The 57,671-nt window shown below is 44.2% G+C and carries 57 protein-coding genes (2 of these 57 only partly in view); 27 read left to right on the forward strand and 30 right to left on the reverse strand.

Features of this window, described 5'->3' with window-relative positions; all coding sequences use genetic code 11:
- From IMZ16_RS01045 to IMZ16_RS01065, 5 genes are all read right to left on the reverse strand, one after another.
- Positions 1-54, reverse strand: partial view of a fasciclin domain-containing protein gene (locus tag IMZ16_RS01045; RefSeq protein WP_193440136.1) — the 5' end (the start) only. It extends 507 nt beyond the left edge of the window; 54 of the gene's 561 nt are visible here — the first part of the coding sequence; its start codon is at positions 52-54; its stop codon lies off the left edge, out of view.
- Between the two features lie 152 nt (positions 55-206).
- Positions 207-974: an ABC transporter permease subunit gene (locus tag IMZ16_RS01050; protein WP_193440137.1), complete on the reverse strand. Its 768-nt coding sequence runs from the start codon at positions 972-974 to the stop codon at positions 207-209.
- 146 nt (positions 975-1,120) lie between these two features.
- Positions 1,121-1,837, reverse strand: a complete 717-nt coding sequence (locus IMZ16_RS01055; protein WP_193440138.1) for an ABC transporter ATP-binding protein — start codon at positions 1,835-1,837, stop codon at positions 1,121-1,123.
- 286 nt (positions 1,838-2,123) lie between these two features.
- On the reverse strand, positions 2,124-3,350 hold the full coding sequence (locus IMZ16_RS01060) for a nitrous oxide reductase family maturation protein NosD (RefSeq protein WP_193440139.1): 1,227 nt from the start codon (positions 3,348-3,350) through the stop codon (positions 2,124-2,126).
- Between the two features lie 7 nt (positions 3,351-3,357).
- Positions 3,358-3,618 carry a nitrous oxide reductase accessory protein NosL gene (locus IMZ16_RS01065; RefSeq protein ID WP_227411595.1) on the reverse strand — a complete coding sequence of 87 codons (261 nt, stop codon included), beginning with the start codon at positions 3,616-3,618 and terminating at the stop codon, positions 3,358-3,360.
- Positions 3,619-3,812: 194 nt separating this feature from the next.
- On the opposite strand from IMZ16_RS01065, the gene IMZ16_RS01070 reads away from it, so the two are divergent.
- From IMZ16_RS01070 to IMZ16_RS10475, 9 genes are all read left to right on the forward strand, one after another.
- The gene (locus tag IMZ16_RS01070; protein WP_227411533.1) at positions 3,813-4,256 is read left to right on the forward strand and encodes a helix-turn-helix transcriptional regulator; all 444 of its coding nucleotides are present in this window, start codon (positions 3,813-3,815) and stop codon (positions 4,254-4,256) included.
- On the forward strand, positions 4,243-4,554 hold the full coding sequence (locus IMZ16_RS01075) for a hypothetical protein (RefSeq protein WP_193440141.1): 312 nt from the start codon (positions 4,243-4,245) through the stop codon (positions 4,552-4,554). Before IMZ16_RS01070 ends, IMZ16_RS01075 begins: the two co-directional genes overlap by 14 nt.
- Positions 4,555-4,561: 7 nt before the next feature.
- Positions 4,562-5,128, forward strand: a complete 567-nt coding sequence (locus IMZ16_RS01080; protein WP_193440142.1) for a recombinase family protein — start codon at positions 4,562-4,564, stop codon at positions 5,126-5,128.
- 208 nt (positions 5,129-5,336) lie between these two features.
- Complete coding sequence (locus IMZ16_RS01085; protein WP_193440143.1) at positions 5,337-5,918, forward strand: hypothetical protein; 582 nt, start codon at positions 5,337-5,339, stop codon at positions 5,916-5,918.
- Positions 5,919-5,981: 63 nt separating this feature from the next.
- The gene (locus IMZ16_RS01090; RefSeq protein WP_193440144.1) at positions 5,982-9,149 is read left to right on the forward strand and encodes an autotransporter outer membrane beta-barrel domain-containing protein; all 3,168 of its coding nucleotides are present in this window, start codon (positions 5,982-5,984) and stop codon (positions 9,147-9,149) included.
- 344 nt (positions 9,150-9,493) lie between these two features.
- On the forward strand, positions 9,494-11,296 hold the full coding sequence (locus tag IMZ16_RS01095) for a pirin family protein (protein ID WP_193440145.1): 1,803 nt from the start codon (positions 9,494-9,496) through the stop codon (positions 11,294-11,296).
- A gap of 136 nt (positions 11,297-11,432) precedes the next feature.
- Positions 11,433-11,807, forward strand: coding sequence for a DoxX family protein (locus IMZ16_RS01100; RefSeq protein WP_227411534.1), 375 nt, complete (start codon positions 11,433-11,435; stop codon positions 11,805-11,807).
- Positions 11,808-11,830: 23 nt separating this feature from the next.
- Positions 11,831-12,190 (forward strand): TMEM175 family protein, encoded by a 360-nt coding sequence (locus IMZ16_RS10470; RefSeq protein WP_317173227.1) that lies wholly within the window; start codon positions 11,831-11,833, stop codon positions 12,188-12,190.
- The gene (locus tag IMZ16_RS10475) at positions 12,191-12,409 is read left to right on the forward strand and encodes a hypothetical protein (RefSeq protein WP_317173228.1); all 219 of its coding nucleotides are present in this window, start codon (positions 12,191-12,193) and stop codon (positions 12,407-12,409) included.
- A gap of 82 nt (positions 12,410-12,491) precedes the next feature.
- Here IMZ16_RS10475 and IMZ16_RS01110 read toward each other — a convergent pair whose 3' ends face one another.
- The 14 genes from IMZ16_RS01110 to IMZ16_RS01170 all read right to left on the reverse strand — a co-directional run bounded on the left by IMZ16_RS01110 (position 12,492) and on the right by IMZ16_RS01170 (position 24,158).
- Positions 12,492-13,187: a YoaK family protein gene (locus IMZ16_RS01110; protein WP_193440147.1), complete on the reverse strand. Its 696-nt coding sequence runs from the start codon at positions 13,185-13,187 to the stop codon at positions 12,492-12,494.
- Between the two features lie 59 nt (positions 13,188-13,246).
- Complete coding sequence (gene ycaC / locus IMZ16_RS01115; protein ID WP_193440148.1) at positions 13,247-13,912, reverse strand: isochorismate family cysteine hydrolase YcaC; 666 nt, start codon at positions 13,910-13,912, stop codon at positions 13,247-13,249.
- An 80-nt stretch (positions 13,913-13,992) separates the two neighbouring features.
- A complete protein-coding gene (locus tag IMZ16_RS01120; protein WP_193440149.1) occupies positions 13,993-14,577 on the reverse strand; it encodes a hypothetical protein in 585 nt (194 codons plus the stop codon).
- 29 nt (positions 14,578-14,606) lie between these two features.
- On the reverse strand, positions 14,607-15,515 hold the full coding sequence (locus IMZ16_RS01125; protein WP_193440150.1) for a relaxase/mobilization nuclease domain-containing protein: 909 nt from the start codon (positions 15,513-15,515) through the stop codon (positions 14,607-14,609).
- Complete coding sequence (locus IMZ16_RS01130) at positions 15,484-15,957, reverse strand: plasmid mobilization protein (RefSeq protein ID WP_193440151.1); 474 nt, start codon at positions 15,955-15,957, stop codon at positions 15,484-15,486. The genes IMZ16_RS01125 and IMZ16_RS01130 overlap by 32 nt, the downstream gene beginning before the upstream one ends.
- A 236-nt stretch (positions 15,958-16,193) precedes the next feature.
- Positions 16,194-16,970, reverse strand: coding sequence for a toprim domain-containing protein (locus IMZ16_RS01135; RefSeq protein WP_227411535.1), 777 nt, complete (start codon positions 16,968-16,970; stop codon positions 16,194-16,196).
- Between the two features lie 420 nt (positions 16,971-17,390).
- Positions 17,391-18,548, reverse strand: coding sequence for a VapE domain-containing protein (locus tag IMZ16_RS01140; RefSeq protein ID WP_193440153.1), 1,158 nt, complete (start codon positions 18,546-18,548; stop codon positions 17,391-17,393).
- Between the two features lies 1 nt (position 18,549).
- Entirely contained in the window at positions 18,550-18,891 is a 342-nt protein-coding gene (locus tag IMZ16_RS01145; RefSeq protein WP_193440154.1) for a helix-turn-helix domain-containing protein, read from the reverse strand.
- Positions 18,892-18,999: 108 nt separating this feature from the next.
- Positions 19,000-19,581: a hypothetical protein gene (locus tag IMZ16_RS01150; RefSeq protein WP_193440155.1), complete on the reverse strand. Its 582-nt coding sequence runs from the start codon at positions 19,579-19,581 to the stop codon at positions 19,000-19,002.
- 177 nt (positions 19,582-19,758) lie between these two features.
- Positions 19,759-20,091, reverse strand: coding sequence for a site-specific integrase (locus IMZ16_RS10310; RefSeq protein WP_227411536.1), 333 nt, complete (start codon positions 20,089-20,091; stop codon positions 19,759-19,761).
- On the reverse strand, positions 19,986-21,011 hold the full coding sequence (locus tag IMZ16_RS01155; RefSeq protein ID WP_227411537.1) for a site-specific integrase: 1,026 nt from the start codon (positions 21,009-21,011) through the stop codon (positions 19,986-19,988). Before IMZ16_RS01155 ends, IMZ16_RS10310 begins: the two co-directional genes overlap by 106 nt.
- Entirely contained in the window at positions 21,008-21,571 is a 564-nt protein-coding gene (locus tag IMZ16_RS01160; RefSeq protein WP_193440156.1) for a helix-turn-helix transcriptional regulator, read from the reverse strand. Before IMZ16_RS01160 ends, IMZ16_RS01155 begins: the two co-directional genes overlap by 4 nt.
- Positions 21,572-21,797: 226 nt before the next feature.
- A complete protein-coding gene (gene dnaK / locus IMZ16_RS01165; RefSeq protein WP_193440157.1) occupies positions 21,798-23,699 on the reverse strand; it encodes a molecular chaperone DnaK in 1,902 nt (633 codons plus the stop codon).
- 240 nt (positions 23,700-23,939) lie between these two features.
- A complete protein-coding gene (locus IMZ16_RS01170; protein WP_193440158.1) occupies positions 23,940-24,158 on the reverse strand; it encodes a hypothetical protein in 219 nt (72 codons plus the stop codon).
- A gap of 306 nt (positions 24,159-24,464) precedes the next feature.
- Here IMZ16_RS01170 and IMZ16_RS01175 point away from each other — a divergent pair, with 306 nt between their 5' ends.
- The 6 genes from IMZ16_RS01175 to IMZ16_RS01200 all read left to right on the forward strand — a co-directional run bounded on the left by IMZ16_RS01175 (position 24,465) and on the right by IMZ16_RS01200 (position 30,219).
- Positions 24,465-25,541 (forward strand): glycosyltransferase family 1 protein, encoded by a 1,077-nt coding sequence (locus IMZ16_RS01175; RefSeq protein WP_193440159.1) that lies wholly within the window; start codon positions 24,465-24,467, stop codon positions 25,539-25,541.
- An 8-nt stretch (positions 25,542-25,549) separates the two neighbouring features.
- A complete protein-coding gene (glf, locus tag IMZ16_RS01180) occupies positions 25,550-26,638 on the forward strand; it encodes a UDP-galactopyranose mutase (protein ID WP_193440160.1) in 1,089 nt (362 codons plus the stop codon).
- Positions 26,639-26,688: 50 nt separating this feature from the next.
- A complete protein-coding gene (locus IMZ16_RS01185; protein ID WP_227411538.1) occupies positions 26,689-27,789 on the forward strand; it encodes a beta-galactosidase in 1,101 nt (366 codons plus the stop codon).
- A 92-nt stretch (positions 27,790-27,881) separates the two neighbouring features.
- Positions 27,882-28,733 carry a polyphosphate kinase 2 gene (ppk2, locus tag IMZ16_RS01190; RefSeq protein ID WP_193440162.1) on the forward strand — a complete coding sequence of 284 codons (852 nt, stop codon included), beginning with the start codon at positions 27,882-27,884 and terminating at the stop codon, positions 28,731-28,733.
- 17 nt (positions 28,734-28,750) lie between these two features.
- Positions 28,751-29,554 carry a polyphosphate kinase 2 gene (gene ppk2, locus IMZ16_RS01195; RefSeq protein WP_193440163.1) on the forward strand — a complete coding sequence of 268 codons (804 nt, stop codon included), beginning with the start codon at positions 28,751-28,753 and terminating at the stop codon, positions 29,552-29,554.
- A 53-nt stretch (positions 29,555-29,607) separates the two neighbouring features.
- Positions 29,608-30,219 (forward strand): HAD family hydrolase, encoded by a 612-nt coding sequence (locus tag IMZ16_RS01200; protein WP_193440164.1) that lies wholly within the window; start codon positions 29,608-29,610, stop codon positions 30,217-30,219.
- Here the strand turns inward: IMZ16_RS01200 and asnA are convergent.
- From asnA to uvrA, 3 genes are all read right to left on the reverse strand, one after another.
- Entirely contained in the window at positions 30,216-31,226 is a 1,011-nt protein-coding gene (asnA, locus tag IMZ16_RS01205) for an aspartate--ammonia ligase (protein WP_193440165.1), read from the reverse strand. The two genes, IMZ16_RS01200 and asnA, sit on opposite strands and share 4 nt — an antisense overlap.
- Positions 31,227-31,245: 19 nt before the next feature.
- Entirely contained in the window at positions 31,246-34,473 is a 3,228-nt protein-coding gene (ccsB, locus tag IMZ16_RS01210; protein ID WP_193440166.1) for a c-type cytochrome biogenesis protein CcsB, read from the reverse strand.
- Positions 34,474-35,113: 640 nt separating this feature from the next.
- Positions 35,114-37,903 carry an excinuclease ABC subunit UvrA gene (uvrA, locus tag IMZ16_RS01215; RefSeq protein ID WP_193440167.1) on the reverse strand — a complete coding sequence of 930 codons (2,790 nt, stop codon included), beginning with the start codon at positions 37,901-37,903 and terminating at the stop codon, positions 35,114-35,116.
- A gap of 125 nt (positions 37,904-38,028) precedes the next feature.
- Here uvrA and IMZ16_RS01220 point away from each other — a divergent pair, with 125 nt between their 5' ends.
- On the forward strand, positions 38,029-38,721 hold the full coding sequence (locus IMZ16_RS01220) for a class I SAM-dependent methyltransferase (protein WP_193440168.1): 693 nt from the start codon (positions 38,029-38,031) through the stop codon (positions 38,719-38,721).
- 6 nt (positions 38,722-38,727) lie between these two features.
- Here IMZ16_RS01220 and fsa read toward each other — a convergent pair whose 3' ends face one another.
- The 3 genes from fsa to IMZ16_RS01235 form a co-directional block, all read right to left on the reverse strand.
- Positions 38,728-39,384: a fructose-6-phosphate aldolase gene (gene fsa, locus IMZ16_RS01225; RefSeq protein WP_193440169.1), complete on the reverse strand. Its 657-nt coding sequence runs from the start codon at positions 39,382-39,384 to the stop codon at positions 38,728-38,730.
- Between the two features lie 23 nt (positions 39,385-39,407).
- Positions 39,408-40,067 (reverse strand): very short patch repair endonuclease, encoded by a 660-nt coding sequence (locus IMZ16_RS01230; protein WP_193440170.1) that lies wholly within the window; start codon positions 40,065-40,067, stop codon positions 39,408-39,410.
- A gap of 182 nt (positions 40,068-40,249) precedes the next feature.
- Positions 40,250-41,524, reverse strand: coding sequence for a replication-associated recombination protein A (locus IMZ16_RS01235; RefSeq protein WP_394368276.1), 1,275 nt, complete (start codon positions 41,522-41,524; stop codon positions 40,250-40,252).
- A gap of 160 nt (positions 41,525-41,684) precedes the next feature.
- Here IMZ16_RS01235 and yidD point away from each other — a divergent pair, with 160 nt between their 5' ends.
- On the forward strand, positions 41,685-41,915 hold the full coding sequence (gene yidD / locus IMZ16_RS01240) for a membrane protein insertion efficiency factor YidD (protein ID WP_227411596.1): 231 nt from the start codon (positions 41,685-41,687) through the stop codon (positions 41,913-41,915).
- Between the two features lie 418 nt (positions 41,916-42,333).
- Positions 42,334-43,224, forward strand: coding sequence for a prolipoprotein diacylglyceryl transferase (gene lgt / locus IMZ16_RS01245; protein WP_394368284.1), 891 nt, complete (start codon positions 42,334-42,336; stop codon positions 43,222-43,224).
- Between the two features lie 5 nt (positions 43,225-43,229).
- On the opposite strand, the gene pepE is transcribed toward lgt, so the two are convergent.
- Together pepE and IMZ16_RS01255 are read right to left on the reverse strand one after the other, a co-directional pair.
- Positions 43,230-43,922, reverse strand: coding sequence for a dipeptidase PepE (gene pepE / locus IMZ16_RS01250; RefSeq protein ID WP_193440173.1), 693 nt, complete (start codon positions 43,920-43,922; stop codon positions 43,230-43,232).
- Between the two features lie 35 nt (positions 43,923-43,957).
- The gene (locus IMZ16_RS01255) at positions 43,958-44,380 is read right to left on the reverse strand and encodes an acyl-CoA thioesterase (RefSeq protein WP_193440174.1); all 423 of its coding nucleotides are present in this window, start codon (positions 44,378-44,380) and stop codon (positions 43,958-43,960) included.
- Positions 44,381-44,513: 133 nt separating this feature from the next.
- On the opposite strand from IMZ16_RS01255, the gene dnaA reads away from it, so the two are divergent.
- The 6 genes from dnaA (at position 44,514) to IMZ16_RS01285 (ending at position 50,151) form a co-directional block, all read left to right on the forward strand.
- On the forward strand, positions 44,514-45,962 hold the full coding sequence (gene dnaA / locus IMZ16_RS01260; protein WP_073178264.1) for a chromosomal replication initiator protein DnaA: 1,449 nt from the start codon (positions 44,514-44,516) through the stop codon (positions 45,960-45,962).
- 36 nt (positions 45,963-45,998) lie between these two features.
- Positions 45,999-46,430 carry a low molecular weight protein-tyrosine-phosphatase gene (locus IMZ16_RS01265; RefSeq protein WP_193440175.1) on the forward strand — a complete coding sequence of 144 codons (432 nt, stop codon included), beginning with the start codon at positions 45,999-46,001 and terminating at the stop codon, positions 46,428-46,430.
- 1 nt (position 46,431) lies between these two features.
- Positions 46,432-47,130 carry an SAM-dependent methyltransferase gene (locus IMZ16_RS01270; RefSeq protein ID WP_193440764.1) on the forward strand — a complete coding sequence of 233 codons (699 nt, stop codon included), beginning with the start codon at positions 46,432-46,434 and terminating at the stop codon, positions 47,128-47,130.
- 48 nt (positions 47,131-47,178) lie between these two features.
- A complete protein-coding gene (locus tag IMZ16_RS01275; protein WP_073178258.1) occupies positions 47,179-47,556 on the forward strand; it encodes a hypothetical protein in 378 nt (125 codons plus the stop codon).
- Positions 47,557-47,638: 82 nt separating this feature from the next.
- On the forward strand, positions 47,639-48,997 hold the full coding sequence (gene dacB / locus IMZ16_RS01280; RefSeq protein ID WP_193440176.1) for a D-alanyl-D-alanine carboxypeptidase/D-alanyl-D-alanine endopeptidase: 1,359 nt from the start codon (positions 47,639-47,641) through the stop codon (positions 48,995-48,997).
- A complete protein-coding gene (locus IMZ16_RS01285) occupies positions 48,994-50,151 on the forward strand; it encodes a sensor histidine kinase (RefSeq protein ID WP_193440177.1) in 1,158 nt (385 codons plus the stop codon). Before dacB ends, IMZ16_RS01285 begins: the two co-directional genes overlap by 4 nt.
- Before the next feature lie 50 nt (positions 50,152-50,201).
- Here IMZ16_RS01285 and IMZ16_RS01290 read toward each other — a convergent pair whose 3' ends face one another.
- The 3 genes from IMZ16_RS01290 to IMZ16_RS01300 are packed head-to-tail and all read right to left on the reverse strand — an operon-like array spanning position 50,202 to position 53,731.
- Positions 50,202-51,887, reverse strand: coding sequence for a M1 family metallopeptidase (locus IMZ16_RS01290; RefSeq protein WP_193440178.1), 1,686 nt, complete (start codon positions 51,885-51,887; stop codon positions 50,202-50,204).
- A gap of 15 nt (positions 51,888-51,902) precedes the next feature.
- Positions 51,903-52,742 carry a twin-arginine translocase subunit TatC gene (gene tatC, locus IMZ16_RS01295; protein ID WP_193440179.1) on the reverse strand — a complete coding sequence of 280 codons (840 nt, stop codon included), beginning with the start codon at positions 52,740-52,742 and terminating at the stop codon, positions 51,903-51,905.
- Between the two features lie 29 nt (positions 52,743-52,771).
- Positions 52,772-53,731, reverse strand: coding sequence for a KpsF/GutQ family sugar-phosphate isomerase (locus IMZ16_RS01300; protein ID WP_193440180.1), 960 nt, complete (start codon positions 53,729-53,731; stop codon positions 52,772-52,774).
- A 110-nt stretch (positions 53,732-53,841) separates the two neighbouring features.
- Between IMZ16_RS01300 and recQ the strand changes: the two genes are divergently transcribed.
- From recQ to lpdA, 3 genes are all read left to right on the forward strand, one after another.
- Positions 53,842-56,034, forward strand: a complete 2,193-nt coding sequence (recQ, locus tag IMZ16_RS01305; RefSeq protein WP_193440181.1) for a DNA helicase RecQ — start codon at positions 53,842-53,844, stop codon at positions 56,032-56,034.
- 3 nt (positions 56,035-56,037) lie between these two features.
- Positions 56,038-57,108, forward strand: coding sequence for a glycosyltransferase (locus IMZ16_RS01310; protein ID WP_073178248.1), 1,071 nt, complete (start codon positions 56,038-56,040; stop codon positions 57,106-57,108).
- Positions 57,109-57,177: 69 nt separating this feature from the next.
- Positions 57,178-57,671, forward strand: partial view of a dihydrolipoyl dehydrogenase gene (lpdA, locus tag IMZ16_RS01315; protein ID WP_193440182.1) — the 5' portion only. 910 nt of this gene lie beyond the right edge of the window; 494 of the gene's 1,404 nt are visible here — the first part of the coding sequence; it begins with the start codon at positions 57,178-57,180; its stop codon lies off the right edge, out of view.

Below are 57,671 nucleotides of genomic sequence, written 5' to 3' on the forward strand. Positions count from 1 at the left end.
GCAGGAAAACACCGCCATAGATGCCACAGCAAGGATGAAAATTGATTTTCTCATAACATATATATTTTAATTAATACTTCCACTGCAAGTCCGGAAGCAGCCCGGAAATTTCAGATAAGGGTAAATTGAAAATACAGTTGGGTGTTATGACTCAAATCATATTTTACCCGTTGATAATGTGAGTTTTATCAGTTTTGTAACCTTTGTTATAAATCTTTTTTATTGAATTTAATTAATGACCAAAGGAAAGGTACCACCGACCAAATAAGTAAGATTACCAACGAAATTCCCATGCCTCCGCCAGAGCCAAAAACCTGTTTGAAAATAGCACCGGCCTGGCCAAGCATTGCAGCTACATCCAGCTGAAGCAGAACAAAAATCCTTGAAAGCCCGATAGGATTTATTGCCGCCAAAGTTGCCATAATTCCTTCAATAGGATAATCTGCAAACTGGAACATCAGTATTAATAGAATTCCATCGTAAATAATGGCAAAAAACATCCAGATAAAAATGGAAATTCCTATTCCTTTGGCTCTGTCTCTACTAAAAATAGCTGCCAACATCGCTAAAGAGGTGAAAATTATTGAAAGGAAAATACCAATAATAATTAAGGACATCCCTGTTTTAATTGAAGAATAAAGCAGAATCGGTATGCCACAGCCTACCAAAAACGCAAGAACTAACGCTGTTGAAAGGCCGAGGAAAATATTGAACCAAACTTTGCTTCTGGGTATTGGCTGGCTCAAAAGCAATTCCACAAACTGGCTGCTGTTATACACATAAATGGTTGAAAATATAATGCTTACCAGTGGAACAACCAGTAATACGATGTTCAGAAGGCTTAACGTTGCTTTGGTGTAATTATTCTCAAGCCCTAGAACCGACCAGGAAATGATAAATAATAAAATGGTGTAAAGAATAACAATTTTATTCTTCAGGATATCAAATAATATAAAACGGGCTATTTTGTTCATCTTTTTCTCTTCCGGAAGTTACACATCCGGTAATTTTTATTGAATCCTTCGGATTCTTTATTTTTTGTCCGGAAGTTTCACATCCGGCTATTCACATTGGAATCCTTCGGATTCTTGTACTTGTCTGTTTTTAGTTTCCTTGTAACTTATTTGGCTTTAATTCCCTTTAAAATAGATACGATTCCTTCTGAGATTTTTTCGGTTTGGGTTTCCGACTTTAAATCTTCCACCGACTGGTGTACAATTACGCTGCCTTCGTTCATAAAAACAATTTCGCTCACAATGTCATCAAGTTCGCTTAAAAGGTGAGACGTGATCACAATCAGTTTGCCTTTGTTTTTCTCTTTGATGATTTTATTTTTCAAAATTTCGGAAGCAAGCGGATCCAATCCTGCAGTTGGTTCATCCAGAATAATGATATTAGGATTGAACATAAAAGCTAATACAGCGCTCACTTTCTGTGTTGTTCCGCCGGAAAGTGTGCGCATTTTTTTATCATAGATTTTCTGCAGTTCAAAAGCGTCCAGAAGTTCAGTATCAAGTTCATTATCACTGATTTTCCTGATGTCTTTAATCATTTTGATGGTTTCCTCAATGGTCATATTTTCCGGGTAACGACCGATTTGCGGCATATAACCAATATTTTCGCGGTATTTATAGTGGTCTTTCACACTTTCGCCATTTACAAAGATGTCGCCATCTTCCACAACATTAAGCCCAAGAATTGACTTTATGAGAGTCGTTTTTCCACAACCGTTAGGCCCGATTAAAGCAATAGAATGGCCGTCATTAAAATTGAGGTTAATGTTTTTAAGTGCAGTGAACTTATTGAATTTCTTGGTAAGGTTTTTTATTTCGATCATTATAAGCTGGAAGCTGGAAGCTGGAGGATGGAAGTTTTCCTCTTGCTGTCCAGTTTTTTTAATTTTCTAATTTTTGCTATAATTTGGAAGCTTTTCTTTTGCTTTCTATTATTTTTTATAATTGATTTCTAAATGCAATAATCTGATTCATCAAATTGAAACTTCATTATAATTTTATCATATATTTCGTTTTTGCTAAATAATTAACTTCTCAAATTTAAAACTCATCTTTGTATTTTTACTGAACGTTTTTTTCTTCCATCTCCCAACTTCCCGCTTCCATCTTTCAAATTTTCACCTCCTTCATCAACGGTTCATCGTCTACAAAACTTTCAGGGGTTAAACTTGGGATAACTTTTTCAGTTCGATCGAGTAAATCCACAAAAAATGTTCGGAAAAGCAGCATAACTGAAGGATTTTGTTCAACCAAAACGGAATACATACTCAATGGATGGAAAGGAACATCGCCAATTTTATCTTTGTTGAGGTCGTAACCTTCGTATTTGTCCCAATAATTTTGCTTGAAATCGTTCATTACCGTGCTTCCGTTGGTACTTACATCAAAAGTATTATTGATGAAATTATTTTTCAGCACGCGGTTTTCCATACAGTTGGCATTTATTTTCAAAGCCCAGCCGTTATCTTCAAAATGGTTGTTGTAAAAATCTATTTTCGTGGCTCCATCTGCATAAATCGCAGTGGTATTGCTTTGGAAGACATTGCCTTTTATTTTGCTGTATGATATTTCCTTCAGCAGTAAACCGTAAACGCTATCGCCCCAGTTGTTGATGAACCTGTTGCCCACCATTCCAACGTTTAAGGAATACATTACCGCCACTCCCGCATTGTTGTTGTCGAAAGTGTTCCCGGAATATACACAGTCATTGGAAAACATAAAATGCAACCCGTAACGGAGATTGTTGCGCGACAGATTCCGGTAAATGTAGGATTTCTTAACTTTTTCCAGGTAAATTCCGTCTTTATGGCCGCTGATGAAGTTGTTTTTGATCCATATTTCCTCACTTCCGAGATTGTGAATCCCGTCCCCGATATTTTCCTGCGAAGTTCCCCGGTTAGTCGTTATTTTATTGTTTTCTACAAGGCATCGGAAGCCGCGCTGGATGTAAATTCCGAAGTGGTTGTTCTCAAAAATATTGTCGGTTATTTTAGCAAAACTGCTGGAAAAAAGGTGCACCGCAGCAATGCTTTTCACTTCATCCTGACCGGAATTAATCAGTTTGAAACCTTTTACAGTAACATGATCCGCATTAATGTTGATGATTTCGGTTTTCAGTTTACCGTCAAGAATGGGCCGGTTAACACCAATTAGTGTTAACGGTTTGTTGAGGTTGATGAGTCCTTCGCTGTAATGACCTTTTTCCACCAAAATACTGTCACCGCTTTTTGCTGCGGCGACAGCTTGTTTGATGGTTTTGTATGTTTCGCTTTTACCTACCTTCAGCGTTTTCGGAAAAACAAACACCGGAAGGAGTAAAAGTAGGATTTTGTACATGTTAAATTTATTTTGCTATAACGTTTGCTCCCAGTTCGGCTGCTGCTTTTTCGGCCGCAGATTTGTCTTTATATGCCTGGATGTTTCCGCCCATCGGACTTTTTATTGTACCACCACTGATGAAAGTCGCCGTGCTGCTGTCGAAAAACTGCCCGCTCGGGAAATCTGCCACATAAGTTTTTGCATTTTTTGCGGCCTCCGTATTGCTCACCGAATAATCCTGCATACAGGTAATATCATCGAATTTATAATTGCGTCCATTTTTGATACTAAAATTTTCATTCGTTTTTTGCGCGGTTTACAGTTTCATTATCCGTTATATTTATTAGTTTTGTAAATAAACTTTTTATAAAACTGAAAATGAATTTTAAGGAATAAACATTTTTGTTTATATTTGTGTAATTATGCAACTTGATATTACAAAGATTAAGAGTATCCCTCCGAGAGCCATTTTGCAGAGAGATGAGTAAACGAGGGCTTAGCCAAAAGTCGCTCGCAGAATCGGTAGGGGAGTACCCCCAAACCTTGAACGCAATCTTGAAAGGCAAAAGGAAGATGCCCCTCGCTCTTTCGCTCAAGGTTGAAAAAGAATTAGGATTAGAGGAAGGTCTTTTGTCGGTATTGCAAACCTATTTTGAAATTGAAGAAGCAAAACTGAAAAGTTCTAAAAAGCCAAATCTAAATATCATTACGAAAGGATTGTTTTGGGATATTGATTTTGAAAAAATTAACTGGGACAAGCATTCGGACTTTGTCATCAGCCGCACTTTCGAAAGGGGGAATGAGGAGGAAAAAAATGAGATCGTCTGGTTTTACGGCTCCAAAAGAATTGAAAAGAGCCTTTCGGCGACTAAAAGGAAAGTAATGAAGCTCCACAAAAATTTACCCTCCGATGCTGTTCTATAACACGGTTGAACCGGTACTAAAATCTATATTGATACCACTGATGAGGGCGGAAGAGCTTAAAGAATTCCGGCTGGTTGGCGGAACGGCTCTAAGCCTGCAGCTGGGACACCGTATCGATGAAATGATTGCCCTCCATCAAAAACGTTATCCGTACAGCCACGACAGAAACCTGATTATCAAACATTTTACAGATTTCTCTCTGGCAGATGCAGAGCCTGACCCCAACTGTTTGGAAGGGAAGTACTGGGAGCTGATAAAGTTAGACTTTGAAGAAAAAATTGAGCAAATAAAAAAATAATTCCACAATGCTTTTCGGATACGCCCGGGTTTCCACGCCCGAACAAAAACTCTCAACACAGGTAGACCTTCTCAAAGAACAGGGCTGCGATAAAATATTTACCGATGTGGCCAGCGGCGTTCGCGAGGACAGGGCAGGGCTGAACGAGATGCTTTCTTTTCTAAGACCAGGTGACATTATCCTCGTTTATAAAACCGACCGGATTTTCCGCTCGCTTAAAAATATGATCGACCTGATCGAGCTCTTCAATAAAAAGGAGGTCAAGTTCAAAAGCATTACTGAACCGGCGTTCGACACAACGACGGCGAACGGTAAATTTTTAATACAAATTTTCGGTGCTGTAGCAGAGTTTGAAAGAAACCTAATCAGTGAGAGAACCAAAGCCGGACTGGAAGGGGCAAGGCGAAGAAACAAGTTCCTCGGTCGCCCAAAAGGCGCAAGCAAAGAATCTTTAGAAAAATACCAGTACGCTAAACACCTGTACGAGAATAAGAATATCCCGATTGACAAGGCCTGCGCCCAGGCTAAGATCAGCAAGACTACTTTTTACAGGATTGACAAGAATACCGGATAATTTTCAGCGTTAAGAGCATTTCACCAAGGTCAAATTTCTGAATTTCTATAAGATTTATGTATAGAATACTATCGTGTGTTAAGCAAATTTAATATGATTTTTGACAGAATTGTTTAATTTAAACTCCGCCATTTTGATAAATAGAACGATATTTGCAAGCGAAAAATTGACTGAAAGTGAATTAACATTCAACCTATTCTATATCAAAATGAAAACATTATCAAAAATAACCCTGGCCGCCGCGGTGGTTCTTTCCGCAGGCGCTTCGGCACAGGTCATCATCGGAGATGCAGTGGGTACCGCCACAAATAAAACCTCGGTGCTTCTCGATTTTGCCAACACGAATAACAAGGGCATCATCCTGCCTTATGTAAGGATAAAAAATGACGCTAATACTCCTACAAAGCCTACAGAAGGTATGATCATCCTCGATGCCACCGATGCTACCAAGGCAAGGGTAAAATACTACAACGGGGTAACCTCTGCTTCCAATACCTCGGGCTGGGTAGATCTCAGCGGGCAGGATGGAAATCTTGGCAGCCTCCTGGATTCACAGCCAAACATATCGGAGGCCACTGAAGCCAAAACGATCATCGGCGCAGCAACCACTGCCGTTAACGACGGCGTACTGGTCTTAGAATCAGCAACAAAAGCGATGGTGCTGCCACAGGTAGACGATGTAAACAACATCCCAACGCCGAGTCCCGGCATGATGGTATTCGTAAGAAAGGAAGGTTTCGAAAGACTCGCGGTCTTCAACGGCACCAAGTGGAGCTTCTGGAAGCCTTAAAATATACAAGCCGGTGGATTCATCGGCTTTATTAAAATTTTTACATAACTCCAATTTTATTTTATGAACACATTGAAAAAAAATTATTTCCTCTCCCTGCTTTTCCTGATGATTTTGGGAAAGGCACAGACCAACCTTTATGTAGATGCCCGCAAGGGTAGTGATACCAATACCGGTACCACCTGGACGGCCGCATATAAAACCCTGGACCGGGCACTGCAGCAGGTGCGGACGCCTGCCACCGGGGTATTTAATATTTATATCGCGGCAGGCTCTTACACCATAAACGATACCCATACCATCGGGGCCAATGCAAAAGTTTCCGTGTTGGGAGGCTTCCCCAGCGGCGGCGGTACAGCAGATACAAAAGACTTTCCCGTATATATAACCCAAACATACAATGGAAGTATGTTCGAAACCGTGGATAATGGTGCTGAACTTCTGCTGAAAGACCTCACAATTCTCTATTCCCAGGGGTCAGTAATCCGTTCGGGGATTGTATTTTTTGATCGCTCTACGAACAACGTCTTCACCATGGACCATGTGTATGTGAAAGACTATACCGCAGGAGATGTGGGAATGATCTATCCGTATAATGCCACCAATGTGAAAATAAATATACTGAACAGTATTGTAGAAAACACAACGCGGGGAAGGGGAGGAAGTTTTATCCTCAATGCTTCAATATCTTCCAGTGCAAATATTGACGTGCAGGTAAAAAACTCCGCCTTCAGAAATATCAAAATGCGGTGGAATCCGGCACTGGCAAGATATCAGTCTATTATAGAAATGGATATGGCCTGCGGTACAGACAACGGACAGTCCGAAGTAGAAATAGACAATTCAACTTTTTATTATATAGACGGGGTTCGGGTAAACAGAGCTTCCGGAGGCCGTGCGCCCGTGGTGGATGCCACTTCGCTCGGAAAACTTACCATCACCAATTCCAGGTTTAAGGGTAATGACGGCCAAGCCGGGGTAGTAGCCTTCCGGAAGTCTGGCGAGCTGCTTTCGCAGAACAACATTTTTCAGAATAACACCGGTGCATACAGTGGCGGTGCATACCAGATTATAGACAATTATAGCTGTGGCAGCAATGCCGCGGCGGTGAACGCTTTGCCGTTAAGATTCATCAACGACCAGTATTATAACAATAAAGCAGGCATACAGGATTTAATCGGGGGCCGCGGAGGCGCCATCTACCTTGCAGCGGGCGAGGCGGGCGACACCGGAACTTCCCGGACACTGCAGATCGAAAATTCAAAATTTGTAAAAAACTACACCGGTACTTTTGGTGGAGGGGCGGTATATGCCACTACGAGTGCAGCAGTGAACGTGGAGAATTCCGAATTTACCTGTAATACTGCGGGCATCCTCAACTCACTTCCAAGAATCGACCTAGGGGGAGGAGCCATGGAGGTAAAAGGAACCGGAAAGCTGAACATCAATAATTCCAGGTTTTACAGAAATATCTCCGAAGGATATGGAGGAGCCATCGCTTCAAATCTCGCCATGAGCATCACAGGGTCCACCTTCCAGTCCAACGAATCTTATGCGGCCGGGGGAGCGATCAGAAATTTAGATACCAATGCCCAAACCATTAATAATAGCTTTTTCTATTATAACAAAGGATCCCAGGGTGGTGCAATCGCCAACGGTACAGGCGTTCTGCCGCTGGGTACCATGACGGTAAGCGGATCGGTATTTTATGGAAATATTTCTACTGATGGCGGAAAGGAAGACGGAGGAGGCGCTGTTTATAACAATTCTTACAACTTCACTTCCAGCGGAAACAAATATTATCTTAATACTACATCGGGAAGCGGTGGGGCCATCTTCCAGGCCTTCCAGGCCTATGCAGCAACACTGAACGTAGCTGGAGACCTCTATTATCAGAATAAGGCAGTCAATCAGCATGGTGGGGCTATTTATTTCTCCGGAATCGGTGCCGGAAATTTCGACCTTTCCGGTTCTACATTCTACCAAAACCAGGCGGACAAGGGAGGTGCTATCTCCATGGATGCCGGGGTAAACGGAACGGTAAGATTAGATTCTTCCGACTTCCTTCAAAATGCCGCCACTACCGAAGGTGGAGCCCTGGCGGTGTACGATGCAGGACAGATTGGTGATGAAGTGGACCAAATGGACGGTTCTAAATTTTACGGAAATACCGTGGCAGGATCTGCTACTAATACAACACAGGACGGAAGATCTGATATCTACATCGGAAATGTTACCAATTTATATTATTCCAATATCCGTAATATCACCAATACCCAGCTGCAGTTCGGAAACAATACCGATATCTATGATACCACGCTAGCAAAGGTAGGGTTCCACCTTGGTGCGAATGTGACCCAGTCTACCGCCACGTCTATCGCCGCCCCGGCTGCTATGGCCGCCCCTGCGCAGGTGGTAGAATGTGCCCTGGTACCCCAGCCGTACTATCCAATTATTCCGCAGGTGCTGTCAGGTAAAGACGGCACGGACGGCGCCTTCAATTCCTATACAGAAATAGCACCGGATGTACTGAACTGTACTTTCAGCAATGCCTTTATTAAATTCAATGCGTGGACTACACAGCCCGACCCTTTCACCACAACGCCGCTTCCTTCTGCCGTTACATTCACTTATACCGTGCTGGAAGTAGATAAAGTGAATAATGCAGTAAAAGATCTGGGCTCGCGTACAGCAGATGCCACCGCCGTACTGGTTCGCGACGAGTATGCGGCGGAAAGCGGAGATGCTTACCGCCACCAGTACCTTACGTATTATGTAAATGTTACGCCACTGCTGAAACCCAATATGGAATACCAGTTTATTGTGACGAATGTAAAAGACAACAATACCGGCATCTCCACGAGTTATGCCCTTACCGACGGGGTGCAGGCGACCATCTCTACTCTACCCTGCTCGGTGTGCTACAATCCTGTGACCAACACCTCTCCCGGCCTGCCGGTAAAACACGGCATCACCCTGCTGAAGAGAGCGGGTGTACAAAATGGAAACTGGCCGATGAACCGCAACTCCGCACACACTGCGCTGGAATCCAACACCAAGGGGTTTGTAATCACCAGGGTGCCCACTTCGGGACTTTCATCGATCGCCAATCCTGTGGAAGGCATGATGGTATATGACACTACAGAAAAGTGTCTGAAAATCTACGTGGTAGACAATACAACTCCTGCCAATACCGGGTGGAAGTGCTTCAGCAAACCTACCTGCCCGTAAAACAATTTTTAATACCCATGAAATCCCTGCCTCACACAGAAGGTGGGGATTTTTTATGACAAAATAACCACTGAATGATATGCTAAAAATATCAGCAGGATTAAAACGAAACTGATGCTTCCCAATTTTGAGGTGCCCATTTTTAATATTATCTTTGAACAGGTTAAAAAAACTGCAAACCTGCCAAGCAACAGTCAGGCAGGTCATTCCATAAAACAATCTCAAGCATACGGTGTTGGAATAAATTTACTTAAAAACAGAAACAATTGAGAAAGAAAATCGTCAGTCTGCTGCTTGGGTCGTTACCCCTCTTCGCGTGGTGCCAGAGCGCTACTCTTACTGAAATGATCAGCCGTGCCCGGGAGAACAATCCTGCCGTGCCCATCGCAAAGCAGTCGCTCTCCACACGAGAAAATCTTTACCAAAGCACCAAAAAAAACCATCTGCCCAAAGTGGATGTTCTGGCAGGCTACAATTATCTGGGCGAAAAAACCCGGCTCAACCTGCAGGGTGAAAAGAGTAATGTCGTGAACTACGCTGCCGGAGAACTTACGGGAAGTGTGGGCCAGCTTTACCAGCATATTACTGGCAATACCCCTCCACCTGCGCTCCAGCAGCAGTTTTATACCACCTCGCAGAATATCGTCAGCGCCCTGTACCCGGACGGCAACCCCGAAATCGGAAAGCAGGGAAGCCTCCTGGCCGGCGTTTTTGTAAGGCAGCCCCTCTACCTTGGAGGAAAGCTGAAAGCCGCGCAGGAACTCGCATCCATACAGGCCGAAAGCGGACGCTATAACCTGGAAAATGTACAGGATCTGGCATCCTACACCGCTACAGTAGAGTATATACAGGTTCTCTATGCCAACTCCATGATCGCCATGCAGGAGAAAATGGTAGAGGCCCAAAACTGTAGATTCGTAATTCTCACCAATGGTAACCAGCATTACCTGTGGGATCTGAAAAGAGGAAATCCCAATATTATTTCCCGATTCCCTACGCCTGAAACCATAGAAAGTTATCAGGAATTTAAGCCTAATCCCTCAGATCTGGTTTACTTCAACCAAAATTTAAACAAAATGAGACCACTGAAATTTCTGATCGTAGGAAAAAATAACGAAGACGGAATGGCCACCCTGCAGCGGGTAGTGCAGAAAACCGAAAACTGGCATGCGGGCATTGCCCATACGGTAGCAGACGCGCAGAAGTATCTGGAGCAAAACCCAACCGACATCCTGCTCATCAGTGCCGGGCTTTCTCCGGAGGAAGAAAACCAATTGCGTGAGGCAGCGCACTCGGCAGGTATTATCCCCATCACCCATTACGGCGGCGGAAGCGGACTTCTGAAAAACGAAATTTTCCAACAGGTACCGGAGATTGCGGAGGCCGAAACCTCCCATAAAAAAGAAGAGACCATAAAAGGAAAACATTTCATCTTCATCCCCGCACAGAACAGGGCCGTCTTTAAAAATGACCTCGTCACCAGTTTTCCCACTTTCAGTTTTGGAGACTATTATGACAGTGACAGACTGGGATTCGGTGCCCTGCGCGTACTGAACGATGATATTATTGAGGCTGAAAAAGGGTTCGGCACGCATCCGCATGATAATATGGAAATCATCAGCATTCCCGTAACAGGGGTTCTGCAGCACCGCGATACTCTGGACAATGTCGCCATTATCAGAAGTCTGGAAGTACAGGTAATGTCTGCAGGGACGGGACTTTTCCACAGCGAGCACAACCACAGTGACGAAAAAGATGCTACCTTGCTGCAAATCTGGATCTATCCTAAGGAGCGCAACACCCCACCGAAATATGATAAAATTACGTTTTCCAATGAAGGCAGGCAAAACAGATTTCAGCAGATTATTTCGCCCGATAAGGACGATGAAGGCGGATGGATCTACCAGGACGCGTGGCTTCATCTCGGAAGTTTCGGGGCAGGACAACAGGCTTCCTATACCCTGAAAAATCCTGAAAACGGCGTATATATCATGACGGTATCCGGCACGGCGAGCGCAAACGGCCATTTGCTAAACCCCCGCGATGGCCTTGGCTTATGGGATTCCCCGGAAATTAATATTGAATTTACCGGACAGGGTGCAGAAGTTTTAATCATCGAAGTACCCATGAAGCAACCGGCTCCTTAAAGGAATTGCTTTCATCTGGAAGAAAATTTTCTTATCCTAAATCAATCTAAAACCATACAGCCGTACCGTAAATTTGCCGGGTTAAAACATAAAAACTTATAATATGTCTTTTCTTAAAAACAATGATTTAGGGATTATGATCCTCAGAGTTGCCCTGGGCATCCTCATGCTCTTTCATGGCGTTGCTAAAATCCGTTTCGGGACAGGCTTTGTGGAAGGCGTTTTCGAGCAGCACGGTCTGCCGGGTGCTTTAGCCTATCTGGCTTATCTCGGGGAAGTGCTTGCGCCTTTATTGTTAATCATCGGCTGGCGTACCCGTATAGCTGCCGCTCTGGTGGCAGGTACTATGGTGGTGGCTGTATTAACGGCGATGCAGGATAAAATAGCAACCGTTACCGAAGTGGGCGCATGGGGACTGGAAGTACCGGCACTCTTTTTCTTCGGTGCGCTGGCGCTGGTTTTTACAGGTGGCGGCAGATATGCGGTTTCTACCCATAACGGATGGGATTAACTTTAACAAATAGTTACTGACAGATGAAAAGTTCGAGACTGGAGGCCTTCAGCGACGGCGTTTTGGCCATCATCATTACGATTATGGTTTTGGAGCTAAAAGTGCCGGCAAACGGACAGGATTTTTCTGCCCTCAGGCCTCTGCTGCCCAAATTCCTGGCTTATATCCTAAGTTTTTTATACGTGGGCATTTACTGGAACAATCACCACCACCTGTTTCAGATTATTGAAAAAATCAACGGGAAGGTGCTGTGGGCCAATCTGGGGCTGCTGTTCTTCCTTTCCCTCATCCCCTTCAGTACGGACTGGATGGGAGCCAATAATTTTGGGGAAAATCCCGTGGCGGTGTATGGTGTGGTACTGCTGGGTGCGGCCTGCTCCTAAATGGTTCTGGCTAAATTTTCTTTTGCGGCGGGGCAGGAAAATAAAAAAGTGAAGGACGCACTGGGGAATCAACGGAAGGAATACCTGTCGATCCTGCTCTATCTTTCAGGTATTGCATGTTCTTTTTTCTGTCCGTTTATCAGCGTGGGTATTTACTGGATCGTGGCGCTGATGTGGCTCATTCCGGATACCAGAATTGAAAAAAGCCTTATGTCATAACCTTTAATAAAAAGGCTCACATTCACGGCAAAATCAAAAGTTACGGGCCCAAACCAAAGTACACGCCCTTTAGTAGATACCTCTAAGATCCCTCTCCGGAAGGTTTGGGGCAAATCTGGTACTGATAAGCAAAATACGCCAGAACCAGATCAATGAAAACAAAAAATGCCACGGACCAGAATCCAAGTTTCACATACAGCAGCGTCCCGACAAATGCACCCAGTACGAAGGTAAGCACATTGATGAAACTTTTTAACAGTTCCTTGCGGTCTTTTTCTTTTCCTGTGCTGAAGAATTCCGCCAGTTCCATACCCAGCGAAGTGGCATTTCCTGTCATCACTGTACTGGGCGCTACATCCTTAAGCAAAGTTTTTCCGCTGGTATTCCTTACCGCAAGCGCAGCGAGTCCCAGGAAGGCAGTTGCAGCAAGATCGCCCGCACCTGCCCCTTCAAACGGCGTAAAATAGAGCCCGGCCAACATAAAGAGGCTCAGCAGCAATGCTTCCAGAAGGAAGATGCTGGAGAGCAGTACATTGGGCTGCAGGACTTTCGCTCCGCGGTCTATGATCAGCTTGCACAGGAAGACCGTAAAGATGAAAACCGGGATCGCCAGCAGCTTGATCCATAGTCCGGGATCGCCTTCCACCCAACTTGCCCCTGCCACCACCAAGTTGCCCGTTACATGCGCTGTAAAAAAGCCGAAGAGGGCAATATATCCGATGGCATCAATGCCGCCACCCACAGAATTGAGCAGGGCGGATTTTAAATTATTGTTCATCGCAGATAAAATTAAAAAGGAGCCTCTAGACAGAAACTCCTTAAGTAATGAATGTTGAACTATTTTAAATAGCTGTCTACCAAAGGCTTGTAAGCGGGAATATTCCTCTTGAAAAGTTCCAGGTAGCCCGGCATGTCCTCTCTCCAGTCCCTGCGCATTTCATTGGCAATGGCAAACCAGTTCACCAGTTGCGCACCGGCGTTCTGCATTCGCAGCCATGCAGCATTCCGGGTAAGTTCGTTAAAGGTTCCGGAGGCATCCACCGCCACAAATACCTGATATCCCGCCTCCAGTAGTGAAAGCGTAGGAAATGCCACACATACTTCTGTTACGATGCCCGCAATGATGATCTGCTTGCGTCCGGTTTTTTCCACCGCCTTTACCACATCCTCGTTATCCCAGGCATTGATCTCGCCGGGGCGGTCGATGAGTTTTGCTTTCGGAAACTTTTCGGTCAGTTCCGGCATAATGGGGCCGTTCGGGCCTTTCTGGATGCTGGCCGTGAGGATGGTAGGAAGTTCAAAGTATTCTGCCAGGTCGGCGAGTGCCATGATGTTGGCCTTGAATTCCACAGGCTCAATGTCCCTTACCAGAGACAGCAATCCGGCCTGGTGGTCCACAAACATGACAAGGGCATGGTCTTTATTCAGCCTCTGATACTGAAATGCGCCGGTCTCTGAAACGGCCGGTTTTAGTTCTTCGGGTTCTTTTTTGGATCCAAACATATCTTTAAAATAAATAGTTAATTTTACAGTAAAAATATGAATCTGCCTCAGTTGTGAGACAGATTCAAATAATTTTTAGTCTACCTACTCTCATACCCCTCCTTAAACTTCAAGAACTTTTCTGCGTCTTTAGGGTTTTTCTGCATCCATTTGTTCATCAGCGTGGTGTTATGTTCCAGCTGTTTTACTTGCTCTGTTTCATAAATCGCCTTGTTTTCATTCTTGATCTCCTTGAGGATTTCCTCTCGAACCTCGGTCTTAGTTCGGACGCTCTCTCGGTACCAGTTTTTTCCGAGATAAACAGTTGCTGTTAAAATAAAAAATGCAACCAGCAATATAGCTACGATTCCGAAAAACCAATATTTAACAGTATCTGATTTCTGATGGAATTTTTCCAGATGCTTTATAACGTCCGGAGATAATTCTGCGATAATATTGTTGGGGATGGATTTGAGCAATTCCTGCCGTTTTAGATTTTCTTCATGTGCCAGTGCTTGGATTTTCTTTACATCCTCCTTGATGTCGCAGTACATGTGGAAAATCGCCTTCCCCGAAATTTCTACCGCCTTATTACTTTCTATGACGCGATGCAAAAGTTCGATGCCTGCATCTTGTGAAGAATAATTTTCTGTATTCTCTTGGTTGTTAAATTCGTTGTTGTTCATTTTGTTTTTTTGATGTTTTTTTTAAAGACCTATCGCCTTCTTTTTCTCTTCCTCAGCAATTCATCGTCAGCCGCCGGTGTGTAGCTCGGTTTGAGCATTTCCTTCATGGCACTCTCAATCTCCCTGAGGGCTGATTTTTCCGGATGCTTTATTTCGTTCGTTTGTGGATTACTCTGACTGAAAATTGCCGACTGGTGGTTTTCCGCATTCCGGTTTAGGATTTCCTTGATGTCCTTAATCTTCAGTTTGCTGGTGATCTCCGAAAGTTTGTAACCGGGATGGTACTGCCTCTGGGTATGGTCGTTGATGTCCTTTAGACGGACAATCCGGATCCCCGAAATACCCTCCTTCACATTCTGCGAGAGCGTCACTCTGTAACCGCATCGCCGCATATAATCGACCAAGTCATCAAAATTTCTTGAGACCTTCAGACAGTTTTGCAGCACTTTCAGCATCTGCTGCTTTTTCTCCTTTCCGATTTCCACATCTGTTTTAAGGTTCATCTCTTTGCAGACATTTCTCACTGATTCACCGAAGCGCTTTCCGATATTGGCAGATTTTACCGTGCATTTACCATAAACATCTATGCGGTTCACGATGAAGTGGATATGTTTCTGCTTCGTGGAATTGTGGACATCCAGGACGACCTGGTTATTTTCCGTAAGTCCCACATCCTTCAATGATTTTAAAGCCAGTTCCTTCAACTCTTCGTTTGGCAGTCTGTCGCCGATTTCCCTTGGTGGTGAAATGTAACCTGTGAGAGCCCATTTCTTTACATTCGGATTTCTCTCGGCGACAATCTTCATCTCTTCAAATCTTTCCTCCGGCGTTGTGGAAAGCAGGTTGTTGGAATAAATACATTCCGCCGTGCCTTTGTCATTGCCGTTGTATTCAATGGCGATCTTACTAATCCTCCTCGTCGTTGCCGAATTGTTCATGCTTGATAATTTGTTGGTAGAGGTATTCCCGGATCAACCTCGTTGTGGTTTGAATTTCCTCAAGGATCTCTTTCTTGTTTTCAAACTCGTTCCATTCTCTGTTCCTAAGCAGATTGGATATCCTTATAAAATTGTTGCCGTAATTCAATAGAACTTCGTCTGTCTTGAACTCGTTTACTTTAAGTTCCTTTTCGGTAGAAATCAGCCTTAAATATTTTGAAATTTTCAGGTTATATTTTTCTGCTTCCTTTTGAATTTTCTCAAACTCCTTTTCGGTAAATCTCACGGAGACTACCTTTGAAAATTGGTTCGCCGTCTTCTTTTTCAAACCTCCCTTTCGACCCATTTCGCGAAAGCGGTTCCTTCTTTTTTCTTCGGCAACCTTTGCAATTTGCTGCTCGGAAACCTGTCTTACAAACTGTTTTAAAAAATCATTTTTCATTTTGTTTTTATTTTGTGTTTAATTTTTTTATGATTTTAAATTATGGGCTTGAATCATATTTCCAAACAAGTGTTTCCGACGAAAGGAGGAAACCAAAAAGCCCGATTTTTACGGCAAGCATACGCTTGTTGTAAACATTGGGTACTTTTTGCACTAAATACATGGCAAGTTTTTACCCAGCTTTTTTAGAGCATTCCACCTGTGCTTATTTTGCGCAGGCCGGCTTGTATGAATTTTCATCTTTTTCTCCTGTAAATATTCCGGTTTTCCTCGGACTCGTGTATGGCTGTTTGATTTTTTTCAAGCTTATTTTCAAGTGTCTTTTCTTCCTGTGATATCAGGAAATCATTCAGATCTTGATGAAGGAGATATTCATTCGACCGGTCATCTGCCTCTGGGAATATTTTCAAAATTGAATCCCTGCACTGTTCGCCGGCGCGGTCGTTATCCAGGTACATTTCGACAGATTTATAATTTCCAAAAAGCCCTGATGCCTTGTGAACCATGGCGACTGAGTTCAGAATTAGATAGTCGGAAGGTGACTTTTCTTGTGCTAAAATTTTAAGGGAGAGGTAGTCGGTAAAGCCCTCGAAAACCTTGAGGTTTTCAGAATTATTTTTTATCGTGGTGATATCCTTTTTTCCAAGACAGATTTTGGAAAACCTGCTGCGGATTTCGTAGCCTCCCGAATCGTTTTTGAATCCTAATCCGAAATAGTTCTTCCCATTCATTTCGTAATGAATTTCCTGAAGTTCAGATTTTTGAGATTCGAGTTTTCTATATTTTAAATATTCAATCAACGCTGGATGTGACACTTCTTTTACTTCTAATATTTGATAAGATTTAGTTTCTTCTTTTGGATTGTTTAAATTTCCCTTTTGCTTTTGAAAAGAAAAATCAAATTTTTCAAGATATTCAAGAGCATCGGATACAGTGCATTGTTTGAGCTCCTGAACTATCGACACGACATCGTATTGTTTTCCAGTGCCAAAATCAAAGGCAATATTTTTCACATAATTCACTAATAAACTTGGCGTTCGTTCTTGTCGATTGATAGCATAATAATAGGCTGTTTTCGGATGTTCTTTGCTTGGGAATAGAGAAAAACTCTCAAGAACTTCCCGGATGCTGATATTTTCATTGGCTTGTTTGCAGTTCATCTTTTGTGTTTTTTAAAGTTTATTTCTTTATATCCAGTTATGTTTTTACCGTTTTTCCATACCTGCCTACCTAAACATTGAATATCAGTTCGTTATATCATTTTATGACTTACCTTGTTGTTACCTGTTAATTGGATCCCTACTTCAACTATGGTAGTTTAGGTAAAGTCTTATATATTTTAATTACCTTGATAAAAATTTGGAAATGAGTTCTGTAAGTCCATTTAGGTAAGTAGGTAGGATAAATTGAATGTCAATGATTTAAACTTTCTTTCAGTCAATCTTTCTTCGGATCAGGTAGCCGTAAACCTGGAGTTTCGGGTGCTTGACTCTCTCATACTTGAGCCTGGTGAGCGCCTTTCCGACCTTGATATTGTTCAATCTTAAATTCAGGGCGTTGTTCATTGCCACAACGATGTCCGTCGCCGTAAGAAAGTCCTTGATGTCCTTCGATTTCTCGAAGTGTGCGGAAACGATCTCCTGCTCAAGTGAAAGCTGGGAAAACTGCTCGTTCCTCAGCTCGTTGGCCTCTATGTCCGAGAGTGTCATTTCCGGCTGGTAATTTTTTCTTTCAAAAGCATTGTGGTACGCCTGCGCCCATACCTTGTCTATGTCTATTTCCTCCACATAGGCGAAATCAATGCTGAAAACTTCGAAAACTAGCCACCTTACGCTTCCTGTCTCGTCGGTAAGGAAATCTGTTCTGTTGGTGGAGGCAACAAAGGAACATATCCTATCCATGCTCTCCGGCTTTCTCCCATACGGCACCCTTACTTTCGCGCCGCCCATTGAGATGAAGGACTTCAGGGTGTTGACATCCGATTTGGACAGGACGGCCAGCTCGTCGGCATTGAGGATGAAATTTTTGCAGATAGCGATGATGCCGTCCTTGTCCACCGTGACATTTTCGGAATAATAATCCCTGAGCCCGTTCGGGATGAGGAAACGCAAAAAGGTGGTCTTGCCCGTATTCTGCCTGGAGCTTGCCAGCACGAGGCACTGCTTGTTGACATAGTCTTTCTTCAATGCGCAAAGCACGGCGCGGGTCAGCCACTTCTCGAGATGGTAGCGGAACGCTTCGCTGTCGTTGGTCCGAACAAATCCCGCCAGCTTCCGGATATGGTCTTCGCCGTCCCAGCCCGCGAGTTTTTCAAAGTATTCCGCTATCGGGTTGTATCTCTTTATCAGGTGGCTCCGTACGAGGATCTCCAACTTCTGCATCGTAATCTGCATCCCGGCCTGTACGAGTTCTATCAGCAGGGAGTTGATGTTCAGCTCCGTCCAGCCGTCCTCTCCCTTGAGCGATATTTCTATCTCCAGGGCGATGGCGTTAAAGCGAAGGTCATACTTGCTTTCAAGATACTTCATCACCATATCGAAAATGGTAGTGGTCTCGGAATCGGTTTGGTAGAGTTTAGGTGATTCGTCCATATTAAAGATGTTTTTTTCTATATGACTTTTCTGCATCTTCCTCGATTTCCAGAATAGTTTTTCTTTTACCGGAAGAAATCCAAGCCATCAATTCATCTTCAAAAAAATAGAGTTTCTTACCATTTTTATAGCACGGAATTTTACGCTCGCGGACAAGCGTATAGATTGTAGGTTTTGCCTTGCCAATAATTTTTGAAGCAGCATCGATGTCAATAGGAATCCTTTTTTCAACTTCTGATGTTGAGTTTTGACTTGTAACCAATTGCTTGATTTCAGCAATTTGATCCGATAAAAACGCTACTGCTTTTAGAAGGTTTTCAAATGAAATTTCTGTCTGTTCCATAATACTTGTTTTTGATTATTATGGTGCAAAGAGAAAAAGTGATTCGCCTGTGACAGCGGTAAACACTATATCACAGAGGAATCACTTAGAAAACACATTAATTTGTGCTCAATAATTATCGACTTCGGATGTTAAAACCTTTTTAATTTTAATGATACCTTTTTGTTCGTCATCTTTTAAGTGTTTTTTTATACTTTCTTCCTCGATATAACTTAATGATTCTGCAAAAACCGTTTTCAGAAATACTGCCGTTTCTTTTTGATCTCGATTCCGGAAATGGTTCCAAAGATTCCAGCCAAAATGAAATAAATCAAGATTTACCAATCCCCGAACCGATACCGATTTCAGATTCTCAAAATCAACATTTTCTGCATAAATCGAAACCGATTCGCAAAGGCGGTCTAAATCTTCATCCGAGATATGCAGTGCAAATTCCTCACGGGTATAATTTATCGCGATAATTTTCTTTTCTTCCGCAATCTTTGAAAGTGTCTGTGTTTTCAAATTGCGGATTTCTTGGATATTAAAATCAGGTTCATTAGAAGGCAGTTTTAATGTTTCTACAGAACGGTTGATATCTATTGGATCTGAATTAAAAACTGGTTCTGAAGGTTTATTGTCAGTTTTTACAAATTCTTTCCTGCTTTTCTTTTTTGTAACCGTAGTTGAAACTTCATGAAGAAAAATCATAATCCCGGAATAAAGTATAAATAAACCCGCAATAACCGTCTACATAATCGCATTGCCAGTATAAACGTCACCGCCAGTATTCAGATAAATTATTCTGGAAAAGATGCCAACGATCACGCAGCAGACCAATACAGATCCGTACTTCAGGACATTTTCAAAAAATTTGACATTCATGAATTATTTAGTCGTGAGACTTAGTTTAAGCTTAATTGCGTTTGCCGCCTTGTTTTTGGATTCATCCACCACTTTCGCATATACTTGTGTTGTTTTTACATTGGTATGGCCGAGCATTTTGCTTACAGTATAAATGTCCGTTCCGTTCGCAAGTTGCAGTGTAGCAAAAGTATGTCGGAAATTGTGGAAGGTTATTTTCTTGGTAATTCCGGCACTTTCAATCCATTTTTTCAGCGGTCGGGAGATCCACGCGGAATTTGGAAGTCCTTCAAAAACAAAATCATTTGGTTCGCCATTTTCTCCGCAAAGTTCCAACGCCTGCTCCGAAATAGGCATATATCCACACCTTTCGTTTTTTGCTGGGTAAAATGAATTTTTGGCAAACCACTCTCAACACTTATTTCTTTCCATTTCAGTTTTTGAATATCGGATAAGCGAAGTCCGGTCAAAGCCGAAAATAATGCCGCGCGTTTCATCACATCATTCTCGCAAGTTGTGGAAGCCAATTTGTTAAGTTCCTCTATCGTCAGATATTCTCTGCGTGATTCTTCATCTGCAATTCCTTTAATTTTTGCAGAAATCTCCGATAAAAAGTAACCGTCTATAAATGCCTGCTTTAACGCTGCTTTGAAAATCGAAAAATAAGTACTTGCGCTATTTTTGGAAAGCGTGCCTTCTTTATTTCCGCCTCTGGGTGCACTAAGAAGATAATTCTTAAAATTCTCGCAAAACTTTAAATCAATTTTGGAAAATGGAACCATTTCTCCCGTATATTCTTTCAAAAAATAAACTGCTCGCTCCCAGTTAATTCGGATAGATTCTGAACTGTTTTTATGACGTTTATTAATTAAGCCCTCGAAGTATTTAATGAAATTCTCCTCCGATTTTTCTTTTTGTTCTGCCTGAAATTTATCCAGTTCGCTGTAGAGATCCACATTATCAAATTCTTTCTGCCGTAACTTACGCACCGAATCGGCGTAGATCATAGTTTCACGGTCAGCTTCGCTTTTGCAGACGATTATTCCATTGTCATCCCTTTTGGGTTTATAGGATACCGAATCTTCCTTTGTTCGCGCAGGTCTATTCTTGTCAAATTCAACCGTCGTAACACTGCGGTTCAAATATTCCCGGATTCTCTGTAGATTCTTCTTTCCCGGAACACTCACTGGATAACTTTCAAGATAAATATACCATTCCTTGCGGTGTTCGGATTTCCGAAGCCGAACCGTGACTTTTGTTTTAAGCAGTTCTTTCATTTTCCAGCAAAAATTTCATCAATTAAACTCTTAGGAACATACACAAAACTTCCAACTTTTTTCTTAGGAATCTTATATCGCTTAATTGCGTTATTAACAGTGACCGGATCCGCATAAAATTTCGCGCAGATTTCCGAAATTGTATAGCATTCGCCAACTTCAAATTTGGGTTTTTCTCTCTTTTGCTCGACGGGGATTTTTACAGCCGTAAATAGTGCTTCCAAATCTGACCTTTTTACGCGGGTTAATCTTATTCCAAGATTTTGTCCTGTAATCAGTCCTCTTTTAATCATTCTGTGAATAGTATCTTTTGAAATTCCAAACATTACCGTTGCTTCGGAAACAGAAATAAATTCACGAGTTTGAGTTTCCGCAATCTTGTTAGAATATTTCTGAAGTAAACCTTCGGTTTCTTTTTGAATTTTCTCCTGTCTCTTCCGTTCTTTCCCTGCTTTATTAGCACAAGAAGAAGAACAAAAACGAGTAGTAACTGTCTTAGCTTCAAATGGTTTCGAACATTGTTCGCATACTCTCGGTATCTTTAATTTGCTAAATCCCATTATGATAATTTTCCCTGAATTTTTGTGTTACTTTTCAACTGAAAATAAAATAAGGCGCATAAGACGCACATTGTATCCAAATAAGGCGCGGTACAAATATGATACAAATATATGATAAAAATCGATTAAAATCGACAATTATTTAAAATAAATTAAAATTAAAAATCGCCGTAAACAAATAGTTTACAGCGATTTAGTAATTAATAATTATCGTTTGTTACTTTCCCTACTTGACCTCCTCGAAATCAGCATCCTGTACATCATCTGCACCGCCGTTGTTCGGGTTTTGGTTTCCGCCCATATCGTTCATATCCGGTGCGCCCTGTGCCTGCTGACCTGCAGCGTACAGCTCCTCAGATGCTGCCATCCACGCTGCATCCAGCGCTTCGGTTTTGGCTTTTACATCGTCCATATTCTTCGCTTCGAAGGCCGTTTTCAAATCGGCAACCGCAGTTTCAATCGCAGATTTTTTATCCGCGGAAAGCTTGTCGCCAAATTCCTTCAGCTGCTTCTCCGTCTGGAAAATCAGGCCGTCCGCTTTGTTGAAAACTTCCGCTTCCTCTTTGCGCTTCGCATCGGCAGCAGAGTTTTCCTGAGCCTCCCGCTTCATTCTTTCGATTTCATCATCGGAAAGTCCGGAGGAAGCCTGAATTTTGATGGATTGCTCTTTACCGGTGCCCTTATCTTTCGCCGAAACGGAAAGGATACCGTTTGCATCGATATCAAAAGTTACCTCAATTTGCGGTACACCTCTTGGTGCAGGCGGAATATCCGTCAAATCAAATCTGCCGATTTCCTTATTATCGTTGAACATCGGCCTTTCACCCTGGCCAACACGGATGCTTACCGCTGGCTGATTGTCGCTGGCTGTGGAGAATACTTCCGATTTTTTGGTAGGGATGGTGGTGTTCGCTTCGATGAGTTTCGTGAACACTGAGCCCATAGTTTCGATGCCGAGAGAAAGCGGCGTTACATCCAGCAGAAGCACATCCTTCACATCGCCCGTCAATACGCCGCCCTGAATTGCAGCACCTATGGCCACTACTTCATCAGGGTTTACGCCTTTTGAAGGTTTTTTGCCGAAGAATTTCTCCACTTCTTCTTGGATGATTGGGATTCTTGTAGAACCACCCACCAAAATCACTTCATCGATGTCAGAAGTTTTCAGGCCTGCATCTTCCAAGGCTTTCTTGCAAGGCTCCATAGAGCGGCGCACCAATTCAGCGGAAAGCTGCTCGAATTTCGCCCTCGTCAAAGTTTTCACAAGGTGCTTCGGCCCAGAAGCTGTAGCCGTGATGTATGGCAGATTAATTTCCGTTTGCGTGGAAGCCGAAAGCTCGATTTTCGCTTTCTCCGCCGCTTCTTTCAGCCTCTGTAGCGCTATGGCATCCTGCTTCAGATCCACGCCTTCTTCGGTTTGGAATTCGCCGGCAAGCCAGTTGATGATAACATCGTCAAAATCATCACCGCCAAGATGCGTATCACCATTCGTGGAAAGCACTTCGAAAACGCCGTCTCCCAAATCCAGGATGGAAATATCGAAAGTACCTCCACCAAGGTCGTACACCGCGATTTTCTGGTCTTTATTATTTTTGTCGAGGCCGTAGGCCAGCGCTGCAGCAGTAGGTTCGTTGATGATTCTTTCTACTGTAAGACCAGCGATTTCGCCCGCTTCCTTCGTTGCCTGTCTCTGGCTGTCGTTAAAGTAGGCCGGCACGGTAATTACCGCTCTGCTCACTTCCTGCCCAAGGAAATCTTCCGCCGTTTTTTTCATTTTCTGCAGGATCATCGCAGAAATTTCCTGCGGCGTATATTCCCTGTCGTCAACTTTCACCTTCACGGTATCGTTCGCACCTTTTTTCACTTCGTACGGCACCTTGTCCGCTTCGTTTTGGTTGAACGCCGAGCCCATAAATCTCTTTATGGAATAGATGGTGTTTTTCGGGTTGGTTACCGCCTGTCTTTTCGCAGGGTCGCCCACTTTTCTCTCACCATCCGCCGTGAAAGCCACGATGGAAGGCGTAGTTCTCTTGCCTTCCGCATTTGGGATTACTACAGGGTCTTTGCCTTCCATTACGGAAACGCACGAGTTCGTAGTACCCAGGTCAATTCCGATTATTTTGCTCATAATATTTAGGATTTTTTGTTTTTTAAATTTTGTTTAAAACACTTTGCCGATCTATCGTTTCGACGCTATCCCAAATTACGAAAATAATACCAAGCAAAATCTTCTGACAAATTGGCAGATTTTTTATAATTAATGATTGATAAGTGAAAATTGATGAGATGGGTGTTGATAAATTTCCACGCAAAAACGCGAAGTTTTTAAATCGCACTTTGGTAAAGTTTCAAATCTTTGGTAAAGTTTCTATTTAAAAACAAATTCAGGAACGGCGTTTCTGTAATATTCCGCGGCTTTCAAATCACCATTCCTTTCTTTGGACTGAATCACTATTTCCAGAACTTCTTTGAAATCTTCCTTAAATTCTTCGACGGTGCTACCGTAAGTTACAAGCGCATCCACAATGTTGTCATCTTCCGCAAAACCGTAGAAACCGCTTTCAGCTTCTTCAATGATTACTTTCATATTTTCCCAAAAATTTCGTTTGCTAAAATAAAATTTTCACTGAAAACAATCGGGTTTCGGTTCGCTTCTACGAAGCTCATTTTGTGGGACAATTTTCATTGCTATTAACAGTTTGCCATTCGAAGGCTATTATATTTGGCAAAGCCAATCAACCTCCACGCAAAAAGCGAAGGTTTTTCACACCGCAGTTTCTCGCTCATATAAAACTTGTGGAAAATAATAATAATTTTTACCTTTTGGGCTCTTTAAAAAGGGCAAACTTCAGCAGGCTTAATAATTAATTTCCACATTTCTCACGAAACTTATATGATTTCCTTACTTTGTTTCAGCCACCTAGGTTGGAATTTCGTGTATCAGAGACCGCAGCATCTGCTAAGCCGGTTTACTTCTAAGTATAAAGTATATTATTTCGAGGAACCAAAACCCGCAGAGCGAGAGGCTGTTTTAACAGAGGAAAAGGACGGGGTGGTAATAGTTACTCTATTTTATGCGGAAAATAAAGGTTTTGATGCTGGTAACATAGCATCTTTATTGGATAATTTCTTAGCGGAAAGACATATAGACTGCTACGGCATTTGGTACTATACCCCGATGGCAGTGGAATACACCTCGCACCTTGTGCCGCAGTTTACAGTGTATGACAGTATGGACGAGCTCTCCAAATTCAGGTTTGCGCCACCCCAGCTAAAGGAGCTGGAAGAAGAGCTGTTCCGCATAGCAGATGTTGTATTCACGGGAGGGCATTCCCTTTATGAGGCTAAAAAGCACCGCCACCATAATATACACCCATTCCCCAGCAGCATAGACAAGGAGCATTTTCAGCAGGCGCGAACCATCACCGACGAGCCGGAAGACCAGCGGAGAATTCCGCATCCTCGGCTGGGGTTTTACGGCGTGATAGACGAGCGCCTGGATTCCCAGCTTATATCGGAGGCGGCATACAAAAGACCCGATTGGCACTTTGTTCTCATCGGCCCGGTTGTCAAAATAAGTGAGAAAGAACTGCCCAAGGCGCCAAACATCCACTATCTCGGACAAAAATCCTATCAGGACCTGCCAATCTATGCCGCAGGCTGGGATATCGCGCTCATCCCTTTTGCAATGAATGAATCTACGGAATTTATCAGCCCAACAAAAACTCCGGAATATCTAGCGGCGGGCCTCCCGGTAATCTCCACGCCCATACAGGATGTCGTAAATCCCTATGGAAGAAACCGGCTTGTGCACATAGCCGAGGGTGCCGATGAGCTAATCGCTGCGGCAGAATTTGAACTGAAAAATAATAAGCGGGAGGAATGGGTACATAAAGTAGACGAATTCCTGCGGGGCAGCTCCTGGGATGATACTTTCCAAAAAATGTCTGAGCTTATAGATAACATCTAAATTATTTTATGTACGATTATTTAATTGTCGGCTGTGGCTTTGCCGGGGCAGTACTCGCTGAGCGGCTGGCTTCCACGGGGAAAAGAATTTTAATAGCAGAAAAAAGAAACCATATTGCCGGAAATGCTTATGATTATTACAATGAAGAGGGCATCCTGATCCATAAATACGGGCCTCATATCTTTCATACCAATTCTAAGGAAGTCTTCCTATACTTAAGCAGATTTACCAAGTGGCGGCCTTACGAGCACCGCGTCTTGGGCAGCGTGGATGGGCAGCTGGTACCTATACCCATTAATCTCACCACGATTAACAAACTGTTTGGCTTAAATCTCAGCAGCGCAGAGGCGCAGGCTTTTTTGGAAGCTAAAGCGGAAAAACGCGCGCCTATACTCACCTCGGAGGATGTCGTTGTAAACGCTGTAGGAAAGGAGTTGTATGAAAAATTTTTCCGTGGCTACACGCGTAAGCAGTGGGATCTGGATCCCTCCGAGCTGGATTCTTCTGTTACTGCACGCGTGCCTACGCGCACGAATGCTGATGGCAGATATTTTACAGATACCTACCAAGCGATGCCGCTGCACGGCTATACAGAAATGTTCAGGAAGATGCTGGATCACCCAAATATCCACATTATGCTCAATACAGATTTCCAGGATATAGCGGAAATCATCCCATTTGAAAATTTAATCTATACAGGCCCTATTGATGCCTATTTTGGCTACAAGTTTGGTAAACTTCCCTACAGATCCATCCACTTTGAATTTCAAAACCTCCCGCAGGAAAATTTTCAGCAGGTGGGCACCGTCAATTTCCCGATGACCCAGCTGTACACAAGGATTACCGAATTTAAACACCTTACAGGGCAAAAGCACCCGCACACATCTATAGTGTACGAATACCCCACAGCAGAGGGCGATCCATACTATCCCATCCCGAGAGCAGAAAACCAGGAACTTTACAGGAGGTATAAAATACTTGCCGATCAGCTGCCAAATATTTATTTCACAGGAAGGCTGGGCACATACAGGTACTATAATATGGATCAGGTAGTAGCCCAGTCGCTCGCGCTGTTTAAAAAACTTTCCGAAAAATAGCCTGGCTGCTAATAATAATGGCTTTGCAAAATCCTTTTCAATCCTTCCGGATGGCCGGTTTTGAATGCACGGACCAGCTGAACGCATTCGGGCATCGGGTGGATTTGGTCCAGATGACGGGGCACGACCGTTTTCTAAATCTTGATTACCAAAATATCACTTCTTTAGGTATAGGGTGCGTTCGCGAAGGCATTCGCTGGACGCGTGCAGAACCTCAGCCTTACAAGTATGAATTTTCCTGGGCAGAGGAGGTAATGGAGAATGCAGATGCGCACGGTATCCAGGTTGTTTGGGACATTTGCCACTTTGGCTTCCCTGATGATCTTACCCCGCTACACCCGATGTTTGCAAGAAGATTTGCCCATCTCTGCAGGGCATTCGCGGAATTTTACCGAAAGAAAAAACCGGAGGGAGAGCTCGTCATCACACCAATCAATGAAGTGAGTTTCCTCTCGTGGCTGGGCGGAGATGTACGCGGCACCTCTCCGTACTGCATAGGGCAGGGGTGGGAGGTGAAATATCATCTGATGAAAGCCTATATCGAAGGGGTGGAAATGATGAAGGATGTAGACCCCGGGGTAAGGATCCTGAGTACAGAGCCGCTCATAAGCATCCTGCCGGCATCCCCGGAGAGTTTAGAAAGTACGATGAATGCTGTGCGGGTAAATAACGAACAGTTTCAGGTACTGGAAATCCTCTCCGGAAATATCTGCCCGGAACTAAGGGGGAAGCCGGAATACCTTGATATCATCGGCTTAAATTTTTATTACGATAATCAATGGGTGCTGGAAACTCACGAATTTATACCTTGGGGAGAGGTGCCGCCCGATCCGCGCTGGAAACCTCTGAGCAGGCTGACAGAAGAAGTGTTCGCAAGATACAGACGCCCGGTGATCATCTCCGAAACAAGCCACCCCGGAGAGCACAGGCCCAACTGGCTGGAGATGATAGGCAGAGAGTGTGGAAAAATATTAGAAAAGAACATCCCACTCTACGGCTGCTGTATTTACCCGGCGATAGACCGGCCCGATTGGGATTTTACGGAGCGCTGGCACAAAAGCGGGCTTTGGGACATACATTCTTCCCACGAACTTCAGCGCCTGCCAAACTCTGCCGCAATAGAAGCCTTTAAAACCTGGCTGAGTCTATAAAGGTTTCGCCCTAAACTTGCGATAAATCATAATACAGGATTTGATTTCCTGCCAGCGATTCCGTAAATTTATACATTGATTTTTTTGAATGTATGATAGATTTTAATGAACTAAAAAAAGTGCAGAATAGGCAGGATCTGCTAAATCTCCTGGAAATGCACAGCAACGAGCCCACCTACGGGGAAGTCCTGGAAAAGGTGCGCTACGAGGAAGAACTGAGGCTGCTGCAGGCTCAGCTGGTGAATTTCCAAAAATGGGCGGCGGAAAACAAGCGGAAAATCGCGATAATTTTTGAAGGGAGGGATGCCTCCGGAAAAGGCGGCACAATCAAGCGGTTTATGGAGCACCTGAATCCGCGGCAAATGCGTTTGGTGGCGCTGAACAAGCCGACCGATGTGGAGCGCGGGCAGTGGTACTTTAGCCGCTACATCAAGGAACTGCCGAACGAAGGCGAAATCGTGTTTTTCGACAGAAGCTGGTACAACCGTGCCGTGGTAGAGCCTGTGATGGGCTTCTGCACGCCGCAGCAATACGAGAGCTTTATGGTGCAGGTTCCGGAATTTGAGCATATGCTGTACGAATCTGGAACCACGATCATCAAATTCTGGTTTTCGGTGTCGAAAGACCAGCAGCTTTACCGTTTTAACCGAAGGCTGAAAAACCCGCTGAAACGCTGGAAATATAGCCCGGTGGACGAAAAAGGGCAGGAACTTTGGGACACTTTCACCTATTACAAAGACCAAATGTTCAGCAGGACGCACAATGCATTTTCACCGTGGGTTATCGTGAAATCCGATGACAAACTGCGTGCACGCCTTGAGGCAATCCGCTATGTATTATCACTCTTCCCTTACGAAGGCAAGGTGGAGAGCCCTATAAATGTAAACCCCGATCCAAATGTGGTCCAGCGCTATTTCAGAACTGTGCAGCAGATTGATTTCTAACTGATTATCAAACGATTATGAACATTACAGAGGAACAATTTCAGATATTAAATTCTAAAAAGGGGCTTTATGCATTATTACAAAATGACCAGCCAGATGCTGAGAAAGCCGTACGCTTCGTAAAATATGAGAAACGGCTCAGCCGGCTTCAGGAAGAAATGATAAAGTTGCTGAACTGGGTGGTGGAAAATCAGCAGAAAGTAGTCATCATCTTTGAAGGCCGCGATGCCGCGGGAAAGGGCGGGGCCATCCGAAGAATTACCGAAAACCTGAACCCAAGGCAGCACCGCACCGTAGCGCTGCCAAAGCCGGACGAGGTAGAACAGGGGCAGTGGTATTTTCAGCGGTACATCAACCAACTGCCAAAGGCTGGAGAAATTGTATTTTTCGACCGAAGCTGGTACAACCGTGCCGTGGTAGAGCCTGTGAACGGCTTCTGCACGCAGGAAGAGTACGAAACCTTTATGGCTCAGGTGAATGATTTCGAGGCTATGCTCATCGGCTCAGGAATTTACATCCTGAAACTTTATTTTTCGATTTCCAAGGAAGAGCAGGAGCAGCGTTTTACGGAAATCATCGACAGCCCGCTGAAAAAGTGGAAGTACAGCGATGTGGACAGAAATGCGCTGGAACTTTGGGACAAATATACCGAGTATAAAGAGCGGATGTTTGAGCAGACGAGCACAAAAATTGCGCCGTGGAAAGTGCTGAAAGCCAACAGAAAAGGAAAGGCGAGGCTGGAAGCAATGGAATACATCCTGCAAAATATTCCGTACCAGGTGAAAGATCTGGATGCGATACGGCATCAGCCTTTCGAGTAAAACTCAGCCTTCCGGAAACGGAAGGTTTTTTTATTTTTGCTGAAAACGAAATTATGGCAATTAAAAACATCATCTTCGATTTTGGCGGCGTTCTTATGGATTGGAATCCGCGGTATTATTTTCGGACGCATTTTAATGATGATGAAAAAATGGAATACTTCCTTACGCAAGTTGCTCATAATGAATGGAATGCAGAGCAGGATAGAGGCCGAACGCTGAAGGACGGCACGGAATTTCTGGTGGCGCAGCATCCTGATTGGGAAGCGGAAATTCGGGCATATTATGATAACTGGACTACGATGCTGAGAGCCGATATTCCGCAGAATGTGGAAGTCCTTAGAAAATTGGAACATACTGATTATCAGTTATTTGGGTTGACAAATTGGTCGAACGAGACTTTTCCGTACGCCCTTGAAAATTATGATTTTTTCAAAATTTTTGACGGGAAAATCGTGGTTTCCGGTGATGAAAAACTGATAAAGCCCGACCCCAAAATTTGGGAGTTGCTTTTAAGCCGCTACAATATTTCCGCGGCAGAATCGGTGTTCATCGATGATAACGAAGCCAATATAGCTGCCGCAAAAGCCTTGGGATTCCTTACCGTTCACATTAAACCTGAAACGGACCTGGAATCAGAACTGAAAAAACTCGGTGTCCGGTTTTAAAGCAGCAAGATTCCCTTTTTTTCCAGATATTCGCGCATTTCCTCAGGCCAGTAGGATGCCTGCACTTCGCCGATGTGCGCCTTCTGAAGGAAAAACATACACAGCCGGGATTGCCCGATACCGCCTCCGATAGTCTGCGGCAATGATCCTTGGAGGAGTTCCCTGTGGAAAGGCAGTTTCTTTCGTTCTTCGTTTCCGCCTGCTTTCAGCTGATAGCTCAAAGAATCTCCGTCTACGCGTATGCCCATAGAAGAAAGCTCCAGCACATCGTCCAGCACGGGGTTGTATACTAGAATGTCTCCGTTCAGTAGCCAATCGTCGTAGTCTGGGGCGCGGCTGCCGTGCGGCTCTCCGTGGCTGAGCGGTGCGCCGATCTGCATCAGGAATACAGCCTTTTTTTCTTTTGTAATTTCCCGCTCTCGCTTTTCGGGACTAAGGTTGGGGTATTCCTGAAGTAGTTCCTCACTCGTGATGAAGTAAATCTCGTCATCAAGCAGTTTTCTCCGCCCAGGCACAAAATGGTTCAGGTATTCATCCAATGCTTTCAGTGTGCGGAAAATTGCGTCCACCGTGTTTTTAAGAAAATCCAAATTGCGGTCACCTGGCAGGATGATCTTTTCCCAATCCCATTGATCCACATAAAAAGAATGGGTATTGTCCGGAATTTCGCAGCGGCGTATGGCATTCATATCGGTATAAAGCCCTTCGTACGGTTGAAAATTATAGCGCTTCAGGGCGGCACGCTTCCATTTTGCTAGGGAGTGAACAATCTCCAGCGACTGTTCTCCGGCATTAGGCAGTGTGAAATTTACAGGCTGCTCATTTCCGCTAAGATTGTCATTTAAACCTAAATCCGACGCCACGAAGAGCGGCGCACTCACCCTCTTTAGATTAAGATTGTGGGCGAGATTAATCTGAAAAAAATCCTTAATCAGCTTGATAAGATGCTGAGTGCGGTAAAGATCGGTGTCGCTCCTGTAGGATTCAGGAATGATGATGTGCTTCATATTCAGATCAGGGCAAATATTATTTGTTATTCAATCTTCTGAATTTTAACCCTGAAAAAATGGTGACCAAAATCATCCCGGCAATGCCAAGATATACCCAGAGCGGCACGGGCACTGGATCGCCTTTGGCATAGGAATGCAGCCCTGAGAGATAATAATTTACCCCAAAATAAGTCATAATGATTGAGGAAATCGCGACCATTGAGGCTACATGGAACGCCCACCTGCCGCGCAAACCGGGCACCAACCTCATATGCAGGACGAAGGCGTAAACCATCACGGAGATAAAAGCCCAGGTTTCTTTAGGGTCCCAAGACCAATACCTTCCCCAAGATTCATTTGCCCAGATTCCGCCGAGAAAAGTACCAACGGTAAGTGCGTAAAGCCCGATGGTTAGGGACATTTCCGAAACTATCGTCAGCTCGCGGATCGTGGTGCTATGGTGTTTTTTGTAAAGATTTTTATCTGCTAAAATGTAGAAAATCAGGGAAATAATGGCAATCACAAAGGATAGCCCAAAGAAACCGTAACTTGCCGTGATTATCGCCACATGGATGATAAGCCAGTACGATTTCAGCACCGGAACAAGCGGCGTAATTTGCGGATCCAGAGCGGAGCCACCGTGCGCAAAGCCCATCATAATTACCGCTACCAAAAATCCTGCCGCAGGAATTAGCGCGTTGGAATTTCGGTAAAGCACCAGGCCTGCCGTGATGCCAACCCACGAAATGAAGATGATGGCTTCGTAACCGTTCGACCAAGGTGCGTGCCCGGAAATATACCACCGTGCGATCAGCCCCAGAAACTGCAGCACATAGCCTACGCAGCCTACGATGATGATGGTTTTAATCGCCTTATCCAAAATTTTCGACGGGTGGAATAATTCCACAAAACCAAGCACTACCAAAAGAATTGCAACAATGGTATAGAAAATCAGCAGTTTAAAATTAATGTTCACCTTGTTCAGGAAAACTTCCAAATCCACCTTGGATTTTGCCGGTACCACATTTTTCCCCCATTTCTGCTGATAGTCAGAGAGTTTTTTTAATTCAATGTCCGCCTGCTGCCAGCTGCCGCTTTTCTGCGCCTCAAGAATCTCAGCAAAATACGGCCCCATAATTTGCTGGGATTCCATATCTGGCTCGAATTTCTCATCCAGCCAGGAGTTCCAGCGATGGTTGGGATCGTTTTTCACAGGAACTATTCGCATTAGCTGTCCGCTGAAAAATTCATTGAAAATCTGCACACGCTCATTTAGCGCAATTACTTCCTTGTCATAATTGCTCTGCTCCGCCATCTTTTTTTGGAAAGCAGCGTTGTAATCATCTTCCAAAACATAGCGCAGATTCCCTTCCGCATCGGTAGGGAAGAGGTTCATAAGCGAGGTGTAGCCCTCCTCATTGGCGCGGGTTTTTCTCCTCAGTTCCTCGCCGCCTTTAGAGCCCACTTTTATCATCGGCACCATCGTCCAGCTCGGCGTGTCTGTATTTATAGAAAGGAACCACTGCTCGGGGGTTAATTTTTTTCCATTCGTACCTTTAAAATTATCTTTTTTGTAAAGTTTTCTCAGGACATCAATTGCCTGTGTGTTGATAGGGACGATTCTCCCTTCAATATTTTGAACGAGCAGGTAGCCAAATTTGTCCGCATGTTCTTTCGGAATTCTCACTGACTGTATAATTTCATCCGCAGAAATAGTGCGCAGCTTCGTCAGTGGTGGGGCAGTATTTGCAGGTGCGGTGTGCGTGTGTTCGCGTTCTGCGATGCGGGATGTGCCGCTGCCATCATCGGTGCCGTGCGTTTCAATTTTTTGTGCAGAAAGCTGGATGCTCATCAGCAAAGCCAGTGCTACGGTTGCTTTTTTCCGGCTGATGTCTTTCAGCGCCTTGTTCAGCTTCCAGAATTGCGTGCCTTTCCAGAAGAAAATTAAAAACATCGAAATAAATAAAACGGCGTAGCCAATGTAGGTGATCAGGGTGCCCCAGTAATCGTGGTTTACGGAAAGTACCGTGCCTCTCCTGTCGCTGTCAAAGCTCGCCTGAAAGAAGCGGTAGCCCTTGTAATCCAGCACATTGTTCATATAGACTTTGTACGGCATTTCCTTGCCTTCGTCAATGACTTTGATGTGGCTTTCAAAGGCGCTCGGCGAATTGCTGCCAGGGTAGGTTTCCATCACGAAATCGTCAAGCTTTATGGCAAATGGTGTGTGGTAAACTTTCGGCCCGAAGCCCAGCATCACATTCATCCCATCCAGGTTGATTTGTTTGAACAGATTTGGGTTGCCCTTTTCCACAGGAAGGTTTACGATTTGCTTGCTTTTCGGGCCGCTCACTTCCACCGTCAGTTGGTCGGGCAGGTTTGCGTCTTTTACCTTATCGCCTTCAAAGGCTTTCACGGTTCCGGTCTTTAGGCCTTCCGGCACCACAATTCTCAAATCTCCTATGGTGTAGAGGCTTCGCAGCATCAAAGGCTGGTATTCGTCTTTCTTCGTGGCACCTTCAGTTTGCGTGGCCATTACCATATATTGTGCATCCTGCGGCGTTTTTATCATCAGGTTTTCGCCGTCCTTCCGGAATTCCACCGCACCGTCAATCGGCCTGTTGTATGCGATGAGCATTCCGTTCACGCTTTGGCTTTCGCCACTACGGATGTAATGATTTTCGCGGCCGTTTTCGCCGGCAATCACGAAGTGCAGGTATTCAATGCCATCCTTATCCGCCAGCAAGCTGTCCTTTTTCCGCTGAACATAATCCAGCGTCTTTACGGAAATCTTTTTATCGTGGAAATTGTATTTCGCCTTGAAGTTGTGATGAAGCGGCGACATTATGTAGTGTAATTCCTTGTAATTCAGCACATCGCCTTTCTCTTCCACCTGTATTTTGAAGAAATGTTTATCGGTGATGATTTCGTTAGAGGTTTCTCCTTCACGAATGTGCATAATGCCTTCGTAACTGATGTATCGGGTAATGGCACCGCCAAGAAATATCAGTATGAAGGAAAGGTGGAAGGCAAGTACAGGCCATTTTTCGCGCCGCCAAAGTTGGTAGCGGCCGATGTTGCCCAGGAAATTCAGGATGAGCAGCAGCATTAGAATTTCGAACCATTTGGCTTCGTAGATGAGCGCTTTTGCAGTGGGCGTACCGTAATCGTTTTCGATAAAGGTGGCCACCGCCATTGCTACGGCGTATACCACCAGAAGCACCGCCATCGTTCTTGTAGAGACAAGGATTTCCTGAATTTTTTTCATAGAAATGCAAAAATAAGAAGTTTTAGGTAAAGGCTTGGAATGAGGTTGAGATTAAGGTTAAGATTAAGATTAAGGTTGAGTTTTAAAATAACCTATGTCTCTGTGTTGAAAAAATTTTAGGAGTTAATCGCCGTGTTCTCAGTGTTTTTACGAGCATTAAAAAAACAAACTCTGTGTATCAGTGGTGAAATAAAAATTACAGAAGTCATTTGCAGTGTTCTTATTACGAGGATTAAAAAACAAACTCTGTGTCTCAGTGGTGAAATCCTGCTCTCAAATTTGTTTCTATACAAAACCAGAATCCGCCCATTCAGGCGGATTCGGTAGATAAGAACATCTCATTTTTTAAAAGTTAAACACCCCACGAAAAAAGGGAAGCCGACGATGCTTCCCTTAAATTTTTATGCTAAATTTAAACGCTGTTTCAAACTCAGAGATCGGAATGGCTTTCACCTTCTCAAATTTACATCGTAAAGGTAGATATAAATTTCCAATCCAATATAAACTGAATGTTAAGTTTCACAGGTTTTCCACAAAAATTTGTTAATAACTGATTATCAGGCTTTTACATTAAATGATTAAAAAAATGAGAAATTAAGAAATTCTTGTACAGATTTGCAACAATCTGATTTCCAATCATTTAATCCTTCAATTTCTCATAAATATATTTCGCCGTCAGAGATTTTTTATCCTTCGCCAAATCTTCCGGCGTTCCCTGGAAAACAATTTCGCCGCCGTGCTTTCCAGCTTCAGGCCCTATGTCAATCACAAAATCTGCCGTCTTAATAATGTCCGGATGATGCTCAATCACAACCACGGAATGCCCTAAATCCACCAGAGCCTGCAGAGATTTCAGCAGTTTCTTAATGTCGTGAAAATGCAGCCCGGTAGAAGGCTCGTCGAAAATAAACAGCGTCTTCTCCGTCGTTACGCCTTTCACGAGGAAGGATGCCAGCTTTACGCGCTGCGCTTCGCCGCCAGAAAGCGTGCTGGAACTTTGCCCTAATTTCAGGTAGCCTAGCCCAACTTCCTGCAGCGGTCTCAGCTTCGTCACGATTTTTTCTTCCTGCAAATCCGCGAAAAATTCTAGCGCTTCGTTCACCGTCATATCCAAAATTTCGGCGATGTTTTTCCCGTCCAGCTTCACCTCCAGAATTTCGCTTTTAAATCTCGTGCCCTTGCAGCTTTCGCATTCCAGCTCAATATCCGCCATAAACTGCATCGGCACGGTTATTACGCCTTCGCCTTTGCACTCGTCGCACCGCCCGCCGTCTACATTGAAAGAGAAATGCTTCGCCTTCAGTCCCAGAAATTTCGCCGATTTCTGCTTTGCGAAAAGGTCCCGAATTTCATCATAGGCCTTCAGGTAAGTCACCGGGTTGGAACGCGAAGATTTCCCGATTGGATTTTGGTCGATAACCTCCAGGTTTTTCACCAGGTTTTTCGGGAATTCCACCGAATCATAATCCGTTTTCTTGCCGCCTAATCCCAGCTGAATTTTCACGGCATTAGTGAGCACCTCCCGAATCAGCGTAGATTTTCCTGAACCTGAAACGCCGCTTACCACGGTAAAAACCTGCAGCGGAATTTCCACGCCCACATTCTTCAGGTTGTTTTGCCGTGCGCCTTTTATTTTGATAAAATCTTTCGGTTTCCGTCGCTTTTTCGGCACCTCTATTTCCAGCTCGCCGTTCAGATATTTCGAAGTGAGCGTGTCCGCTTTTTTCAGTTCAGAAAAATTTCCGGAAAAAACGAGTTCCCCGCCTAAATATCCGGCTTCCGGACCGATGTCTATAATGTAATCTGCAGCACGCATCACATCTTCATCGTGCTCCACCACAATCACCGTATTGCCCAAATCCCGCAGGTTTTTCAGCACGGAAATTAGATTTTCGGTATCGCGGGAATGCAGCCCAATCGATGGCTCATCCAAAATGTAGATGGATCCTACCAGCGAACTTCCGAGCGAAGTGGCAAGGTTGATGCGCTGAGATTCTCCGCCGGAAAGCGTGTTGGAAGTGCGGTTCAAAGTGAGGTAGCCCAGCCCAACCTTCAGCATGAAATCAAGTCGTGTGGTGATTTCGTAGAGCAGCCTTTTCGCGATCTCGCTTTCGTGCTTGGTAAGTTTTAAATTTTGGATGACTGGCTGAAGCTCATCCAGCGGCAGTTCTATCAGGCTTTGGATGTTGTGCCCGTCCACTTTTACCCATTCAGTTTCTTTGCGCAGCCTAAGGCCTTCACAATCAGGGCATTGCGTTTTTCCGCGGTAGCGCGAAAGCATCACCCTGTATTGAATTTTATACAAATTTTCTTCCAGCATTTTGAAGAAACTGTTCACCGAAGGGAAGTTCCTTGAATTATCGCCTCGCCAAAGAAACTGTTTCTGCTCTTTCGATAATTCGTGGTAAGGCTTGTGGATAGGGAAGTCCTTGGCCTTTCGGATGAACGCCCTTTTCCATTCACTCATTGTTTCGCCGCGCCACGCAGCCACCGCATCTTCATACACCGAGAGGTTTTTGTTTGGGATTACCAGATCTTCGTCTATGCCTATCACTTTGCCGTAGCCTTCGCAGGTTGGGCACGCACCGTACGGATTGTTGAACGAGAAAAAATGAACATTCGGCTCAAGAAATTCCATTCCGTCGCGCTCAAATTTGTTGGAAAATTCCGTTACTTTTCCGCTTTCCGCATTTTTCAGTGAGAGAATGCCTCTGCCTTCGTAGAAGGCCATTTGAATGGAATCGGCAAGCCTTTGCAGGAAATTCTCATCCTCCTCGAAAGAAAACCGGTCAATCACCAAATGGATTTCCATCCCAGCCTCAGGAACGAAGCCGAAACTTTCCAGATCCTCAATTCCCGCAATGTTTCCGCCGATTTCCAGCCGCGTAAATCCGGAAACTTTCAGCGAGTTCAGCGTCGTTTTAAAATCTTTGGCATCGTAGTTCAGCGGCGCTCTCAATAGGAAATTTTCAGCTTTTGATTTTTTGATGAAATCAATCACATCGCTCACAGAATCCTTCCGAACCTCTTCACCGGAAATTGGCGAGAAAGTCCGCCCAATCCTCGCGAAAAGCAGTTTCAGGTAATCGTAAATTTCCGTGGAAGTGCCCACCGTAGAGCGCGGATTGGAAGAGATGACCTTCTGCTGAATGGCGATGGACGGTGCCAGGCCTTTGATATCATCCACCTTCGGTTTTTCCAGCTTGCCCAAAAACTGCCGTGCATAAGAGCTCAGGCTTTCCACATATCTGCGCTGGCCTTCGGCGTAGATGGTATCGAAAGCCAGGGAAGATTTTCCCGAACCGGAAACGCCTGTTATCACGATTAATTTGTTCTTCGGGATGCGTACATCTATGTGTTTCAGGTTGTTAAGGTGCGCATTCTTTACGAAGATTTCCTTTTTTATATCGATTGCTTTCAGTGCTGCCATTGTGTGAGTAAGACTTGCAAAATTACGCATTATCTTTGCACTTTATAATTGATAAGTGATAATTGATCTGAGAACATTCCCTCCGAATCAAATATTGGCAACTTATCATTTATCAGCTATCATTTATGAAAACCGATCTCCCAGGAATTGCCATCAGAGATTTTTACGAAAATAATTTGCAATCCGAACTTTTCGTACACGATAAATTTGGCGTGCCTACGGAAATGCCGGTGGAAATCTATTTCCGCAAGTTCGATGAAATGCCTGAAATAGAGCAGAAGGCGCTGGAATTTTGCAGCGGGAAAGTATTGGATGTGGGTGCAGGTGCAGGCTCGCACGCTCTACATTTGCAGGAAAATTCTGTAGATGTATCAGCATTGGAAATTTCACCGAATTCTTGCGAAGTGATGAGAAGGCGTGGCGTTCAAAATGTGATTTGCGAAGATTTCTTCCGCTTCAATCCCACCGAAAAATTTGGCACCATATTATTGCTGATGAACGGCATCGGAATTTGCGGTGATTTAGAAGGTTTCCGCAAATTTCTGCAAAAAGCGGAAAGCCTGCTGGAACGCGGCGGAAAAATCCTCTTTGATTCTTGCGATATCCTTTATATGTACGAAACGGCGCCGCTTCCCACGCATTATTATGGCCAGGCATCAGTGCGCTACGAATATGCCGCGCGGTTTACCGGTTGGTTCAGTTGGCTTTATATCGATAAAAAAATGATGAGCCACATTGCCGAAAAATGCGGCTGGAAACCCGAAATCATTTTGGAAGACGGGAATTTCCAGTATCTGGCTTCGTTGGTACGGAAGTGATTTTCGCTAAAAATCCAGCTTCTTGGAATCTGCCACGAAAGTTGCCAAGCCGTTGTCTGTAAGCGGATGCGCAAGAAGTGCCAATATCGATTGCAGCGGCGATGTAATCACATCTGCACCGATTTTCGCACAGTGGATGATGTGCATCGGGTTTCTGATGGACGCCGCCAGAATTTCGGTTTCGAAATAATAATTATCGAAAATCAGACGGATGTCTTCGATCAATTTCAGGCTGTCCACCGAAATATCATCCAGCCTACCCATAAACGGCGAAACATAGGTGGCACCAGCTTTTGCGGCAAGCAGTGCCTGCCCGGGCGAAAAAATCAGGGTGCAATTCGTGCGGATGCCTTTGTCCGAAAAATATTTCAGAGCCTTAATGCCGTCCTTCACCATTGGGATTTTCACCACAATGTTCTTGTGAAGCGCGGCAAGTTCCTCGCCTTCACGCACCATTCCATCGAAATCTAAGGAGAGCACTTCGGCAGAAATATCGCCATCCACAATTTCGCAAATATCTTTGTAACGCTGCAGAATGGCGGCCTTACCCTGGATGCCTTCCTTTGCCATCAGGCTTGGGTTGGTGGTTACGCCGTCCAAGATTCCCAGTTCCTGCGCTTCATGGATTTGCTCAAGATTTGCCGTATCGATAAAAAATTTCATAGCAGATTTTTTGCAAAGATAGCCTACTTTTCCTTTCGCACCGCATATTTCAGCACATCTTCCGCCACAGCCATCGTGATGTTTTCTTCCGGATATTTGTACTGCAGCAGCGTTTTCATTTTTTTCGCCGCCTTCTTTTTCAGGGCTCGTTTCTTTAATTCAGTTTCCGTGGAGAGAAATTCCTGCACCACATTTTTCTCACATTCGTTCGGTATGGAAATTTTTTTATGGTAAATTTTGGAGAGCCGTTTTTCTTCCGCTATTTTTTCTTTGGCCAAATCTATCGCGGCCTTTACTTTTCGTGCGCATTCATCAGCATCCTGCCGAATTTCCGTTTCCCAAAACCGCAGCACCGTCCATCCATTTTCGCAAAGTTGCTTCGTCACCTTGTAATCCCGCTCAATATTGCGCTCTATTTTATCGTACCAAAATCCGGCATTTGCACCTACTTTATTTCGCCTTTTTTCCCAATCTTTGCCGTGCCAGAAATCCCCGTCTGCAAACACCGCGACTTTATATTTTGCAAAAGTAAAGTCTGGCGTTCCGATTATTTTTCGGTTATTCTTCCTGTACCGCAAGCCCTGCGCCCACATTGCCTTACCGAGCAGCACTTCAATCTTGGTGCCCGTCGCTTTATTGCCTTGCATCGCTTTCCGCCGCTGTTCCGGATTCAGGATGTCCATTTTAATTTAATAGCCGAAGCAAAATTACAAAGTAAAAAACAAGGCTGAGTTTTTTGGTTAAGCAGAATATTTATCAGTCATTATAATTTTCTATGTCAGAGTGTTTTACCGAATTATCTGATTAAAAAATATTGTGTCATCGTGTTTTCAAAAAACACTCATCATTTATCAATTATTCATCCTCAATACTTACCTTTCCATTTCCTTTCCAGCATTTCTTTGATTTTCAGTTCCTTAGAATTATTTCCAGGCTCATAGAATTTCGTGCCGGAAATTTCGCCAGGCAAAAATTCTTGCTCCACGAAATTGCCTTCGTGTGCGTGGGCATACTTGTAATTTTTGCCGTAGTCTAGATCCTTCATCAGCTTGGTTGGCGCATTTCTCAGGTGCAGCGGCACTGGCAGATTTCCCGTTTTTTTCACGAACGCCAGAGCTTCGTTTATCGCAGCATAGGTGGAATTGGATTTCGGCGAAACCGCAAGGTAAACCGCCGTTTCGCTCAGGATGATTCGTGCTTCCGGATTGCCGATTACATTCACCGCCTGAAAACAGGAGTTGGCCATTACCAAAGCATCAGGATTGGCAAGCCCGATGTCTTCCGCCGCCAGAATTACCAGCCTCCTCGCAATAAATTTAATGTCTTCGCCGCCAGCAATCATCCGTGCCAGCCAGTACACCGCAGCGTTCGGATCGGAACCGCGGATGGATTTTATGAACGCCGAAATAATATCGTAGTGCATCTCGCCGTTTTTGTCGTACAGCGCCATCGTTTCCTGCAGCACCGCCAGCACATCATCGTTGGATATTTCCCTTTTGCTAGAATTTTTATACTGATTCAGCACCAGTTCCACGGAATTGATGAGTTTCCGTGCATCTCCGCCGGAAGCCTGGATCAGCGCTTCTTTTTCGCTTAAAACAAACGCCGAATTTTCATTTTGGTTAAATTTTTCCAGCGCTTTTTCCGCCACCTCTTCCAGATTTTCATACGAAAGCGATTTAAGGATGTAAACCTGCGACCTTGACAAAAGTGCGGATACCACCTCAAAACTCGGGTTTTCCGTGGTGGCACCTATGAGCACAATCCAGCCCTTTTCCACGGCGTGCAGCAGGGAATCTTGCTGAGATTTGTTGAACCGATGAATTTCATCGATGAATAAAATTGGCGACTGCCCGGAAAACAGGTTCTGCTTTTTGGCTTCCTCGATGACATCGCGAACATCCTTCACGCCGCTGGAAACCGCGGAAAGTTTGAAAAACTTCCTGCCCGATTGCTCGGAAATTATTTCCGCCAAAGTTGTTTTTCCAGTTCCCGGCGGACCCCAGAAAATCAGCGAATTCAGCGTGCCGCCTTCCAGCATTCTGCGGATGGTGCCGCTTTTTCCCGTCAAATGTTCCTGCCCGATAACTTCATCGAGAGATTTCGGCCGAAGCTGCTCTGCCAAAGGGATATTGCTCAAAACCTGAATTTAAAACTGAGCAAAATTATTGCTTTTTAAAATTCTCGGAATATTTTCCGGATGAAATTTTGAAGACTGAATTTAAGTCAAATTTAAAGCCGGTGAAACTTGGCATTTCCATTTCCGCCGAAAAATTTATTTTTGCAAAGCATTGGAACGACTGAATAAAATTATTGCTTTTCCGCTCGTAGCCGCTGTTCGCGGTTATCAGGTTTTCCTGTCGCCTTTGCTCGGGAAAAACTGCCGCTTCACGCCAACCTGCTCGCAATATATGCTGCAGGCTGTGGAAGTTCACGGGCCTTTCCGCGGCTTTTGGCTTGGGCTGAAACGCATTTCGCGCTGCCACCCCTTCGGAAAGGAAGGCTACGATCCTGTGCCGCCAAAAAATTAAACCGCTGAAAATGAGAAATTTCCTCTTCAAACTTCTTTCCGCATTCTGCATTGTATTTTCCCTGAAAGTTACCGCGCAGCTTTATCCCGAAGGTGTTTCTGATGGCCGGCTCATTGTTGATAATCAGACGGTTCCGGTGAAAATTTTCTCTACAACAAATTATTCGCGCTTTAGCGATTTCCCGAATGAAGAGACGCGGAATGCGCTGGTGATCGTGAATGAGGACAATTTGTTTTTGGGAAGTGAGGAGAATTTAGCATATACTTCGCGCGTTTTTGAGAATTTCTATGTTAAAGGTTTTCAGCCTCTCTCAAAAGATTTTAATTTTCTTAGTAAAGACCTTTCGGAAGAAGGTCTTCAGCAGGTAAAGTATCTGATTAATACGGACAAAGTAATTTCTCCAGGGTCGAATTTGCACTTGGAAACTGAGTACAAAATCTGGGATCCGAAAAAAAGTTTTAGCTTCGGGCCTGTCAGTATCCATTATTACAGCCTGATGTTCATCATCGCCTTTGGTCTTGGTTACTGGATTTTCAGCAGAATCTACCGCCGGGAGAATGTGAATGAAAAATATCTGGAGCCGCTTTTTACGCTCACCCTGCTCGGCACAATTTTCGGTGCTAGGCTTGGGCATGTAATTTTCTACCAGCCAGAACTTTTTAAACAAGATTTCTGGTCTGTTTTTTTGCCAATTCAAACTAAGCCCGAGTTTAAATTCACCGGGTTTTCCGGGCTTGCGAGTCACGGTGCAGCCATTGCGCTGATAGGCACTACGCTTTATTACGCATTTAAAATCATTAAGAAAAACCCGCTGTGGGTATGCGACAGGATAGGGCTTGTAGTGGCGCTAGGCGGAGGTTTTGTGCGTCTTGGGAATTTCTTCAATTCGGAAATCATCGGGAAGCCTGTGGCTTCGTCATCGCCGTTTGCAGTACTTTTCCCGCAAATGAGCGACGAATACGGGCTCACGGTGCCGCGCTACCCAACGCAGCTGTTCGAAGCCTTTGGGTACTTTTGCCTGTTTCTCGTTCTCTGGCTAATTTACCGATTCACCGGGAAAAAATATCAGCAGGGCTGGCTTTTCGGTTTCTTTTTCCTCGTGCTCTGGTCTATCCGGTTCCTTATAGAATTTTTAAAGGAGCCCCAGGGCGAGGAGTTTATTACTTTTGGCGGGCTGAATACGGGGCAGGTGCTTTCCCTGCCGTTTATGCTGGCAGGCCTTGCAGTTCTGATAATGTCCAGAAAATTCCCTACCACTCCGGAGGAAACCGCTAAACCCGAATACCCGGCACAAACGCGCGAACGATAACCAGATTAAAGCCTTGTACCGCTTACAATTTCGTAAGGCGGCTTATTTTTCTCAAAAATTCTGGTAGTATGCGGGCCTTCCACGGTTAGAATCTCCCCCCGCTGCCGCAGCCAGTTGCCTTCCCGAAGACCGATAACGGTGGTGTCGTTTTGTGTTAAAAATTCTTTGATCCTGGTTTCCCTGGTCTCGCCGTTATGTTTAAGTTCTGGGTTGGGATCGAGGTAATGCGGGTTCAGATTATAAGGAATAATCCCCATGCAATCGAAGCTTGGCGGGTACACGATGGGCATATCGTTGGTAGTTTTCATACTCACCCCCGCGAGGTTGCTGCCGGCGCTCGCCCCGAGATAGGCTTTCCCGCTCCTGATATTTTGTTTTAAAACCTCCATCAGGCCGTGTTCGTGCATCGTTTTTACCAGCAAAAAAGTATTGCCGCCGCCGGTGAAATACCCCTGCGCGGAATTGAGCGCTTCCGCAGGTTCATCAAACTCGTGAAGGCCTCTGGCACTGATGCCCAGCTCAGCGAAAAATTTCTGTGCCTTCGCGGTATATTCCTCGTGGGAGAGCCCGGAGGCGCGGGCATAGGGTATAAAGATTATTTCATCCAGTCCTTCGAAAAGGTGCGCGATTTCATTTTTAATGTATTCGAGATAATTTCCGCCAAACAGGGTAGAAGTGGAGGCAAGCAAAAAATTCATTCTGGAAAAGTTTATTCAAATTTAGATGTAAAAAATCAAAGCGTAAAATCTTTGCCCCAGTTTTCCTCAATCACATCTAAAATAAATTCCGGACAGCGGATGATTTTTTTCTTTTCCGAACTGAAGAAAAAAAGTGTGGTCTGCGCCTCGGTGATTTTTTCATTTTCCTGATTAAAAATCTCATACTCGAACTCGATTTTCACGCTGGGCTTTTTTGGAATTCTGGTATGGATGTACAGAATATCATCATAAAAAGCCGGCCTTAAATACTTGATTCTGAACTCCGAGACGGGCAGCCAGATGCCGCGCTCCTCCAGCCCCGAATAGGGTAGCCCGAGGCTCCGGAGGAGCTCCACCCGGCCAATCTCAAAATACTCGGCATAGTTGCCATAGTATACATACTTCATAGAATCTACTTCGCTGTATCTTACTCGTAATGTGGCAGTTGCGCTTATCATTTAATATTATTTTAATCCTACATACAAATATATTTTTTAAAAATCAATACCGCAAAAACTTTTTTTGATGAGATTAATCTTTCATATTTGTGGCATCGAAAAGTGAAAGTCTTTTAGCAGAATTTTGGGCGGTATGGATCAGGAATTAGATTTGATTTGGGACAGGTGTCTGGCATTTATGCGGGACAACCTGAACGCGTCCGAAGCGGATGACGACTTGCGCAGGCTTGAGAAGTCTTTCGATTTGCTTTTTGATAAAGTGAAACCCGTATCACTCGTGAACGGAAACCTCACGCTGCTGGTACCCTCTGATTTTTATAAGGAGTATATTGAGGATAATTACATTTCTCTGCTGGGCGCCGCACTACGGAAATATATAGGCCGCGGGGTGAAGCTCTGGTATTCGGTGATGGAAAATAAGCCCTCAGGCGAGGGGCGGCCGATAACGCAGAATTTTAAGGGAATTTCTACTCCGGCGCCGAAGCTGCAGGAAGTGATGCCTGTGCCAAAATCTCCTGTGAACCCCTTCGCTGCGCCCGGCATACGGAAAATACAAATAGAATCCAACCTGAACAACAGCCTGTCTTTTGAGAATTTTGTAGAAGGAGAGAGCAATAAGTTTGCCTCCACTGTTGCGAAATCTATTGCGAAAAGACCGGGGGCTACAGCGTTTAACCCGCTGTTCGTTCACGGAGGGGTGGGCGTGGGAAAGACGCACCTCGCGCATGCCATTGGGCTGGAAATCAAAAATAATTTTCCGGATAAAGTGGTGCTGTACCTGTCTTCTGAAAAATTTATCCAGCAGTTTATCTCCGCGGCGAAGGCTCAGAATAAAACGGATTTTCAGAATTTTTACCAGATGGTAGATACTCTGATCATCGATGATATCCAGTTCCTCTCCGGAAAGGCGGCTACGCAGGACAGTTTTTTCCATATTTTTGATTATCTCCACCAGAACGGCAAGCAGATCATCCTTACATCGGACAAGGCGCCGGTGGATATCCAGGACATCCAGGAGCGTATCGTCTCCCGTTTCAAGTGGGGGCTTTCCGCGGAGGTGAGGTCTCCTGATTTCGAGACCCGCCGCAAGATTATTGTCGATAAGCTCAGCCGCGACGGCATTGTATTGACCGATGACATGGTGGACTACCTAGCCGGGGAGGTGAATTCCAATGTGCGGGAGCTGGTGGGCGTCATCAATTCCGTGATCGCTTATTCCACGATCTACAAATCGGACCTGAGCCTGGAGCTGCTGAAGGATACTATCAACAAAATTACTTCCAGCCAGAAAAAGGTCATCAATATCCCTTACATCCAGGAAGTTGTGTGCGAGTATTTTGGAATCCGCAGAGAAGATCTGCTCTCTAAATCCCGGAAAAGGGATATAGCGCTGCCGCGACAGCTTGCGATGTATTTCGCGAAGGAGTATACCAACGCTACTTTTTCGAAAATCGGCGAGGAAATGGGAGGCAAAGACCACAGCACCGTGATGTACGCCTGCGACACCATCAAGGATATTTCCAAGGTAGATAAGGAGGTAAGAAAGTATGTGAAGGATTTGAATGACCGGATCAAGCGGTGATCCGCATAACATTTTAATTTATGTAAATTTTTTACTATGAAAATCCTGATGGTATGTCTTGGGAACATCTGCCGCAGCCCGCTAGCGGAAGGGCTTCTGAAGAAAAAGGTGCCGGAAAGTTTTGAAGTGGATTCCGCGGGCACGAGCGGCCAGCACGAAGGAGAAAATCCTGATAAACGCAGCGTGGAAACTGCACAGAAATATGGCCTCGATATCTCCCAGCAAAAATCGCGACCTATAAAAGCTTCTGATTTCGAGTACTTTGACAGGATATATTGTATGGACAAAAACAATTTCCGGGATGTGCTGGCACTAGCCGAGAATGATGAGCAAAGGGAAAAAGTGAGCTTAATTGTCGCAGATGGGGAGGTACCGGATCCGTATTTCGGGGGTATGGAGGGTTTTGAAAAAGTTTATGCCCAGCTGGACGAAGCTACAGATAAAATCGCCGCGGAGCTTTTGGGATAATATGCTTTACCTTCTTCCCGCCTATCTTTCGGACACATCGCCAAGAGATTTTTTTGCGCCGGTAATTTCAGAAATAATTGAAAAAACCAGTTTTTTTCTTGTTGAAAATGAGAAAACAGCAAGAAAAGTTATCAAGTTTTATTGTCCTGAAAAAAAACAGTCCGAGCTAAAGCTTTTTCTCCTTAACAAATACACTGAAACCACCGACCTAAAGGAGGCACAACAGTTGATGTTGGAAGGCGAAGATTTCGGTTTGCTTTCAGAGGCGGGTTTGCCTTGCATTGCCGATCCTGGCAACATTATCGTAAGATGGTGCCACCAGAATTCCGTAAAGGTAGTGCCGGTAAACGGGCCATCTTCCATTATTCTTGCCTTAATTGCCAGCGGACTCAACGGGCAGAATTTCACTTTTCACGGCTACCTCCCGATAGATAGATCTGAGCGCCGAAAAATCATACAAAATATTGAAAATCAAGTGGATAAAACTGGCTATTCGCAGATATTTATGGAGACACCTTACCGAAACAACCAGCTGATAGAGGAACTAGTAAAAACTCTGGGGCCAGGAACACAGCTCTGCATAGCTGCAAATATAAATCACCCGACGGAGGAACTTATCCTTACAAAAAAAATTAGCCACTGGAAAGAGGCCAGGGCAGACTACCATAAAATTCCTGCGATATTCGTAATCGGGAAGTGATTTTTTAGCATAAAAATTGCTTAATTTGCAACACTTAAAATTTTTGATATGCAAGAAAAAAGATTGGCCGGTGTATGGCTGGATGGGCAAAAGGCTATTGTAGTAAAAAATCACGACGCGCAGAGTGCGTTCAAATTTTTCCTTTGCGATCCTGTGAAGAGGGATGTACAGCACGGAAATTCCAACGAGAATGCCGCCAACAACCACGAGCAGACATCTAAAAATAAATTTTTCAAAGAAATAGAAAAACTGCTCACCAATACTGAGGAGCTTTGGGTTACGGGTCCTGGCACTGCGCAGGAAGAACTGAAAAAACATCTGCACGAGACTGCTCAGTTTAAAAATTTGAAGGTCTCTCTCGGAACTGCCAGCAATATGAATGATCAGCAGGTTTTGGATGCCGTAAAGGAACATTTTGGAGAATAATAAGATTCAAGCCATTTAAAAAATTAATCCTTCTGCCTTTGGCGGAGGGATTTTTTGTTTGAATTTTTGCTATGTTTATGCTATGAAATTTTCATCGAATTTATTATTCATATTTGCTACCGCCAGTATTTCTGCACAAAATTTACCTCAGAAACTGGATCAGGCGGTAAAAACCTTTCTCTCAGCTGATGCCGCTTATGCGGCGAATCTTTCATTTTATGTAAGCGATGATAGCGGGAAGATGATCTATGAATATCAGGGGAATAAAGGTCTTACCACGGCATCTACGCAGAAAATTTTCACTGCGGCAGCCGCTCTGGAAAGCCTTGGCAAAGACTACCGCTACGAGACTACCGTGAGCATAAGCGGCAGGGTGGTGCAGGGCGTACTGAAGGGAGATTTAATTTTATCTTCCAACGGCGATCCTACGCTCGGCAGCTGGAGGTACGAGGGCTACAGACCCAAGGATTTTCAAAAAAAAATTATAGAAGCTATTAAAAATCAGGGGGTTACAAGAATTGATGGCAATATCTTTCTTGATGATTCTTTTTTTGATTTCCAGGTTGTCCCTGGAGGCTGGCCCTGGAATGATATGGGCAATTATTACGGGCCGGGCGTTTGGGGCATCAACTGGCGGGAGAACCAGTTTGACCTGAACCTACGCGGCAGCCATATTTTGGGCACGAATGTAGAGCTGCCCAATGTGGTATGGGTGAATGATTTGAAAACCGCAGGCTCCTCGGACCGCAGCATCATCTATACCGCGCCGCACTCGCCGGTGGCGCATATATCGGGCACCCTGCCGAACAAGGCGATTACCGTAGCGGGCGCCATGCCAAATCCCCCGCTTACTTTGGGGAATGAAATAAGTAATTGGTTAAAGGAGAGCAAGATAGAATTTGGCGGTGAAATTATTTCAGCAAGCGCTCAAAGGATTGCAAATCAAAAGGTTACCAAATATCCTGATGCAAAAATAATATTGACCTACCCATCGCCCCCGATGGAAAAAATTGTTTATTGGTTTTTGCGGAAGAGTGTGAATATGTATGGCGAAACCTTAGTAAAAACTTTTGGCAAGGAAAATAAAGGCGAGGGCAGTTTTTCTTCCGGGGTGGAGTGGCTTAAGGATTTCTGGAAAGCCAAAGGTATCAAACCACAGATGATCAACTTCGCTGATGGCTCTGGGCTTTCGCCGCAGAACTATGCCTCGGCAAGGGCGGAAGTACAGGCACTTCTCTGGACAAAAAAACAGCCGTGGTTCGCAACTTTTTATGAAGCATTACCAACACACGGGATTGGCATAAAGGCCAAAAGCGGCACGATGAGGAATACTAAATCCTACGCTGGATACCACAATGGATATGTATTTTCAATCATTGTGAATAATTACCAAGGGAATGCTTCGGAATCGCTACTAAAGATTTTAAATAATTTGAAATGAAACCGCGGTTTTATTCAAGAATCGGCAGTTGGCTTGTTTTTCTCGTCCTTACGGCTATCATTGGAGGGGTCATCTTAGCGAGCCAGTTTCTGATCGATTATTTACGAAAAGAAGAGACCCGGCGCATACAGCTTTTCGCCAAGGCGATGAAATATCAGCAGGAGGAAAATCTTGACCCGGCAGCCCTTGACCTAATTCTTGAAATTTCCAACAGCAATACCACCATACCGGTGATTGTTACGGATGCATCCGGGATCCCTTTGGGGGAAGATATGATGAAAAATATACCGGCGGATGCGATGCGGGATCCACAAAAAATACAGCAGCTGCTTGCGAAAATGAAAAAGACTTATCCCCCTTTTATCATCTCTCTTCCGGAAGGTAATCAGTATGTCTATTACAATAATTCCTTGCTGCTGAATGCTCTCCGATACACACCTATCTACTTGAGTATCATCGGTTTAGGATATCTAATTTTTACATTTTGGTTCCTCAGCACTGTGAAGAAAACTGATGAGGGATTTCTTTGGGCAGGCCTGGCAAAAGAAACGGCGCACCAAATCGGCACGCCATTATCATCAATGATTGGCTGGATTGAGATCCTCCGAATGGAAAGCTCTGAAAATGAAGCAGCTAACGAGATTGAGAAGGATATCGACCGGCTGACGACTATTACGGAGAGATTTTCAAAAATTGGCTCAGTACCGGAGATAAACGATTTAAATCTTTCAGAAACAATTTCGCAAAATTATGAATATTTAAAAAGACGGATTTCGGCAAAAATTGATTTTCAGCTACATATGCCCGCTGATGAAATACTTGTTCCACATAGCAGAATTCTAATGAGTTGGGTCATTGAAAACTTGGTGAAAAATGCCGTTGACGCTATGAAAGGCAGCGGTGTTCTGAAAATTATCATATCCTCAAAAAATAATAAAATTTTTATAGATTTTACAGATTCAGGCTGCGGTATGTCGCGCCGGCAGGCGAGGTCGGTTTTTCGTCCGGGATTCACTACCAAGAAGCGGGGGTGGGGACTCGGTTTAAGTCTGGCCCGCCGCGTTATTAATGAATATCACAAGGGCGAGCTTAAAGTCTTACAAACCGAAATTGGGAAAGGAACTACTTTTAGAATTGTGCTGAGAATCAGGTGATTGCCATTAATTATTGATACAGAATTTTATATCATTTTCCAGTTTTGACCTTATTGCTTTATCTGTTTTCCTGAATTAATACAATCATGTCCTGCTTTTAGGTTTAAAAAAACAGGTTCTTTTACCTGCCGGAATTCTACGAGATTCTCCGTGTTAAACCTTGTAGATTTTCCATCTATAATACGAATGTGCTGCCAATTTTCATTTGGGCTTATCCATTGATTTTCATTTAGTTGCAGAGGTAAATTAAATCCTTGAACCACATTCTGATAGCGGTAGTACAGTCTGCCTTCTTTAGTGAAAAATTCAAGCACGGGGATGTCGGTGGTTCTGAGATATTGATCGAAAACTTTGGAAAAATCTATGCCTGAATTTTCGCTAATGTATTTTTCAATTTCCTTTCCACTAACGGTTTTGTGATGAAATTTCTTGCTAATTCCCCGAAGAATAGTCCTGAATTTTTCATCATCATCTATTGCCGTCCTAATGGTATGCAGCATTGCGGCCCCCTTCCAGTACATATCGCTGCTGCCGGAATTTCTCACGCCGAACCGTCCCTGTATCGGCCTGTCGTTCAGGATGTTTTTCCGAATTCCGAGGATGTACTTGCGGGCATCATCTTTAGAGAAATTTTTCTCGATAAAAAGCGTTTCGGAGTAGCAGGTAAAGGCCTCGTGAATCCACATATCCGCAGGGTCGCTGGCAGTTACGCTATTGGCAAACCATTCGTGGCCGCTTTCGTGAACGATGATGAAATCCCAGAGATTGCCTACCCCCGTACCGCTCCAATCCTTGCCAAGGTAGCCGTTTTTGTACCCATTTCCGTACGCCACATTGCTTTGGTGTTCCATCCCTAGAAATGGCGTCTCCACGAGTTTGTAGGAATCTTCATAAAATGGATACGGACCAAACCAGAATTCCATAGCTGCGAGCATAGGTTGCACCTGCTGAAACTGTTTTTTCGCCTTTTCTAAATTCTCGCGCAGCACCCAGAAATCTAAGTCCAGTTTTCCTTTTTCGCCAAAAAACTCATCTTTAAAGTTTACATAATCTCCCACAGAAGGCGCGATGGAATAGGCGTTGATGGGATTTTTTACCTGCCAGCTCCAGATTTTCTTATCCCTTGTCTCGGAAGTTTTTATAAGTCTTCCATTCCCTATGCCTACTAAATTTTTTGGAGTTAAAATATTAAGTATCAGCCCGTTATCCGGTTCATCGCTCCAGATATCCTTTATCGGGAGCCAAAGTGATGCTCCCGCTGCTTCCTGGGCTACTCCGATAAAAGGCAACCCATTAGAATCCTGGCTAAAAACCCAGCCGCTGTCCCACGGAGCATTTTCCGAAATTTTAGGTTTTCCAGAAAATTCAATTTCGATGATAAATTTTTCTCCTTTCTTAAAATTTCCTGTACTTTCTATGAAAATAAAATCTCCCTCGCGCCGGTGGCTGAATTTTTTGTCCGCTGTTATTAGCTTGTACTTCATCGGCTGCATAAGATCGATCTGAAAGACTGGATTTTTCACATTTTTCTCAATTTCAAAAGTGATAATATTTTTCCCTTTCAGACTTTTATTCTGAAAATCAGGCTCTACGGTTACCTCGTATTTTTTCACATCCCAAAAATCCCTGAAACGCGTTTTGGAGCCCTTCAGGCTGTCTGTCTTCGTGAAATTTTGCGCAAAAACCAGTTTGGAGATTAATACTAAAGCTGTAAAATGCTTTTTGGTGAAATGCATTTTTTCGGATAAAAATTATTGATTAGTGGTGGTAAGCTTTGCTCTTTCTGCTATCTCCCGCTTTTGAACTTTTCTGTAAGTTCGGCTTGCCATTAAAATGCTGAACTCGTAAAGCACCAGCAGCGGGAATGCCGCCGCCAGCATGCTGAGGACATCCGCAGGCGTCACTATTGCAGCCACTACCATAATCAAGACGATGGCGTGACGGCGGTAGGTTTTGAGAAATTTTGGGGTGAGGATGCCGATGTTTACGAGGAAGTAGACCAGGATCGGGAAGAGAAACAGCAACCCCATCCCGAGCACAATCTGAAGGAAAAGCGTGGTGTAGTCCGAGAGGTCAAAAAGCTGCGTGATCCTGTCTGATACTGAGAACATTAGCCCAAAATTAATGGCAAAAGGCAGGATGAGAAAATACCCGCACAGAACGCCGCAGATAAAAAGTATCCAGACAAAGTTGATTAAAAAGGTAGAGTTTTTCCGCTCATTTTCATGCAGGGCAGGGCTTACGAAGCGCCAGATTTCCCAAACAATGTACGGAAATGCCGCCACCATTCCGCCGAAGACGGATACCGCCATCATTACATTAAACTGCTGCAGGAGCGTTTTCTGCTGTATGGCAAAGGTCCCAGGAATCGTGACGCTGTCTTGCCCCGTGAATTTCCTAGATAGCGCGTTCACAAGCCGGAATGTAGGGAAATCCTGGCGCGTAGGCCCGAAAAAAATGGAATCCATAATCCATTCAATATTGAAACCCACCAAAATACCTCCAATCACTATGGCAATAATGCAGCGGATCAGATGCCCGCGCAGCTCTCCGATATGCCCCATGAAGGACATTTCTTTATCCTCGTTCACATTCAGGAATTAGAGTGCGAATTTACAAATTAATTTATGCCCTCGTCCAGAAGGCGGTGAAGGTCTATAATGCCTTTGTACTCGCCATTTTCTGTAACGAGCAACTGCCCGATGTTATATTCCTTCAGTATCCTCAGGGCGGTTTTGGCAAGCTCGCCAGACTCGATGGTTTTCGGTTTTCTGCTCATGATGTCTGATGCAGTTATATTAGTTATCTCCCTGTTATTCAGCAGCATACGGCGCAAATCTCCGTCTGTGATCACCCCCGTAATTTTCCCCTCATAGGTAACGGCGGTGATGCCGTGCCGCGAACTGCTTATTGCGATGATCACATCCCTGACGGGCGCAGATTCTTCCACCTGAGGCTTGTTTCCAGAGAGAAACTGGCTGACTTTTGCCGTTAAATTTTTCCCAAGGCTGCCCCCAGGATGGAATTTTGCAAAATCCTCATTTCCAAAATTTTTCATCTTCATCAGGACGGCTGCGAGGGCATCGCCAAGAGCCATCTGCACGGTGGTGGAGCTTGTGGGCGCAAGGCTGTTCGGGCAGGCCTCTTTTTCCACAAAAGTATCAAGGATGATGTCCGAGGCTTCCGCAAGTTTGCTCTGAAAATTGCCCGTCATACCGATCAATGCAGAAGAATAGGCCTTTAAATACGGCAAAATATTGACGATCTCCGGAGAGTTGCCGGAGTTGGAGATGCAGAGCACCACATCCTGCGGCTGGATGATGCCAAGGTCCCCGTGGATGGCTTCCGCAGCGTGCAGGAACTGGGAGGGGGTGCCGGTGGAATTGAGTGTGGCAACGATTTTCGCAGCCACATGTGCGGACTTCCCGATCCCTACCACCACGAGCTTTCCCGCGTTACTGGCGATCAGCAGAGCGGCACGGGCAAAGCTGCCATCCAGTCTTTTCACTAGCTTCTCGAGTTCTGAGATTTCAGTCTGGATGGCCTTCTTTGCTTCATCTAAAATTTCATATTCTTTCATGCAATTTTTTTACATTAACCAAAATTAATATGGAAAATTTTTCTGATAATTTAATTTTTTATTAACTTTGGAATAGTGCAAATTTAGAAAATCAAATTTGCCTTCATAAGATGAAGAGTTTAGATTTAAAGAAAGAACTTAAAAGACACTTCGGGTTTTCGGCATTCAAAGGTCAGCAGGAGCAGATAATCTCCTCGCTTCTCCGCGGGAATGATGTTTTTGTATTGATGCCTACCGGCGGCGGAAAGTCACTTTGCTACCAGCTGCCGGCATTGATATCCGAAGGTACTGCCATTGTGGTCTCGCCACTCATCGCACTTATGAAAAACCAGGTGGATGCAGTGAACGGTATTTCTGCAAATGAAGGGGTAGCGCATGTGCTAAATTCTTCTTTAAATAAAGCCCAGATCTCGCAGGTTTACAATGATATACGCTCCGGAATCACAAAATTACTTTATGTAGCCCCGGAGTCTTTGGTAAAGGAAGAGTATGTAGATTTTCTGAAGACAGTCAATATCTCATTTGTCGCGATAGATGAGGCACACTGCATCTCTGAATGGGGGCACGACTTCCGCCCGGAATACCGCAACCTGAAGTACATCATTGAGCAGATTGCTGATGTGCCGGTAATCGCATTAACTGCCACTGCGACGCCGAAGGTGCAGGATGATATTCAAAAAACGCTGGGCATGCCGGATGCAGTGGTTTTTAAAGAAAGCTTCAACAGGCCAAATCTTTTTTATGAGGTACGGCCCAAAGTGAATGTGGACAAGGAGATTGTAAAATTCATCCACCAAAATAAGGGTAAATCTGGGATCGTGTACTGCCTGAGCCGAAGAAAGGTGGAGGAGTTTGCGCAGCTGCTGCAGGTGAACGGCATTAATGCACTGCCTTACCACGCCGGCCTTGATCAGAAGACTCGTATAGCCAATCAGGATAAATTCCTCATGGAGGAATGCGATGTAATCGTTGCCACCATTGCTTTCGGGATGGGAATAGACAAGCCGGATGTGCGCTTCGTAATTCATTATGATTTTCCAAAGTCGCTGGAGAGCTATTACCAGGAAACCGGCCGCGCAGGCAGGGATGGCGGCGAGGGCTACTGCCTTGCATTTTACGACCCTAAAGACATTGAGAAACTTGAAAAATTCCTTGCCCAGAAACCGGTTTCCGAAAGAGAAATCGGGCTGCAGCTGCTGAACGAAGTCGTGGGCTATGCGGAAACCTCGATGAGCAGGCGGCAGTATATCCTTTGTTATTTTGGGGAAGAATACGATCCAAAAAACGGGGCCGGCGCGAAGATGGACGACAATTCCCTAAACCCGCCGGTGATGGAGGATGCATCTGAAGAGCTTCGCAAAGTTCTGGAAATGGTGAAAAAACTCGACCAGAAATTCCGCACCAAGGATCTTATAAATGTCCTCGTTGGGAAGGAGAGCCCGGTGACGAAGTCTTACAAACTGGAGTCGCACAAGCTCTTCGGGAGCGGTAGCAAGCACGGGGAGAATTTCTGGAAAACCGTAATCCGCCAGGCGACGGTACAGAATTTCCTTCAGAAAGACATAGAATCCTACGGCGTTTTAAAACTCGCAGAAAAAGGAGAAAAGGTATTGCAGGGTAAAGAAAACCCTGAGTTTGCCATCGCCGAGGACAGGAAATTTGATGTGGAACAGAAAAAGGTAGAAGAGCCAGCACTAATGCAGAGCAGCGGGCTGGATGAAAATCTCTTCCAACAGCTGAAAGAGCTCACGAAGTCGGTAGCAAAAAAACACGGGATACCGCCTTATACAGTCTTTATGGACCCGAGTCTGGAGGATATGACGGTACAATATCCCGTAACCGTGGAGGAAATTTCCAAAATCTATGGAGTAGGAGACGGGAAGGCAAAAAAGTACGGAAAGGAATTCGCTGATTTTATAGCAAAATATGTGGCGGAAAATGATATAGAGCGCACACAGGATCTTGTTCTACGGCAGGTTGCCAACAAATCTTCCCACAAGGTTTTCATTATTCAGAATACGGATAAAAAAATAGATCTGGAGGATATAGCGCGCGCCAAGCATCTGAGTATGGATGAGCTGCTTAAGGAGATGGAACGCATTGTTTATCAGGGTACTAAGCTCAATATCGACTATTATATCGAGGAAAATATAGACGAGGATCTTGTGGAGGAATTTATGGATTTTATGAAGGATAGCGAGAGCGACAGTATGAAGGTGCTCACCGCAGAATTTGGCGAAGACCTCAGTGACGAAGAACTTAGGATGCTGAGAATCAAGTTTATAAGTGATGTTGCAAACTAACAGATGAAAAAAAGCATCATTTTCATTCTGCCCGACTTGGAATCCGGCGGTGCTGAAAGGGTGGTGACGACCATCGCAAACGCCCTCCCACGAGAAAAGTTTTCACCAAAAATAATGCTGCTGCGAAAGGAAGGCGCATATCTAAAGCTTTTAAAAAATGATGTAGAAGTAATAGACCTAAAAACGCAGCGAATAAGAAATGCACTCTTCCCAATATTTAGGGAAATACAGAAACGCCGCCCGGACATAGTTTTCACGGGCTTTGGAGAAGTGAATGCATACCTTTCGCTCTTTGTAAAATTTTTTCCGAAAACCAAATTTATTGCAAGAGAAACCAATGTAGTTTCAAAGCATGTAACCCGCCCCGAAATTCGTTTTTTTTATAATTTCTACAATAATTTTGATAAAATTATATGCCAGAGCGATGATATGCGAATGGATTTAATTCAGGAAATTGGGGTAAAACCTGAAAAGTTAATTAAAATTAATAATCCTGTTGATATAGATTTTATCGAGAATAAACTTGCCTGCTCAGAAAAGCCGGAAAGTTTCAAAGAGGACTATAGGAATGTAGTTGCCATCGGAAATCTATCTCCACGAAAGGGTTTCGATAATCTCTTAAAAGTTTTTACACATTTAAGAGATGAAAAAATTATGCTGCACATACTTGGTGATGGTAGGGACCGAGAAGCTCTGCTCGCATTGAAAGATGAGCTTAAGTTGGTAAATATAACTTTTCACGGCAGGCAGGAAAATCCCTACCGATATTTAAAATTTGCCGATTTATTCGTGCTGTCATCCCGCTATGAAGGTTTTCCGAATGTGCTTTTGGAAGCGGGAGCCTGCGGAATTTATTCTCTCGCTAATAATTGCCCCGGAGGTATTAATGAGATCATACAGCCGCACATTAATGGTGAAATATCTGATATTACGGATGATATAAATTTTGCAAGAAAATTAGTTGAATGTCTAAAAATTCATAAAAACCCTGAAATTATTAAAAACTCTATAAAATCCAGATTTTCTAAGGATGTGATAATGCAAAAATATGAAGATGTGCTGTCTCAATTTTAAGTGCTTGCCACTTTGAAGTTTAGCAATAAATTCCTAAATTAGCCCAAAAATTTTAATAAAAATAATACAATGAGTCAATATGATGTTGTGGTGATTGGCGCAGGCCCCGGCGGATATATTTCCGCGATCCGCTGTGCACAGCTTGGTTTTAAAACTGCAATCGTGGAGAAGCACAATAAGCTTGGCGGCACCTGCCTGAATGTGGGCTGTATCCCGAGCAAAGCCGTTCTGGATGCATCTGAGCATTTCGAAAATGCAAAGCATAATTTTGCGGATTTCGGTATCGAAATCGGTGAGCCAAGGGCGGATTTGGCAAAAATGATTGCCAGGAAAAACAGTGTGGTGGATCAGGTAACTAAAGGCGTAGAGTTCCTGATGGATAAGAATAAAATCACGGTTTATTACGGCTTGGGCAGTTTTGAAAATTCGAATAAAATCAAAGTCAGCAAGGAAGATGGATCTTCCGAGACCATCGCAGCAAAGTATACCATCATAGCGTCCGGTTCTCAGGCTAGTTCTTTGCCCTTTGCCAAGTGCGATGGCGAGAGGATCATCACTTCTAC

Source organism: Cruoricaptor ignavus (assembly GCF_014961145.1).
GTDB classification, from domain to species: Bacteria; Bacteroidota; Bacteroidia; order Flavobacteriales; family Weeksellaceae; genus Cruoricaptor; species Cruoricaptor ignavus.

Coding starts and splice junctions, on each gene's coding strand:
- IMZ16_RS01095 (WP_193440145.1), top strand. CDS start 9,494: ATGATCAGCCGTGCCCGGGAGAACAATCCTGCCGTGCCCATCGCAAAG.
- IMZ16_RS01300 (WP_193440180.1), bottom strand. CDS start 53,731: ATGAAAGAATATGAAATTTTAGATGAAGCAAAGAAGGCCATCCAGACT.
- IMZ16_RS01130 (WP_193440151.1), bottom strand. CDS start 15,957: ATGAAAAATGATTTTTTAAAACAGTTTGTAAGACAGGTTTCCGAGCAG.
- ppk2 (WP_193440163.1), top strand. CDS start 28,751: ATGAACATTACAGAGGAACAATTTCAGATATTAAATTCTAAAAAGGGG.
- IMZ16_RS01230 (WP_193440170.1), bottom strand. CDS start 40,067: ATGGACATCCTGAATCCGGAACAGCGGCGGAAAGCGATGCAAGGCAAT.
- IMZ16_RS01080 (WP_193440142.1), top strand. CDS start 4,562: ATGCTTTTCGGATACGCCCGGGTTTCCACGCCCGAACAAAAACTCTCA.
- IMZ16_RS01050 (WP_193440137.1), bottom strand. CDS start 974: ATGAACAAAATAGCCCGTTTTATATTATTTGATATCCTGAAGAATAAA.
- glf (WP_193440160.1), top strand. CDS start 25,550: ATGTACGATTATTTAATTGTCGGCTGTGGCTTTGCCGGGGCAGTACTC.
- IMZ16_RS01100 (WP_227411534.1), top strand. CDS start 11,433: ATGATCCTCAGAGTTGCCCTGGGCATCCTCATGCTCTTTCATGGCGTT.
- recQ (WP_193440181.1), top strand. CDS start 53,842: ATGAAGAGTTTAGATTTAAAGAAAGAACTTAAAAGACACTTCGGGTTT.
- IMZ16_RS10310 (WP_227411536.1), bottom strand. CDS start 20,091: ATGCCTATTTCGGAGCAGGCGTTGGAACTTTGCGGAGAAAATGGCGAA.
- pepE (WP_193440173.1), bottom strand. CDS start 43,922: ATGAATTTTTTGCTTGCCTCCACTTCTACCCTGTTTGGCGGAAATTAT.
- IMZ16_RS01285 (WP_193440177.1), top strand. CDS start 48,994: ATGAAACCGCGGTTTTATTCAAGAATCGGCAGTTGGCTTGTTTTTCTC.
- IMZ16_RS10470 (WP_317173227.1), top strand. CDS start 11,831: ATGAAAAGTTCGAGACTGGAGGCCTTCAGCGACGGCGTTTTGGCCATC.
- IMZ16_RS01060 (WP_193440139.1), bottom strand. CDS start 3,350: ATGTACAAAATCCTACTTTTACTCCTTCCGGTGTTTGTTTTTCCGAAA.
- IMZ16_RS01265 (WP_193440175.1), top strand. CDS start 45,999: ATGAAAATCCTGATGGTATGTCTTGGGAACATCTGCCGCAGCCCGCTA.
- IMZ16_RS01075 (WP_193440141.1), top strand. CDS start 4,243: ATGCTGTTCTATAACACGGTTGAACCGGTACTAAAATCTATATTGATA.
- IMZ16_RS10475 (WP_317173228.1), top strand. CDS start 12,191: ATGGTTCTGGCTAAATTTTCTTTTGCGGCGGGGCAGGAAAATAAAAAA.
- IMZ16_RS01255 (WP_193440174.1), bottom strand. CDS start 44,380: ATGATAAGCGCAACTGCCACATTACGAGTAAGATACAGCGAAGTAGAT.
- IMZ16_RS01170 (WP_193440158.1), bottom strand. CDS start 24,158: ATGAAAGTAATCATTGAAGAAGCTGAAAGCGGTTTCTACGGTTTTGCG.
- ccsB (WP_193440166.1), bottom strand. CDS start 34,473: ATGAAAAAAATTCAGGAAATCCTTGTCTCTACAAGAACGATGGCGGTG.
- IMZ16_RS01055 (WP_193440138.1), bottom strand. CDS start 1,837: ATGATCGAAATAAAAAACCTTACCAAGAAATTCAATAAGTTCACTGCA.
- IMZ16_RS01155 (WP_227411537.1), bottom strand. CDS start 21,011: ATGAAAGAACTGCTTAAAACAAAAGTCACGGTTCGGCTTCGGAAATCC.
- fsa (WP_193440169.1), bottom strand. CDS start 39,384: ATGAAATTTTTTATCGATACGGCAAATCTTGAGCAAATCCATGAAGCG.
- IMZ16_RS01275 (WP_073178258.1), top strand. CDS start 47,179: ATGCAAGAAAAAAGATTGGCCGGTGTATGGCTGGATGGGCAAAAGGCT.
- uvrA (WP_193440167.1), bottom strand. CDS start 37,903: ATGGCAGCACTGAAAGCAATCGATATAAAAAAGGAAATCTTCGTAAAG.
- IMZ16_RS01110 (WP_193440147.1), bottom strand. CDS start 13,187: ATGAACAATAATTTAAAATCCGCCCTGCTCAATTCTGTGGGTGGCGGC.
- asnA (WP_193440165.1), bottom strand. CDS start 31,226: ATGAAGCACATCATCATTCCTGAATCCTACAGGAGCGACACCGATCTT.
- IMZ16_RS01160 (WP_193440156.1), bottom strand. CDS start 21,571: ATGGGATTTAGCAAATTAAAGATACCGAGAGTATGCGAACAATGTTCG.
- IMZ16_RS01185 (WP_227411538.1), top strand. CDS start 26,689: ATGGCCGGTTTTGAATGCACGGACCAGCTGAACGCATTCGGGCATCGG.
- dnaK (WP_193440157.1), bottom strand. CDS start 23,699: ATGAGCAAAATAATCGGAATTGACCTGGGTACTACGAACTCGTGCGTT.
- IMZ16_RS01310 (WP_073178248.1), top strand. CDS start 56,038: ATGAAAAAAAGCATCATTTTCATTCTGCCCGACTTGGAATCCGGCGGT.
- IMZ16_RS01200 (WP_193440164.1), top strand. CDS start 29,608: ATGGCAATTAAAAACATCATCTTCGATTTTGGCGGCGTTCTTATGGAT.
- IMZ16_RS01140 (WP_193440153.1), bottom strand. CDS start 18,548: ATGGACGAATCACCTAAACTCTACCAAACCGATTCCGAGACCACTACC.
- ycaC (WP_193440148.1), bottom strand. CDS start 13,912: ATGTTTGGATCCAAAAAAGAACCCGAAGAACTAAAACCGGCCGTTTCA.
- dnaA (WP_073178264.1), top strand. CDS start 44,514: ATGGATCAGGAATTAGATTTGATTTGGGACAGGTGTCTGGCATTTATG.
- IMZ16_RS01175 (WP_193440159.1), top strand. CDS start 24,465: ATGATTTCCTTACTTTGTTTCAGCCACCTAGGTTGGAATTTCGTGTAT.
- IMZ16_RS01150 (WP_193440155.1), bottom strand. CDS start 19,581: ATGATTTTTCTTCATGAAGTTTCAACTACGGTTACAAAAAAGAAAAGC.
- dacB (WP_193440176.1), top strand. CDS start 47,639: ATGAAATTTTCATCGAATTTATTATTCATATTTGCTACCGCCAGTATT.
- IMZ16_RS01090 (WP_193440144.1), top strand. CDS start 5,982: ATGAACACATTGAAAAAAAATTATTTCCTCTCCCTGCTTTTCCTGATG.
- IMZ16_RS01070 (WP_227411533.1), top strand. CDS start 3,813: ATGAGTAAACGAGGGCTTAGCCAAAAGTCGCTCGCAGAATCGGTAGGG.
- IMZ16_RS01220 (WP_193440168.1), top strand. CDS start 38,029: ATGAAAACCGATCTCCCAGGAATTGCCATCAGAGATTTTTACGAAAAT.
- IMZ16_RS01085 (WP_193440143.1), top strand. CDS start 5,337: ATGAAAACATTATCAAAAATAACCCTGGCCGCCGCGGTGGTTCTTTCC.
- IMZ16_RS01145 (WP_193440154.1), bottom strand. CDS start 18,891: ATGGAACAGACAGAAATTTCATTTGAAAACCTTCTAAAAGCAGTAGCG.
- IMZ16_RS01290 (WP_193440178.1), bottom strand. CDS start 51,887: ATGCATTTCACCAAAAAGCATTTTACAGCTTTAGTATTAATCTCCAAA.
- ppk2 (WP_193440162.1), top strand. CDS start 27,882: ATGATAGATTTTAATGAACTAAAAAAAGTGCAGAATAGGCAGGATCTG.
- IMZ16_RS01270 (WP_193440764.1), top strand. CDS start 46,432: ATGCTTTACCTTCTTCCCGCCTATCTTTCGGACACATCGCCAAGAGAT.
- IMZ16_RS01125 (WP_193440150.1), bottom strand. CDS start 15,515: ATGAACAATTCGGCAACGACGAGGAGGATTAGTAAGATCGCCATTGAA.
- IMZ16_RS01120 (WP_193440149.1), bottom strand. CDS start 14,577: ATGAACAACAACGAATTTAACAACCAAGAGAATACAGAAAATTATTCT.